This window comes from Streptomyces sp. NPDC127117 (genome assembly GCF_042677325.1).
Lineage (GTDB): Bacteria > Actinomycetota > Actinomycetes > Streptomycetales > Streptomycetaceae > Streptomyces.
In genome coordinates, this window is record NZ_JBHXTM010000010.1 from 77,134 (window position 1) to 131,800 (window position 54,667).

The following is a 54,667-nucleotide window of genomic DNA, read 5'->3' on the forward strand; positions in this document are numbered from 1 at the left end:
CAGTAGTGACAAGCCCCCGTTGTGTAGCGGCCTAGCACGCTGCCCTCTCACGGCAGTAGCGCCGGTTCGAATCCGGTCGGGGGTACAACAGCAGGACGGACAAAGGCCCTTCACCCCGGTGAAGGGCCTTGTTCGTTGGCCCGCAAGGCCCGTTCGGGCCGGGGGCCCGTCAGATCCCGTAGCGGCGGGCCGACTCCTCCTCCTGGGCCATCCGTCGCATGGACATCAGCAGCGGCTCGTAGAGCACGGCCGACGCGACCGCGATCTCCACCTGCTCCGACTCCGTGGGGTGCGTCTCCATCATGTCCAGGTCCTGGACGGCGACTTGGTGCATCAGCCGGGCCTGCTCGGCCAGGTAGTCGACGTCGCAGGGGTAGCCGAGGCGGATCAGCGTCGCCAGCGACGACACCAGTGAGCGGTGCGCGGGGGAGAGGGAGCCGATCTCCTGCGACGTCGCCCAGCCGATCCGGTCCAGGAGCCGCTCGACGGCCTCGCGGGCGGCCGCCGTCTCCGGTGCCTCCTCGTCGGGGTCCGGGCCGTGCGGAAGCGCCCACAGCGCCGCGCCCAGCCGGATCGTCCGGCCCAGGGAGTCGTCGTCGATGTGGGAGAGGACCTCGCGCGCGGTTGCCACGGGAAGGCGGCCCACCTGGATCAGGGCCCGCACCAGGCGCAGCCGGCGCAGATGGCTCTCGTCGTACTCGGCCTGCGTCGCGGTGACCAGGCGGCCGGGGTGCAGCAGCCCCTCGCGCAGGTAGAACTTGATCGTCGCGGTCTTCACGCCGCTCTGCTCGCTCAGTTCCGAGAGTCGCATGTTCCGTGCCTTCCCTTGCGCCCCCTCTTGGGCAGTGTCACTATCCAATCATTGGATAGCGGCACTCTCCAACGATGAAGGGGGCAGGCATGTTCGCGAAGCCGATACCGGGACGGATCACCGCCGCAGCCGAGGGGGAGGTGGTCGTGCTGCTCATCGGGATGCGCATCAATCACTTCCGGGGTGTGCACCACTGGCTGCCGGTCCTCGCCGCGATGCCGCGCATGCTGCGGGAGTTGGGCAGGGACAAAAAGCGCGGCCTGCTGGGCTACACGCTGCTGACCGGCTCGCCGCGGACGTACTACGTCGTCCAGTACTGGGAGTCGAGGGAGAAGCTCTACGCGTACGCGAGCGCTCCCGACATGTTCCACCGCAAGGCCTGGGCGATCATGAACCGGAAGGAGAAGAAGTCCCGGCGGCACGTGGGGCTGTGGCACGAGACATACATAGTGCCCGAGGGCGGATACGAATCGATCTACGCCGATATGCCGGCCTACGGGCTGGCCGGGGCGACCGGCGTACTGCCGATCGAGGGGCGGGGGCGCCGCGCGGCGGACCGGCTCGCGCACCGCTCGTCCGCGAAGTGAGGTGCTGGAAGGGGGCCGCCACGACGCTGGGGCGGCCGGGGGGACGTGCCGGGTACGTCAGCCGGTGCGGCGCAGGGCCTCGCTGAGCCTGGCGGCCGAGTCGATGACCGCCTGGGCGTGCATCCGGCCCGGGTGCCTGGTCAGCCGCTCGATCGGTCCGGAGACCGAGACGGCGGCGACCACTCGGTTCGACGGGCCGCGCACCGGCGCCGAGACCGAGGCCACCCCCGGCTCGCGCTCGCCGATCGACTGGGCCCAGCCCCTGCGCCGTACGCCGGAGAGCGCCGTCGCCGTGAAACGGGCGCCCTGGAGGCCGCGGTGCAGGCGCTCCGGCTCCTCCCAGGCCATCAGGATCTGGGCCGACGAGCCGGCCTTCATGGTGAGCGTGGAGCCGACCGGCACGGTGTCCCGCAGGCCGGAGAGCCGCTCCGCCGCCGCCACGCAGATGCGCATGTCGCCCTGCCTGCGGTAGAGCTGCGCGCTCTCGCCGGTGATGTCCCGGAGGTGGGTGAGCACCGGTCCCGCCGTGGCCAGCAGGCGGTCCTCGCCCGCCGCGGCCGCGAGCTCGGCCAGCCGGGGGCCGAGAATGAAACGGCCCTGCATGTCCCTCGCCACCATGCGGTGGTGTTCCAGTGCCACGGCCAGTCGATGGGCCGTGGGTCGTGCGAGCCCGGTCGCCGCGACCAGCCCGGCGAGGGTGGCCGGACCGGACTCCAGGGCGCTCAATACCAGAGCCGCCTTGTCGAGAACGCCGACGCCGCTAGAGTTGTCCATACGACGATACTCCCGTCTCACTCTGTGAAACGCAAGTTCAATATTCGGCGGAAGTTGCGAACCTGTACGGGCGGCCACACAACGGCCCGTAGCCACCGCCCCGCACGGGGGTCCGGACGGCGGCGCACCGAATCTCTAGTTGGGCCGGCGAAGACGCCGGCCGGAGGGAAAGCGATGGGTAGGACACTCGCGGAGAAGGTCTGGGACGACCATGTCGTCCGGCGCGCCGAAGGTGAGCCCGACCTCCTCTTCATCGATCTGCACCTGCTGCACGAGGTGACCAGCCCCCAGGCCTTCGACGGCCTCCGGCAGGCCGGACGCCGGGTGCGGCGCCTCGATCTCACCATCGCCACCGAGGATCACAACACCCCGACCCTCGACATCGACAAGCCGATCGCCGACCCGGTCTCCCGCGCCCAGTTGGAGACCCTGCGCAAGAACTGCGCGGAGTTCGGCGTACGACTGCACCCCCTGGGCGACGTCGAGCAGGGCGTCGTGCACGTGGTCGGCCCGCAGCTGGGCCTGACCCAGCCGGGCACCACGGTCGTCTGCGGCGACTCCCACACCTCCACGCACGGCGCCTTCGGCGCGCTGGCGTTCGGCATCGGCACCAGCCAGGTCGAGCACGTCCTGGCCACCCAGACGCTGCCGATGGCCCGCCCGAAGACCATGGCCATCACCATCGACGGCGAACTGCCCGACGGTGTCACGGCCAAGGACCTGATCCTCGCGATCATCGCCCGGATCGGCACCGGTGGCGGCCAGGGCTACGTCCTGGAGTACCGCGGTCCGGCCATCGAGAAGCTCTCGATGGAAGCCCGGATGACCATCTGCAACATGTCGATCGAGGCCGGCGCCCGGGCGGGCATGATCGCCCCGGACGAGACCACCTTCGAGTACCTGAAGGGTCGCGACCACGCCCCGCAGGGCGAGGACTGGGACGCCGCCGTCGCGTACTGGAAGACGCTGCGCACCGACGACGACGCGGTCTTCGACGCCGAGGTCGTCATCGACGCGGCCGAACTGGCCCCGTTCGTCACCTGGGGCACCAACCCCGGCCAGGGCGCGCCCCTGTCGGCCAACGTCCCCGACCCTGCTTCGTACGAGGACGCCTCGGAGCGCAACGCCGCCGAAAAGGCCCTGGAGTACATGGGGTTGACCGCCGGCCAGCCGCTGCGCGAGATCAACGTGGACACCGTCTTCGTAGGCTCCTGCACCAACGGCCGTATCGAGGACCTGCGCAACGCGGCCGCGATCCTGGACGGCCGCAAAGTCGCCGACGGCGTACGGATGCTGGTCGTCCCGGGCTCCGTCCGGGTCGCCCTGCAGGCCGTCGCGGAGGGCCTGGACAAGGTCTTCACCGCCGCGGGCGCCGAATGGCGGCACGCCGGCTGTTCGATGTGCCTCGGCATGAACCCCGACCAGCTGGCCCCCGGCGAGCGCTCCGCCTCCACCTCGAACCGCAACTTCGAGGGCCGGCAGGGCAAGGGCGGCCGTACGCACCTGGTCTCCCCGCAGGTCGCCGCCGCCACCGCCGTGCTGGGCCACCTGGCCTCGCCCGCCGACCTGTCCGACGCCCGTACGCCCGCCGGAGTCTGAGAATCATGGAAGCTTTCACCGCACACACCGGCCGGGCCGTCCCGCTGCGCCGCAGCAACGTGGACACCGACCAGATCATTCCCGCCCACTGGCTGAAGAAGGTCACCCGGGACGGCTTCGAGGACGGGCTCTTCGAGGCCTGGCGCAAGGACGAGAACTTCGTCCTCAACCGCCCGGAGCGCAAGGGCGCCACGGTCCTGGTGGCCGGGCCCGACTTCGGCACCGGTTCGTCCCGCGAACACGCCGTGTGGGCGCTGCAGAACTACGGCTTCAAGGCCGTCATCTCCTCCCGGTTCGCCGACATCTTCCGCGGCAACTCGCTGAAGAACGGGCTGTTGACCGTCGTGCTCGACCAGCAGGTCGTCGACGAGCTCTGGGAGCTGACCGAGGCCGACCCCACGGCCGGGATCACCGTCGACCTGGAGGCGCGCCAGGTCCGCGCCGAGGGCATCACCGTCGACTTCGAGCTCGACGAGAACGCCCGTTGGCGACTGCTCAATGGGCTGGACGACATCAGCCTCACCCTTCAGAACGAAGCGGACATCGCGACTTATGAGGCGGCCAGGCCGACCTTCAAGCCGCGTACAATTAACGCCTGAGCAGCGCGTTTCCAGGACTGCGCCCCCTGCCATCTGGTAGGGGGCGCAGTCGCTTGTTGAGACCCCGTCGGGCGACAACTCGCCTCAGATGGCACAATCGGTGCATGGAACGCGACAGCCAACTCAAGCTTTACGGCCAAGTCGCCGACCGATTGAAGGAAGCGCACACAAGAGTGCGCGCACTGCAAGTCCCGGAGGGCGTAAGGATGGCGCTGTCCCGGAAGCTGTTGGTCATCACGGCCGCGGCTAAGCACGATCTCCCGGATGCGGCAAGGCGTCTGGACCGGTTGATGAAGGACCTCGATGAGGGCCGATTCCCCGAAGGTGACTGACTCTGCGGAACTGCGCAGCGGTCGACTTCGTTGCGGCACTAGGGTGATTAGCCCGTTTCGTGTTTGATTTGCGGTATATATCTGCCTAACGTGCGAAAACGCTTGAACACTTTCGTTCTGGCAATGTCTCCGAAGGGGAAGACGTGAACAAGGCGCAGCTCGTAGAAGCGATTGCCGACAAGGTCGGAGGCCGCCAGCAGGCCGCCGACGCCGTCGACGCGGTACTCGACGCGATCGTCCGTGCGGTTGTCGCGGGGGACCGTGTCTCGGTCACCGGCTTCGGCTCGTTCGAGAAGGTCGACCGCCCCGCCCGTTACGCCCGCAACCCGCAGACGGGTGAGCGCGTACGGGTCAAGAAGACCTCGGTGCCCCGCTTCCGTGCGGGACAGGGCTTCAAGGACCTGGTGAGCGGCTCGAAGAAGCTCCCCAAGGGCGGCGAAGTGTCCGTGAAGAAGGCGCCCAAGGGCAGCCTCTCGGGCGGTCCTTCCACCCGTACGACGACCAAGGCCGCAGCCAAGAAGGCCGCCGCCAAGAAGGCCACGGCGAAGAAGACCACCGCCGCCAAGAAGGCCACGGCGAAGAAGACCACCGCGGCGGCGAAGAAGACCACGGCGGCGGCGAAGAAGACCACCGCGGCGGCCAAGAAGACCACTGCGGCGGCGAAGAAGACCACCGCGGCGGCCAAGAAGACGACGGCCACCAAGAAGGCCACCGCCAGCAAGACCGCGCCCGCGAAGAAGGCCACGGCGAAGAAGGCGCCCGCCAAGAAGACCACGGCGCGCAAGACCACGGCGAAGAAGGCCACTGCACGTAAGAAGTGACACCGAGCCGCGCAGGGCTCCACTCACACGCGCCGGGCCGGGCTCCCCTCGGGGAGCCCGGCCCGCGGGCTGTTCAGGGCGCCGTGCGCGCGGCCTCTCAGAAGGTCTGGAGGGTCACCAGGGTGATCCGCAGCCCAGCACCCTCGCCGCTGCCCTCGATCCGCACCCGCTGCCCCGGCCGCAGCAGCCGCAGACCGCCCGCGTCGAAGGCCCGGGCGTCGAATTCCACCGGGGTGCCGTCGTCGAGCAGCACACTGCCGGTGCGGGTCTCGGGGTCGTAGGTGTACGAGGTCGCCTGCATGTACGGCAGCCTATCGGTCGGGACGGCCCTCAGGGGGCCGTCGCGGGCTCGGCGCCGGGGGCTCCGGCGGCCCAGTGGCCCGCCGTGTACGCGCCGACGCCCAGGGCCAGTGCCGTCCGCAGATCGTCGCCGGTGTCCACGTCCTGGCGTACCGAATCGATGCCGGTCAGATCGATTTCCACCGCACCGGACTCCAGGTGACGGGCCCGGGAAGAGCCGCCGAAAGCCGGACGCAATTCCACCCCCGGCGCAGCCGACAGAAATGTTGTACCGATTCCTGCCGCATCGGTCACAAATGCACGGGGGAATTCGGCGGAATAATCGAGCACCCGGGCCAATTCTCCGGGGCGCAGCGCGGGCAGATCCGCGTTCAGCGCGGCGACCGCGGCCCGGGGCCGCCCGGCCCGTACGGCCCGCTCACCGTGTGCCAGCGCGGCGTTGAGCCCGCGGCCGGGTGCGTCGGGGACGATCCGCGCCCCGGTCGCCGTGAGGGCCGCCCCGGCCTCCGGGTCGTCCGTGACGACCACCACATCCAGCACCGCCGGGCAGGACAGGGCGGCGGCCACGGTGTCCCGGGCGAAGGCGAGGGCGAGCCGGGGGCGCAGCTCGGCCCCCGTCGCGGGCGTCAGCCTGCTCTTGGCCCGTGCCAGGGGCTTCAACGGGACGACCAGGGACCAAGGACCGGTCAGGTCGGTGTTCGTGGCGATCTCCCCCTCGATGCGCGTCGCCGCCTATTCTCGCCTGTCCGGTGCGAGAACCCGGAGGGTCGGTCCCGAAAGCGGGGCGTACGGTGTTCTCGACAGAGCAGGGGCCTGGGGCGAGACTTGACCGTCGGTAGCCAGGCAGAGTTCAGGTCCTTAGAGGAAGGTGTCCGAGTGTCCCGCCGCAGAATCGGCTTCTGGTACCGCCTGGCGGCGGTCATCGCAAAACCGCCGTTGGTGGTTCTGTTCAAGCGTGACTGGCGGGGGATGGAACACATTCCGGCCGATGGTGGATTTATCACCGCGGTCAATCACAACTCCTATCTGGACCCGCTTTCCTACGGTCACTTCCAGTACAACACCGGACGGGTGCCGCGGCTTCTCGCCAAGGCGGGCCTGTTCAAGACCCCCTTTGTCGGAATGATGCTGCGCGGTACCGGACAGATCCCGGTCTACCGCGAGACGACCAATGCGCTGGACGCCTTCCGGGCCGCCGTCGATGCCATCGAGCGCGGCGAATGCGTCGCCTTCTACCCGGAGGGCACCCTCACCCGCGACCCCGACATGTGGCCGATGGCCGGCAAGACCGGTGCCGCCCGCGTCGCGTTGATGACCAGGGCCCCGGTCATCCCCGTCGCCCAGTGGGGCGCCAACTTCGCGATGCCGCCGTACGCCAAGGAGAACAAGCTCCGGCTGTTCCCCCGCAAGACCCTTCAGGTGCAGGCCGGACCGCCCGTGGACCTCTCCGGGTTCTACGACCGGGAGCCGACGCCCGACGTCCTGCGCGAGGCGACCGAGGTCATCATGGCCGCGGTGACCGCGCAGCTGGAGATCGTGCGGGGCGAGCAGGCCCCCGCACAGCCCTACGACCATCGCAAGGCCCGTGCGGAGCAGCGGCGCAAGGCAGAAGGAAAGGGACCAAAGTGACGCACCCCGCAAAGGCGGCCGTCTTCGGAACGGGCTCATGGGGTACGGCCTTCGGCATGGTCCTCGCCGACGCCGGCTGCGAGGTCACCCTCTGGGGCCGCCGCGCCGAGATCGCCGAGGCCGTCAACACGACCCGTACCAACCCGGACTACCTGCCGGGAATTGAGCTTCCCGAATCGGTGCGGGCCACCACCGACGCCGTCGAGGCGCTGGACGGCGCCGACTTCGCCGTGCTCGTGGTGCCTTCGCAGACCCTGCGCGCCAACCTCGCCGAATGGACCCCGCACCTCGGTTCCGACACCGTTCTCGTCTCGATGATGAAGGGCGTCGAACTCGGCACCGCGAAGCGGATGAGCGAGGTCATCGAGGACGTCACCAAGGTCTCCGCGGACCGGGTCGCCGTCATCACCGGCCCCAACCTGGCCAAGGAGATCGCCGAACGCCGCCCCGCCGCGGCCGTCGTCGCCTGCCAGGACGAGTCCGTGGCCCAGCGCCTCCAGACCGCCTGCCACACCTCGTACTTCCGCCCGTACACCAACACCGACGTGGTCGGCTGCGAGCTCGGCGGCGCGGTCAAGAACGTCATCGGCCTGGCGGTCGGCATCGCCGACGGCATGGGCCTCGGCGACAACGCCAAGGGGTCGCTCATCACCCGCGGCCTCGCCGAGACGACCCGCCTCGGCCTGGCCATGGGCGCCGACCCGCTGACCTTCTCCGGACTCGCGGGCCTGGGCGACCTGGTGGCGACCTGCTCCTCGCCGCTCTCGCGCAACCACACCTTCGGCACCAATCTCGGCCGCGGCATGACGCTCCAGGAGACCATCGCCGTCACCAGCCAGACCGCCGAGGGCGTCAAGTCCTGCGAATCGGTGCTCGATCTGGCGCGCCGGCACGGCGTCGACATGCCCATCACCGAGACGGTCGTCGGCATCGTCCACGAGGGCAAGCCGCCGATGGTCGCGCTGGCCGAGCTGATGTCGCGCAGCGCGAAGCCCGAGCGGCGCTGAGACCGGCCGGTGCGGGCGGAGCGGTGAACCTTCCCGGTCACCGCTCCGGCGGCACCGGCCGCGCTGACGCGAGTGGTACCAGCAGGTACGCTCAACGCGATATGAGCAGCGAGAACCTCCCCCAGAGCCCGGAGCAGCAGCTCCGCAAGCCGCGTGTGGCCGTCGTGTTCGGCGGCCGCAGCTCCGAACACGGCATCTCGGTCGTCACGGCCGGCGCCGTCCTGAACGCCATCGACCGGACCAAGTACGACGTCCTGCCGATCGGCATCACGACGGACGGCCGCTGGGCGCTCACCGCCGACGAACCCGAACGCATGGCCATCACGGACCGGAAGATGCCGGAAGTGGCCCAGCTGGCCGAGTCCCCCGAGGGCGCCGTGGTGCTCTCCGTCGACCCCGGCAGCCGCGAAGTGGTGTACAGCGAGCCCGGCTCGGTCCCCAAGGCGCTCGGCGAGGTCGACGTCGTCTTCCCCGTGCTGCACGGCCCGTACGGCGAGGACGGCACCCTTCAGGGGCTCCTGGAGCTCTCCGGTGTGCCCTACGTCGGCGCCGGTGTGCTCGCCTCGGCGGTCGGCCAGGACAAGGAGTACATGAAGCGGGTCTTCATCTCCTTCGGGCTGCCGGTCGGCCCGTACCTCGTGGTCCGTCCCCGCGAGTGGGACAACGACCCCTCCGGCGCCCGCAAGCGCATCGTGGACTTCGCCGGTGAGCACGGCTGGCCGCTCTTCATCAAGCCCGCCCGGGCCGGCTCGTCCATCGGCATCACCAAGGTCGACGACCTGTCCGGGCTCGACGAGGCGATCGAGGAGGCCCGCCGCCACGACCCCAAGTTCCTGGTCGAGTCGCTGCTGCGGGGCCGCGAGATCGAGTGCGGGGTGCTGGAGTTCGAGGAAGGCCCGCGTGCCAGCGTGCCCGCCGAGATCCCGCCGGTGACCGCGCACGACTTCTACGACTTCGAGGCCAAGTACATCGACTCCGCCTCCGGGATCGTGCCCGCCCCGCTCACCGAGGAGCAGACGGCCGAGGTGCAGAGGCTCGCGGTCGAGGCATTCGAGGCCACGTCCTGCGAGGGGCTGGTCCGTGCCGACTTCTTCCTCACCGAGGACGGCACCTTCGTGATCAACGAGATCAACACCCTGCCGGGCTTCACCCCGATCTCCATGTACCCGCGGATGTGGCAGGAGAGCGGCGTCAGCTACCAGGAGCTGGTGGACCGGCTGATCCAGGCCGCGTTGAGGCGCCCCACCGGACTGCGCTGAGCCCCGTCCCGCGCCGCAGGGCGTGTGCTCCCCGACGGGAGCGCACGCCCTACAGTCCGGGAACCGTCCTGCGGACGGCCGGACCGAACGCGGCCAGCGGGCTCGCGTCATGGGCGTACGCCGCCGACAGCGTCACCTCGACGTACGCCTTGCGGTAGGTCGTCGTGAAACGCGGACCGGCGTCATCGGACTGCTCCAGCAGCCAGTTGACGCCGTCCGCCTCGGTCCCCTTCGCCATCGGGTCGTCCATCTTCGCGGGCCGCGGGACACCGCAGCGCAGTACGATCTCCCCGTCCCCCCACTCGGCGGTCAGTTCGGACTTCGGCCCGGCATCACCGCGGTCGAGTCCGGCAACGGTCCTCGGCAGCTCCTTGTGCAGCGCACGGCAGTAGGCCGCGGCTTCCGGGGACGGCGTGGGAACCGTGATCGACACCGCGGCGTCCGTTGAGGAGCAGCCCGTCGCGGCCAGCAGCAGCGCGGCGACGGACGTACTGAGAAACACGGGGTGGCAGAGCCGGCGCGATGAGGTCACCGGCCCAGCGTAGACGGGGACTACAGATGGACGACCGGGCAGGTCAGGGTTCGGGTGATGCCTTCCACCTGCTGGACCTTGGCGACCACCATGCGGCCGAGTTCATCGACCGTGTCGGCCTGCGCGCGCACGATCACGTCGTAGGGGCCGGTGACGTCCTCTGCCTGGATCACTCCCGGAACTCTGGCGATGGTCTCGGCGACGGTCGACGCCTTGCCCACCTCGGTCTGAATAAGGATGTACGCCTGTACCACGGAACCTCCAGGGCGGCCACGAGGATCATGTGGGGGAGAAAGGGACGCCACGGTATCGCGTTGCCGCGTGCCGCGGGGAGACCTGTGGGCCGTTGACGCCCGCAGCGTGGCGTACACAAGACACAAGTTGACGTATCTCTTGACAGTACCGACAGCAGTGATGGTCCGCGACCGCAAGCGCAGCGGTCCGGAAGGGGGACGGGGATGGCGGTGACCAGCGGCGCAGACCGCTCCCCGGGACGACGGCCGGTCCACGGCGCGGACCCCCGGCCGCCGAAGCAGCCCGGACGACCGTCCGGCGCGATAGATGAGAGGTGAGACTCGGTGAAGGGAACCGTGGGCGAGTTGGGGGAGTTCGGGCTCATCAGGGAGCTCACTTCCCGGCTCACCACCACTCCGGCGGTACGGCTCGGCCCCGGCGACGACGCCGCGGTGGTGACCGCTCCCGACCGCAGGGTCGTGGCCAGTACGGACATCCTGTTGGAGGGTCGGCACTTCCGCCGGGACTGGTCGACGGCGTACGACGTCGGCCGCAAGGCCGCCGCCCAGAACCTCGCCGACATCGCCGCCATGGGTGCGGTGCCCACCGCGCTGCTGCTCGGCCTGGTCGTCCCCGCCGAACTCCCGGTCACCTGGGCCGGCGAGCTGATGGACGGCATCCGTGACGAGTGCCAGGTCGCGGGCGCGGCCGTGGTCGGCGGAGACGTGGTGCGCGGTGAGACGATCACCGTCTCGATCACCGCGCTCGGCGATCTGCGCAACCACGAGCCGGTCACCCGCTCCGGCGCCCAGCCCGGGGACGTCGTCGCCGTCACCGGCTGGCTCGGCTGGTCCGCCGCCGGGTACGCGGTGCTCTCCCGCGGCTTCCGCTCGCCGCGCGCCTTCGTCGAGGCCCACCGGCGCCCCGAACCGCCGTACCACGCCGGCCCCGCGGCCGCCGGGCTCGGCGCCACCGCCATGACGGACGTGAGCGACGGGCTCGTCGCCGACCTCGGGCACATCGCCGAGGCCAGCAAGGTCCGGATCGATCTGCGTTCCGGACTCATCGACATCCCCTCCCAGATGTCCGACATCGGTCAGGCTGTCGGCGTCGACCCGCTCCAGTGGGTGCTGACCGGCGGCGAGGACCACGCGATCGTCGCCACCTTCCCGCCGGACGTGAAGCTGCCCGCCCGCTGGAAGGTGATCGGCGAGGTCCTCAACCCCTCCGCGCTGCCGCAGGTGACGGTCGACGGGGCGCCGTGGACCAGCAAGAGCGGCTGGGACCACTTCGGGGACATCGAGGACGCCCAGTAGATTTCGGCGTATGCCCAAATCTGCTGATGTACCCGCCCGCGTGCTCACCGTCGCCGGATCCGACTCCGGCGGCGGTGCGGGCATCCAGGCCGACCTGAAGACGATGCTGGCGCACGGTGTGCACGGGATGAGCGTGCTGACCGCCGTCACCGCCCAGAACTCGCTGGGGGTGCAGGGCGCCTGGGAACTGCCGGTCGAGGCGGTGCGCGCCCAGTACCGCAGCGTGGTGGACGACATCGGGGTGCAGGCGGTCAAGACCGGAATGCTGTCGTCGGCCGTCCTCGTGGAGACCGTGGCCGAACTCCTCGCCGCCACCGACGCCCCGGCCGTCGTGGACCCGGTCGGCGTCTCCAAGCACGGCGATCCGCTGCTGGCCGCCGAGGCGCTCGATTCCGTACGGACGAAGCTCCTGCCCGTCGCCGCGGTCGCCACCCCCAACCTGGACGAGGTGGCACAGCTCACCGGTGTCCGGGCCGAGGACGAGGCCGGGATGCGGCGGGCCGCCGCCGCGGTGCTGGAGTTCGGGCCGCGCTGGGTCGTCATCAAGGGCGGTCATCTTCCGGGCGACCCCGTCGACCTGCTGACGGACGGCATCGATGAGCACTGGCTGCCCGCCCCCAGGCACGACAACCGCCACACCCACGGCACCGGCTGCACCCTCGCCTCGGCCATCGCCTGCGGACTGGCCGTGGGGCAGGACGTGCCCACGGCGGTACGGCACGCGAAGGCGTACGTCACCGGGGCGATCATGGCGGGCTTCCCGCTGGGCGCCGGGATCGGCCCGGTCGATCACGGCTGGCGGACCCGCACCGGCTGAGGGGTCAGAGCACAGCAAAAAGCCGGTCCACCGAGGTGGACCGGCTTTTTGGGCAACCGGAAGGCTGCGCTACGACGGGAACGTCAGCGCGCGACCTTGCCGGCCTTGATGCACGAGGTGCAGACGTTGAGCCGCTTCGGCGTCCGACCGACCACGGCACGCACGCGCTGGATGTTGGGATTCCAGCGACGGGACGTACGGCGGTGCGAGTGCGAAATGTTGTTGCCGAAGCCCGGCCCCTTGCCGCAGACGTCGCAGTTGGCAGCCACGGGTCACTCCAAAGACTTCAGATGCACTTACAGTGAAATCCGGCGCGCCGGAATCATTTGACTGAAGTGGCGGTGCCGGAGGGATGGCCCGACTCTCATCGGGCAACCGAAGCAGCATACAACGGCTGCGTCGGTAGAACGAAACTACCATGGGTTCCACCGACCCCCTCCCGCCCCCTGTCCCCGCCGGACCCGGTGCGCGGGGACTACTGTGCGATGCAGTCGGCCGCCCACGGCCGAATCCGAGGAGGACCGACAGGTGCCGCAGACCGCCGACGACATGGACGCCGTCGCGGTGCGTACCTGGTGCTCACTGGCCCTGGAGGCACTGGGCCGGGAGCGCGAGGCGATCGACGCGATCAATGTGTATCCCGTCGCCGACGGGGACACCGGGACGAACCTCTATCTCACCGTGGAGTCCGCGACCCAGGCCGTCGAAGCGGTCTTCGCCGCCCACGAGACCGGCGGGACTGTCCCCGCCACTGCCGACGCGGTACGCGCCATGGCGCACGGCGCCCTGATCGGCGCCCGCGGGAACTCCGGCACGATCCTGGCCCAACTGCTGCGCGGAATGGCCGGAGTGCTGGCCGCCGGCCATGACGCGGACCGGCTGCGCGAGGCGCTCGCCGTCGCCGCCGCCGCGGCCCGGCAGGCCGTGGCCCACCCCGTCGAGGGCACCGTGCTCACGGTGGCCACCGCCGCCGCCGAGGCCGCCGCCCGCACCGACGGCGGCGCCGGGACCGCGACGGTCGCACGGGCGGCGTACGACGGGGCGCGCACGGCCCTGGACGCGACCCCCGGGCAGCTCGCCGTCCTCGGCAGGGCGGGCGTCGTGGACGCCGGCGGACGGGGCCTGGTGACCGTGCTCGGAGCGCTCGTCGAAGCGGTCTGCGGACGCGCGCCCGAACACCGCGAGGTCGCGGTGCCCGTCCTCCCGGTGCCGGACGACTGCGCGGAGGCCGACGCGGAGGGCGGACCCGCCTTCGAGGTCATCTACCTGCTGGAGGCCGCGGACGAGGCGGTGGACCGGCTGCGGACCCGGCTCGACCGGCTCGGCGACTCGCTCGTGGTGGTGGGCGGCGACGGGCTGTGGAACGTCCATGTGCACGTCGACGACGCGGGCGCGGCCGTGGAGGCCGGGGTCGAAGCGGGGCGGCCGTACCGGATCCGGATCACCCACTTCGGCGTGGACCGGGTGCACCCGCACGCCGAGCCCGTTCAGCGCGCGGTCGTCGTGGTGGTCCCCGGCGACGGGCTCCGCGACCTGTGCAAGGAGGCCGGGGCCACGACGGTCCTGGCCCGGCCCGGTGAACCGCCCGCCAGCGGCGAACTGGCCGACGCGATCCACCGGGCACACGCCCGCGAGGTGGTCCTGCTGCCCAACGACGCGGAGCTGCGCCACACCGCCGCGGCCGCCGCCGAACAGGCCCGCGCCCAGGGCGTCCGGGTCGCCCTGATCCCGACCAGGGCCGCCGTCCAGGGCATCGCGGCCCTCGCCGTCCACGAACCCGACCGCAGCTTCGACGAGGACGTGGTGGCGATGACCGCCGCCGCCGGCGCCACCCGCTACGCGGAACTCGCCGTCGCCGAACGGCAGTCCTGGACCATGGCGGGCATCTGCCAGGCCGGCGACGTCCTGGGCCTGATCGACGGCGATGTCGCCGTCATCGGCGGGGACGTACCGCGAACCGCCCGCGACGTGCTGGACCGGATGCTGGCGGCGGGCGGCGAACTGGTCACCCTGGTCCTGGGCGAGGACATTCCCGACAGCCTCGCGGACGCGCTGGAGGAACACGTGCGCGAGGGCTATCTGGCGGTGGACACGGTGGTGTACCGGGGCGGCCACCAGCGCGCTCCGCTGCTCATCGGGGTCGAGTAGCGGAGCACGCCGCAGCCCGGGCGCCGGACGGGCCGGTCCTCCCGCCCACGTACTCCGGCAGCGCCCCGGCCTCCGCGCCCGTCCGCCCGGCCGGGCGGATCTCCAGGACCCTCCGGGCCCGCACCCGGGCCGCCGCGCCGGACTCACGGCCGACGGCGGCACGTCCTGGTGGTGCCCGCCGGACATCTGTCAGTGGTGTGGTGTGCAATGGATCGCGTGTCTGCGTTCGATGAACCCCTCAAGAAGCTGCTCGGCGGAGCCACCGCGAAGGTGATGGCCGAACACCTCGACCTGCACACGGTCGGTGATCTGCTGCACCACTACCCGCGGCGGTACGAGGAGCGCGGCCGGCTCACGGCGCTGGCCGACCTCCCGCTGGACGAGCACGTGACCGTGGTCGCCCAGGTCGCCGACGCCCGCATCCTGATGTTCAACAACGGCCGCGGCAAGCGCCTGGAAGTGACCCTCACCGACGGCAACGGCCGCCTCCAGCTGGTCTTCTTCGGGCACGGCGTCCACAAGCCGCACAAGGAGCTGCTGCCGGGGCGCCGGGCGATGTTCGCCGGCAAGGTCTCCGTCTTCAACCGGAAGATGCAGCTGGCCCACCCCACGTACCAACTGCTCGACGTCACGGACGCCGACGAGGCCACGGAGGCGGTGGACGCCTTCGCCGGGCGGCTGCTGCCGATCTACCCCGCCTGCAAGCAGCTCGACTCGTGGCGGATCGCCAAGGCCGTCGACACGGTGCTGCCCAGTGCGCGGGAGGCCGTCGACCCGCTGCCGCCGGCCCTGCGCGAGGGCCGGGGATTCGCCCCGCTCCCCGAAGCGCTGCTGAAGGTCCACCGGCCGCAGACCAAGGCGGACATCGCGCAGGCCAGGGACCGGCTGAAGTGGGACGAGGCCTTCGTCCTCCAGGTCGCGCTGGCCCGCCGCAGGTACGCCGACACCCAGCTCCCGGCCGTGGCCCGCAGACCCACGCCCGGCGGACTGCTCGACGCCTTCGACGCCAAGCTGCCCTTCACCCTCACCGAGGGACAGCAGAAGGTCTCCCGGGAGATCTTCGACGACCTCGCGACCGAGCACCCGATGCACCGGCTCCTCCAGGGCGAGGTCGGTTCCGGCAAGACCATGGTCGCGCTGCGGGCGATGCTCGGGGTCGTCGACGCGGGCGGACAGGCCGCCATGCTCGCGCCCACCGAGGTGCTCGCCCAGCAGCACCACCGCTCGATCACCGAAATGATGGGGGAGCTGGCCGAGGGCGGCATGCTCGGCGGCTCCGAGCAGGGCACCAAGGTGGTGCTGCTCACCGGCTCCATGGGCGTGGCGGCCCGCCGCCAGGCCCTCCTCGACCTGGTCACCGGCGAGGCCGGCATCGTGATCGGCACCCACGCCCTGATCGAGGACAAGGTGCAGTTCCACGATCTGGGCCTGGTCGTCGTCGACGAACAGCACCGCTTCGGGGTCGAGCAGCGCGACGCCCTCCGCTCGAAGGGCAAACAGCCGCCCCACCTGCTGGTCATGACGGCCACCCCCATTCCCCGTACGGTCGCCATGACCGTCTTCGGCGATCTGGAGACCTCCGTACTGGACCAGCTCCCGGCCGGCCGCTCGCCCATCGCCAGCCATGTCGTGCCCGCCAAGGACAAGCCCCACTTCCTCAGCCGCGCCTGGGAGCGGGTCCGGGAGGAAGTGGAGAACGGACACCAGGCGTACGTGGTCTGCCCCCGCATCGGCGACGACGCCGACGACGAGGCGGCGGGGAAGAAGACGAAGAAGAAGGCCCCCGAGGACGACGGCGACAAGCGCCCGCCGCTCGCCGTGCTGGAGATCGCCGAACAGCTCGCCAAGGGCCCCCTGGCCGGCCTGCGCATCGAGGTGCTGCACGGCAGGATGAACCCGGACGACAAGGACGACGTGATGCGCCGCTTCGCCGCGGGCGACGTCGACGTGCTGGTCGCCACCACCGTCATCGAGGTCGGCGTCAACGTCCCCAACGCCACCGCCATGGTGATCATGGACGCCGACCGCTTCGGTGTCTCCCAGCTGCACCAGCTGCGCGGTCGGGTCGGGCGCGGCTCCGCCCCGGGGCTCTGCCTGCTGGTCAGCGAGGCCCACGAGGCCAGTCCCGCCCGCGCCCGCCTCTCCGCGGTCGCCGCCACCCTGGACGGCTTCGAGCTGTCCCGGATCGACCTGGAGCAGCGCCGCGAGGGCGATGTCCTCGGCCAGGCCCAGTCCGGGGTCCGCTCCTCGCTGCGGATGCTCACCGTCATCGACGACGAGGAGGTCATCACCGCCGCACGCGAGGAGGCCGTCGCGATCGTCGCCGCCGACCCGGAGCTCGGACAACTGCCGGAGCTGCGGATCGCGCTGGACGCGCTGCTCGACAAGGAGCGCGAGCAGTACCTCGACAAGGGCTGAGCGGGACGGGGCGGCGGAGGCCGGGTGCGGGGGCCCGATCGGTCACCACGCCATATCGTGGGTGGCACGTCGCCGCGGCATCCCGCGGGCCGCCCACGAACCGAGGACCAGACACCCATGACCCGCGTGATCGCCGGCTCGGCCGGCGGACGCCGCCTGGCCGTTCCGCCCGGCACCGGCACCCGCCCCACCTCCGACCGTGCGCGCGAGGGCCTCTTCTCCACCTGGGAAGCGCTCCTCGGCAGCCTGGAGGGCATCCGTATCGCCGACCTGTACGCGGGCTCCGGGGCCGTCGGCCTGGAGGCGCTCTCCCGGGGCGCGGTGCACGCCCTGCTCGTCGAGGCCGACCCCAAGGCCGTCCGCACCGTCCGGGACAACGTCCGCACCCTCGGACTGCCCGGCGCCGAGGTCCGTACCGGCAAAGCCGAACAGATCGTGACGGGACCGGCACCGGAAGACCCCTACGACGTGGTGTTCCTGGACCCGCCGTACGCCGTCACCGACGACGATCTTGCCGAGATACTGCTCACACTCCGTGCCCAGGGCTGGCTCACGGACGATGCTCTCGTCACCGTGGAACGCAGCACCAGAGGCGGAGAATTCGGCTGGCCGGAGGGATTCGAACCGTTGCGGGCCCGTCGCTACGGCGAAGGAACGCTTTGGTACGGTCGCGCCGCCTCTACGTGCGAAGACGCACGATGACCGGACCGGAGAGCGAGGGAATCAAGTTGCGCCGCGCCGTCTGTCCGGGGTCATTCGACCCCATCACCAATGGACACCTCGACATCATTGGCCGCGCCTCGAAGCTGTACGACGTCGTACACGTCGCGGTGATGATCAACCAGTCCAAGAAGGGCCTGTTCACGGTCGACGAGCGGATCGACCTGATCCGCCAGGTCACCACGGACTTCGGCAACGTCCAGGTGGAGTCCTTCCACGGCCTCCTGGTCGACTTCTGCAAGCAGCGCGACATCCCGGCGATCGTGAAGGGCCTGCGGGCCGTCAGCGACTTCGACTACGAGCTCCAGATGGCCCAGATGAACAACGGCCTGTCCGGCGTCGAGACGCTCTTCGTGCCGACCAATCCCACCTATAGTTTCCTGTCGTCCTCCCTGGTCAAGGAGGTCGCGACCTGGGGCGGAGACGTCTCCCATCTGCTCCCCCCACTGGTCCACGAGGCCCTTACCGAGCGTCTCGCTCAGCGCTGAGCCGCTGACGGTTCGTCACCAGGTGTCGGACGGGCGCCGACTGGCCGTACAGTCGTCCCGTCCGTCTCCAATCGGCTGTAGAGAGTGGCGAGCACACGGTGGACGTGCAGAAGAAGCTCGACGAGATCGTCGAAGCGGTCGGGAGCGCCCGGTCGATGCCCATGTCGGCTTCGTGCGTGGTCAACCGCGCCGAGCTGCTCGCGATGCTCGAAGAGGTGCGCGAGGCCCTGCCCGGCTCGCTCGCCCACGCCCAGGAGCTCATCGGCGGCCAGGAGCAGCTGGCCGAGAGGGCCCGCCAGGAGGCCGAGCGGATCATCGGTGCCGCCCGCGCCGAACGCACCTCGCTGATCTCCGACACCGAGATCGCCAGGCAGTCCCGCAGTGAGGCCGACCGCATCCTCGACGAGGCCCGCCGGGAGGCCGCCGAGGTCCGCGGCGAGGCCGACGAGTACGTCGACAGCAAGCTCGCCAACTTCGAGGTCGTCCTCACCAAGACCATCGGCTCCGTCGACCGCGGCCGCGAGAAGCTCCTCGGCCGCGGCCGGCCGTTCGACGAGCAGGGCTACGAGGACCCGGACTTCGCCGAGGCCCCCGAGCGCAGCACCGACCCGGCCACGCTCCAGCGCCGGGCGGACGAGTACGTGGACACCAAGCTCGGCGCCTTCGAGGCGGTGCTCGCCAAGACCCTGGAGGCGGTCGGCCGCGGCCGGCAGAAGCTGCACGGCCGGGTCGCCACCGACGAGCTCGGCGCGCACGTGGCCGCCCAGGACGCGGCGGGCAACCAGGCGCACATGAGCGACGAGGACCACTGGGCCGGCCTCGCCGAGCTCGCCACCCCGGCGCCGCAGCCGGTGCAGCAGCAGGCCCAGCCGCACTTCCCCGCCCAGGCCCAGCCGGGCTACGCGGAGACCTACGCCTACCAGGAGCAGCCGCAGCAGGACGTCTACGGGTACCAGCAGCAGCCGGACCCGTACGCCGCGGCCTATCAGCAGCAGGGCTACGACCAGTCCCAGGCCCAGGTACCCGTCCAGGGGTACGACAACTGGCAGCAGCAGCCCGTGCAGCCCCAGCAGGCGCTCCAGCCGCAGGGCGAGAGCGCCCTCGACGAGACCAGCCTGTTCGACACCAGCATGATCGACCTGGACCAGCTCCGCCGGTACGAACAGGAGCGCTGACCGGACGGGCTCCGGCGCCGGAGCCCGCGCCGGAGGGCCCCGACGGCCCGGATTGGGAGCTGGGCGGCGCGTCCAGTATCCTGGCTCTTCGGTCGCGCGTATGTCCGCGATCCCGGCTGCCCGTTTCGACTCCGAATCCGGGCGGCCCTCCCCACGATGTGCGTTGCACATGATCTCGAAAGCAGGAAAAGCCCTGAACGGCCACCTCGACCACCGAAACCCCCTCGTGTTCGACACGCACGAGCTGGGCCGGCGTCCCGGTGCCCTCCAGCGGCTCTCCCGCTCGGTGGACGCACCCGGTCCGCCGTCGGTCCTCGGCATCGAAGGGGTCATCGGTGTGCCGGAAGGCGCACCCGTGGAGCTGGACCTCCGCCTTGAGTCGGTCATGGAAGGGGTGCTTGTCACAGGCACCGCCCGTGCGTCGGCCGAGGGGGAGTGCGTAAGGTGTCTGGAGCCGCTGCGCCAAGAGGTCGCGGCGGACTTCCAGGAGATGTTCTCGTACCCTGACGCCGATGACCGGGGCCGCAGCAGCAAGGCGGAGCCGGCCGACGACGCCGAGGACGACGAGGACAGGCTCTTCATCGAGGACGGCCTGTTCGACCTCGAACCAGTGCTGCGTGATGCGGTGGTGCTCGCACTGCCGATGCAGCCGGTGTGCCGGGAGTCCTGTGCCGGTCTGTGTTCCGAATGCGGAATCAGGCTGGACGAGAACCCCGGTCACCACCATGATGCCGTCGACATCCGTTGGGCGGCATTGCAAGGACTCGCCGACACCGTTCAGGACGGCGAGAAGGACAACATGGGCGGCGCCGAAGCGGGCGTCGACGAGAAGCAGGAGAAGTAGCCGTGGCTGTTCCGAAGCGGAAGATGTCGCGCAGCAACACGCGCCACCGCCGGTCGCAGTGGAAGGCTGCGGTCCCCACCCTGGTTTCGTGCGAGCGTTGCCAGGAGCCGAAGCTGCAGCACATCGCGTGCCCCAGCTGCGGCACGTACAACAAGCGCCAGGTCCTCGAGGTCTGAGCGGCTGGTGAGAGGCCCGATGTCTGAGTTGTCCAACGCCAAGAAGAAGGCAGACAACGTCAACACAGCCTCGTCCCACACGCTTCTGGAAGGGCGGCTCGGGTATCAACTCGAGACCGCCCTTCTGGTGCGTGCGCTGACCCACCGTTCGTACGCATACGAGAACGGCGGTCTGCCCACCAACGAGCGGCTTGAATTCCTCGGGGATTCGGTGCTCGGCCTGGTGGTCACGGACACGCTGTACCGCACCCACCCCGACCTGCCCGAAGGCCAGCTGGCCAAGTTGCGGGCCGCGGTGGTCAACTCTCGTGCGCTTGCGGAAGTGGGCCGCGGCCTCGAACTCGGCTCCTTCATCCGGCTCGGCCGCGGTGAAGAGGGCACGGGCGGCAGGGACAAGGCGTCCATCCTCGCCGACACGCTTGAAGCGGTGATCGGCGCGGTCTATCTCGACCAGGGCCTCAGCGCGGCCTCGGAGCTGGTCCACCGGCTCTTCGACCCGCTGATCGACAGGTCCTCCAACCTCGGTGCCGGCCTGGACTGGAAGACCAGTCTCCAGGAGCTCACCGCCGGCGAGAGCCTCGGAGTCCCCGAGTACATCGTCACGGAGACCGGCCCGGACCACGAGAAGACCTTTACTGCTGCTGCTCGCGTCGGTGGTGTCTCGTACGGCACCGGCACCGGCCGTAGCAAGAAGGAAGCGGAGCAGCAGGCGGCGGAGTCCGCCTGGCGCGAGATCAGCGCCGCCGCGGAGGAACGGGCGGCTGCGGCGAAGGCCGCTGCCGACGGCGGGGCCGCCGACACCCCGACCGGCCCGGCACCGTCCACGGACGCGGCTCCGGCCTGACCCCCGGAACCCCCCGGTGCCTTGTGCACCGGGGGGTTCTTCCTGTCCAGAACCGTATTGTTATTTCCAGAGCATCCCTTCAGGAGCGACACCGTGCCCGAGCTGCCCGAGGTCGAAGTCGTACGGCGTGGCCTCGAACGCTGGGTCACCGGCCGCACCGTCGGCGATGTGGAGGTGCTGCACCCGCGCGCGGTCCGCCGCCATCTCGCCGGTGGTGTGGACTTCGCGGCCCGGCTGGGCGGCGTCCGCTTCGGAACGGCGATGCGCCGCGGCAAGTACCTCTGGGTGCCGCTGGACGACGCGTCCAGCTCGCTCCTCGGCCATCTCGGGATGAGCGGTCAGCTGCTCGTACAGCCGCAGGACGCACCGGACGAGAAGCACCTGCGCATCCGGATCCGCTTCGACGACTCCCTCGGCACCGAGCTCCGCTTCGTCGACCAGCGGACCTTCGGCGGGCTCTCGCTCCACGAGAACACCCCGGAAGGGCTGCCCGACACCATCGCGCACATCGCCCGCGACCCGCTGGACCCGGCGTTCGACGACGCCGCCTTCCACGCGGCCCTGCGACTGCGCCGCACGACCGTCAAACGTGCCCTGCTCGACCAGTCGCTGATCAGCGGGGTCGGCAACATCTACGCGGACGAGGCGCTCTGGCGCAGCAGGCTGCACTACGACCGGCCGACCGCGACCCTCACCCGCCCCAAGTCCGCCGAGCTGCTCGGCCATGTCCGCGACGTGATGTCCGCGGCGCTCGACCAGGGCGGCACCAGCTTCGACAGCCTCTACGTCAATGTGAACGGCGAGTCCGGCTACTTCGACCGCTCGCTCGACGCCTACGGCCGCGAGGACGAGCCCTGCCACCGCTGCGGCACCCCGATGCGCCGCCGCCCCTGGATGAACCGCTCCAGCTACTTCTGCCCGCGCTGTCAGCGGCTGCCGCGCGCGACCGCCTGACGGGCGGGGTGCGCCTCGTCGTAGTCGGCACGGGCGGTGAGCACCTCGGGCATCCGGCCCTCGACGAGCTCGATCAGCGCCAGCAGCCGCTCGGCCACCTGCCGGCCCAGGGGTGTCAGCTCGTAGTCGACGCGCGGCGGATTGGTCGGCTGGGCCTCGCGGTGCACCAGGCCGTCCCGCTCCAGGGCGTGGAGCGTCTGGGAGAGCATCTTCTCGCTGACCCCGTCGACCCGGCGACGGAGTTCGTTGAACCGGAAGCCGCCTTCGTACAGCGCTCCCAGCGTCAGGCTGCCCCAGCGCCCGGTGACGTGCTCCAGCGTGGAGCGCGAGGGGCACTGTCTGGAGAACACGTCGAAGGCGAGCGCGTCCAGACGGGTGTTCTCGTCCATACGGAGCAGCGTACGCCCGCACAGCGCTCACCGCCGGAGTGCGCTATCCCCGGGTGAGCGCTGGCGGCCGACGGTCAGAAGCCGAAGTCCTGGGTCCACCAGGGGCCGCCGGAGCCGTAGTGCACGCCGATGCCGAGTGTCTTGTAGTCGCAGTTGAGGATGTTCGCCCGGTGGCCGTCGCTGTTCATCCAGGAATCCATCACAGCCTGTGCGCTCGCCTGGCCGCGGGCTATGTTCTCGGCGGCGAGGCCCTGTACGCCGGCCTTGGCGGCGCGGTCCCACGGGCTCCGGCCGTCGGGGTCGGTGTGGTCGAAGAAGCCGCGGGCGGCCATGTCCGCGCTGAAGTCCTGGGCGAGCGAGGCGAGCGAGGAGCTGGCGGTCAGCGGGCTGCAGCCGACCTTCGCGCGCTCCTGGTTGACCAGGGCGAGCACCGCGGACCGGACGGAGGAGTCGGCCGGCGCCGACGCGCTCCGGGTCGCGGGAGCGGAGGTCCTCGGCGCGGCCGACGACTTCTCGGCGGCGGGGGCGCTGCTCTTCGCGGTGTCGGCCGAAGGGGCCTTCGACGAAGCGGACCGGGACGGCTTCGTCCGCCCGGCCGGCCCGGACGCCTTCGAGGAGGAAGAGGAAGAGGGGGATCCGGAGGGGGACTGGGTCCTGGTCGGGCCCTCGGCGCGACCGGTGCCGCGGCCGGCCGGGTCGGACGCGGTGCCGCGGTCGGCCGGCGCGGTGGAGGAGCCGCCCTGGCCCAGCAGATCCGGGGAACCCTCGGTGCGCACCCGCTCGGAGCCGCCACCGCCCAAGGTGTAGGTGTCGCCGCCCGGCAGCAGGCCGGAGGCCACCGCCGCGGCGCCCACGGCGAGGGCCGCGGAGACACCGACGAGTCCGGTACGGACCGGAGCCGCGGACCGCTTCCGGCGGTGCCCGCCCCCGCTGCGTCCCGCACCTCCCGCCGCGTGTTCCTCGGCAATGGCAGTTGTGGCGGAGCGTCGATGGCGTCCCATCTGCTGAGCCCTTCCGACGGTCTGGACGCCGCTTCCGGCGTCAACACGTCTCACCCGTTCGAGTGAGTCCATTGCGTCGGGACTGTACGCCATGGCCCCACGGCGGGAAGTGCCCCGAGAGCAATCGGGCGGTTAGCGTTCGGGCATGAACGAAGATGTACGACTCACCGCATGGGTACGCGGCCGAGTGCAGCGGGTGGGGTTCCGCTGGTTCACCAGGGCGAATGCCCTGGAGATCGGCGGTCTCACCGGCTTCGCCCTGAATCTCGACGACGGCCGGGTGCAGGTCGTGGCCGAGGGGCGGCGTGAGAATTGCCACCGCCTGCTGGACTGGCTGCGCTCGGACGACACACCCGGACGTGTGGACGGAGTCACTGAGATATGGGACACCCCGCGCGGCGGATACGAGGGCTTCGCGATCCGCTGATCCGGGTCCGTTCCGGGGGTGCGCAGCGGGCCGTGTTCGGACCGTGTTCGAAGCGCGGCGAGGGGTTACCGGGCGGGGTGCTCATCTGCGTACACATGAAATGACCTGCGGAATGTCCGGGTGGTTGCCAAGATTCGGTTACCGTGCCAGGCTGCGGCAGTAAGGATGATCTCCACGCCCCGCAGGGCCCCGCAGGAGAGTCGCGCCGCATGATCGTCGAGCCGCGCGCCCCCGGGCTGCCCGCCTCTACAGGGCGTGATCGTGTTGACCGTCAAACTTTTTGGTGAGACGCTGAAATCCCCGCGCACCTTAGCTGTTTGGCAGAGCTGTTTGGCAGCAGAACAGCAGTGACTACAGAGCACTGCCGAGCACCGCGGGTGCGATTCCCTCACGACCCACACCGCATCGGTCGGTCACTCAGTGTGGAGGACCATCCATCATGGCAAAGGCGCTTCTCGGTTACGTCGGCGGTTCCGACCCGCGACTCCTCGCCGAGATGCGACGGCTCCAGCAGCGCGTCCAGGACCTGGAATCCGAGCTCGTACGGATCCAGGACGAGAACGACGCGCTGAACGCCGCCGCCCAGCACCAAGAGTCGCTGCTCGACAGCATCGACATCGACGTACCTCAGGCGGAGCCGGCGCTGACCTGACCGATGGCCCCCAGGGGCCGGTCGGGCCGTACGCGTCAGCCGTCCGAGATCATCACCCGGATCGTCGCCGGATCATTGAAGATCACTGCTCTTGATCTGTCACCTTCGTGACATGTCCTTGATCCGTCATGCGCAGCTGCACCAGCAACACGCGGGTATCACCGCTCAGGCGTAACACCGCACAAGATTTACCAAGGGGCGCTTCGGCGTCCCTTCTTTCTTTTCCCGTTCGGATCCCCCGGATCTTCCGGATCCTTTTCCGCTCGGAAGCTGCGCAGGACCCGCCCCCGGCATACACCCCTTCCCTTACCGTCTGATGTGCCCTGCACCTTCATCAGCGAAACCGAGAGCGAAAGGTAGAGTCCGGCGGCGTGCACCTCAAGGCCCTGACCCTGCGTGGTTTCAAATCGTTCGCCTCCGCCACGACGCTGCGGTTCGAACCCGGCATCACATGCGTCGTCGGCCCCAATGGGTCCGGCAAGTCCAATGTGGTGGACGCGCTCTCCTGGGTCATGGGGGAACAGGGCGCCAAATCCCTGCGCGGCGGCAAGATGGAAGACGTGATCTTCGCCGGCACCACCGGGCGGCCGCCGCTCGGCAGGGCCGAAGTGTCGCTGACCATCGACAATTCCGACGGCGCACTGCCCATCGAGTACGCCGAAGTGACGATCACTCGGATCATGTTCCGCAATGGCGGCAGCGAGTACCAGATCAATGGCGACACCTGCCGGCTCCTGGACATCCAGGAACTCCTCTCGGACTCCGGTATCGGCCGAGAGATGCATGTCATCGTCGGTCAGGGACAGCTGGACTCCGTGCTCCACGCCGATCCGATGGGCCGTCGCGCCTTCATCGAGGAAGCCGCGGGTGTGCTCAAGCACCGCAAGCGCAAGGAGAAGGCGCTGCGGAAGCTGGACGCGATGGGCGCCAACCTCGCCCGCGTCCAGGACCTCACCGACGAGCTTCGGCGGCAGCTGAAACCGCTCGGCCGGCAGGCCGCCGTGGCGCGCCGGGCCGCCGTGATCCAGGCCGATCTGCGCGATGCCAAACTGCGGCTGCTCGCCGACGACCTGGTGCGGCTGCGCACGGCGCTGCGCAGCGAGATCGCCGACGAGGCGGCGCTCAAGCAGCGCCGGGAGGCCGCGGAGGCGGAACTCAAGGCGGCCCTGGCACGCGAGGCGGAGCTGGAGGACGAGGTACGGCGGCTGACGCCGCGGCTCCAGCGGGCCCAGCAGACCTGGTACGAGCTGTCCCAGCTGGCCGAGCGGGTGCGCGGCACGATCTCGCTGGCCGGCGCCCGGGTGAAGAGCGCCTCCGCCCCTCCGGAGGAGGAGCGGCGCGGGCGCGACCCGGAGGACATGGAGCGCGAGGCGGCCCGGATCCGCGAGCAGGAGGCGGAGCTGACGGCCGCGCTGGAGGCGGCGGAACACGCGCTGGAGGACACCGCGGCCCACCGTGCCGAACTGGAACGGGAGTTGGCGGCCGAGGAGCGCAGGCTCAAGGACGCCGCCCGTGCCATCGCGGACCGCCGCGAGGGGCTTGCCCGGCTGAACGGCCAGGTCAACGCGGCTCGTAGCCGTGCCGGTTCGGCCCAGGCCGAGATCGACCGGCTGGCCGCCTCCCGGGACGAGGCGCAGGAGCGGGCGGTCGCCGCCCAGGAGGAGTACGAGCAGCTCAAGGCCGAGGTGGAGGGCCTGGACGCCGGTGATCAGGAGCTCGGTGAGCAGCACGATGCCGCCAAGCGGGCACTCGCCGAGGCGGAGGCGGCGCACTCCGCGGCCCGGGAGGCGGCCACCGCCGCGGAACGGAAGCGGGCGGCGGTGGCGGCCCGCCACGAGGCGCTGGCCCTCGGTCTGCGCCGCAAGGACGGCACGGGCGCGCTGCTCGGAGCGCAGGACCGGCTGTCGGGGCTGCTCGGTCCGGCGGCGGAGCTCCTGACGGTGGCGCCGGGGCACGAGGTGGCGGTGGCGGCGGCACTGGGCGCGGCGGCGGACGCGGTCGCGGTGACGGACCCGGCCACGGCGGCGGAGGCGATCCGGCTGCTGCGCAAGCAGGACGCGGGGCGGGCCGCGCTGCTGCTGGGCGGGGTGCGCGCCGGAGTCCCCGATCAGGGGGGTGCCCCTGACGGTGGTGCTGGTGGGGCTGTTGACTCCGGTGGTGCTGGTGGTGCGGGGGATCCCGGTAGCGCCGGTGACGCCGATGCGGCTGTTGTGGATGCGGCTGTTGTGCATGTGCCGGGGCAGGCGCAGGGGCGCGGTGAGGTGGGCGCGGCGCTCGTGGGCGCTCAGGGCGCGGCCGTTGCCTTGGGCGGGGCGCCCGCCGTGGCCGACCTCGTCCGCGGGCCCGTCGAACTGATGGGCGCCGTGCGCAGGCTGGTGCGGGACATGGTGGTGGTCGGCACCCTGGAGGACGCCGAGGACCTCGTCGCCGTACACCCGGAACTGACGGCCGTGACGGCCGTGGGGGACATCCTCTCGGCGCACTTCGCGCACGGCGGTTCCGCCGGGGCGCCGAGCCTCCTCGAAGTCCAGGCCTCCGTCGACGAGGCCGCGGCCCAGCTGGAGGAACTGGCCGTGCGGTGCGCCGAACTCACCGAGGCGCAGCGGATCGAGGGGGAGCGGCGCCGGGCCGGTGCCGCGCTGGTCGAGGAGCTGGGCGAGCGGCGCCGGGCCGCCGAGCGGGAGAAGTCCGGGGTGTCCCAGCAGCTGGGGCGGCTGGCCGGTCAGGCCCGTGGCGCGGCGGGCGAGGCCGAGCGGATGACGGCGTCGGCCGCCCGCGCACAGGAGGCGCTGGAGCGGGCGACGGAGGAGGCCGAGGAGCTGGCCGAGCGGCTGCTCGTCGCCGAGGAGATGCCGGTCGAGGAGGAGCCGGACACCTCCGTACGGGACCGGCTCGCCGCCGACGGTGCCAATGCCCGGCAGACCGAGATGGAGGCCCGGCTCCAGGCACGTACCCACGAGGAGCGGGTCAAGGCGCTGGCCGGCCGCGCCGACTCCCTCGACCGGGGCGCCCGCGCCGAGCGGGAGGCCCGTGCCCGCGCCGAGCGGCGCCGGGCCCGGCTGCGGCACGAGGCGGCGGTGGCCTCCGCCGTCGAGTCCGGTGCCCGTCAGCTGCTCGCGCACGTCGAGGTGTCCGTCGTACGGGCCGAGCAGGAGCGGGCCGTGGCCGAGGCGGCCAAGGCGGAGCGGGAGCGGGAGCTGGCGGCCGAGCGCGGCCGGGGCCGCGACCTCAAGGGCGAGCTGGACAAGCTCACCGACTCCGTACACCGGGGCGAGGTCCTCGGCGCCGAGAAGCGGCTGCGGATAGAGCAACTGGAGGCGAAGGCGCTGGAGGAGCTGGGCGTCGAGCCGGCCGGGCTGGCCGCCGAGTACGGCCCCGACCAGCTCGTACCGCCGTCACCCGCCGCCGAGGGGGAGGAGCTGCCGCAGGACCCGGAGCATCCGCGCAACCGGCCGAAGCCGTTCGTCAGGGCCGAGCAGGAGAAGCGGCTCAAGTCGGCCGAACGGGCGTATCAGCAACTCGGGAAGGTGAATCCGCTCGCCCTGGAGGAGTTCTCGGCGCTGGAGGAGCGGCACAAGTTCCTCTCCGAGCAGCTCGAAGACCTGAAGAAGACCCGGGCCGATCTGATACAGGTCATCAAGGAGGTCGACGAGCGGGTCGAGCAGGTGTTCACGGAGGCGTACCGGGACACGGCCCGCGAGTTCGAGGGCGTCTTCTCGCGGCTCTTCCCGGGCGGCGATGGCCGGCTCATCCTGACCGACCCGGACAACATGCTCGCCACCGGTGTGGACGTCGAGGCGAGGCCGCCCGGCAAGAAGGTCAAGCGGCTCTCGCTGCTGTCCGGCGGCGAACGCTCGCTCACGGCGGTGGCGTTGCTGGTCTCCATCTTCAAGGCCCGGCCGAGCCCGTTCTATGTGATGGACGAGGTCGAGGCGGCGCTCGACGACACCAATCTCCAGCGGCTGATCCGGATCATGGAGGAGCTCCAGGAGAGCTCGCAGCTCATCGTGATCACGCACCAGAAGCGGACGATGGAGGTCGCCGACGCGCTGTACGGCGTCTCGATGCAGGGCGACGGGGTCTCCAAGGTCATCAGCCAGCGCCTGCGCTGAGCCCCTGTCCGGCCCCGCCCGCACGGCGGGCCGTGCTTGAGGACCTCAAGTGGTGGCGGCCGGGAAGTTGTGTGCCACTTGGAAGGGTCCGTCCCCACACCTGACGACGCGGCCAGGCATCAGGAGTTCATGTGACCAGCACCTCGCAGGGACCGGCGTCCGGAGCCCGAGCGGCCCATCCGGACCACCTCGGCCATGTCATCTTCATCACCGCGGCCGCCGCGATGGGCGGCTTCCTGTTCGGCTACGACAGCTCCGTCATCAACGGCGCCGTCGAGGCGATCCGCAGCCGTTACGACATCGGCTCGGGAACGCTCGCCCAGGTCATCGCCATCGCCCTGATCGGCTGCGCGATCGGTGCGGCCACCGCGGGGCGCATCGCCGACCGCATCGGCCGGATCCGGTGCATGCAGATCGCCTCCGTGCTCTTCACCATCAGCGCCGTCGGCTCCGCGCTCCCGTTCGCCCTCTGGGACCTGGCGATGTGGCGCATCATCGGCGGCTTCGCCATCGGCATGGCCTCGGTGATCGGCCCGGCGTACATCGCGGAGGTCTCGCCGCCCGCCTACCGGGGCCGGCTCGGCTCCTTCCAGCAGGCGGCGATCGTCGTCGGCATCGCCATCTCCCAGCTGGTCAACTACGGCATTCTGCAGCTCGCCGACGGTGACCAGCGGGGCAGGATCGGCGGGCTGGAGGCCTGGCAGTGGATGCTCGGCGTCATGGTCGTCCCGGCCGTCCTGTACGGGCTGCTGTCCCTCGCGATCCCCGAGTCGCCCCGGTTCCTGATCTCGATCGGCAAGAAGGAGCGGGCCCGCAAGATCCTGGAGGAGGTCGAGGGCAGGAACGTCGACCTCGACGCCAGGGTGACCGAGATCGAGACCGCCATGCACCGCGAGCACAAGTCCACCTTCAAGGACCTGCTCGGCAGCCGCTTCGGCTTCCTGCCGATCGTCTGGGTCGGCATCGGCCTGTCGGTCTTCCAGCAACTCGTCGGCATCAACGTGGCGTTCTACTACTCGGCGACGCTCTGGCAGTCCGTCGGCATCGACCCGACCGACTCGTTCTTCTACTCGTTCACCACCTCCATCATCAACATCATCGGTACGGTCATCGCGATGGTGCTGGTGGACCGGGTGGGCCGCAGGCCGCTCGCCCTGGCGGGCTCGACCGGCATGGCCATCGCCCTCGCCTTCGAGGCCTGGGCCTTCTCCGCCGACCTGGTCGACGGCAAACTGCCCAGTCCCCAGGGCGCGGTGGCGCTGATCGCGGCCCATGTGTTCGTGCTCTTCTTCGCCCTGTCGTGGGGCGTCGTCGTCTGGGTCTTCCTCGGCGAGATGTTCCCCAACAGGATCCGCGCCGCCGCGCTCGGCGTCGCCGCGTCCGCGCAGTGGATCGCCAACTGGGCGATCACCGCGAGCTTCCCGAGCCTGTCCGACTGGAACCTGTCGGGCACGTACATCATCTACGCCTGCTTCGCCACGCTCTCGATCCCCTTCGTGCTCAAGTTCGTGAAGGAGACCAAGGGCAAGGCGCTGGAGGAGATGGGCTGACCCCCGCGTCCCTGCTGCCAGGGGTCAGCGTGCGATCGCGTCGCAGAACAGCCGCAGACTGCGCCACCCCTCCTCGACCGGCATCCCGCCGCACAACGGATGCAGCACCAGGCTGTCCAGCTCCGCGGCCGACGCGGCGCACTCGTCGGGCGTGACGACCCGGTAGACCCCCTCGGCCCGCAGCTCCGTCACCGTCGTCGCCGCCGAACGCACTGCGGAGCGGATGTCCTTGGACTGCCAGGAGGCGTACGTACGTGCCTCGTGCAGGAAGTGCTCGCCGTACTCGGCCCAGGTCCGGTCCGGGTCCTCGGACACATGCAGCAGCGGTGTCTCGGCGGCGGGCATCATGCAGAAGCCGTCCGTCCCGAACTCGGCGCGCAGCTCCTGGTAGTACGCCTCGATCTGAGGCAGATGCGCGCTCGGGAAGAACGGCAGCCCGAGCCGGGCCGCCCGCCGGGCCGCCGCCCGCGAGCTGCCGCCCACCAGCAGCATCGGATGCGGCTGGGTGTACGGGCGAGGCGTGACCCTGACCGTACGGCCCCGGTAGGGGAACGGCTCCCCGGTCCAGGCCAGCAGCAGCGTCTCCAGCAGCTCGTCCTGGAGCCTGCCGCGCCTGCCCCATTCGACCCCCGCCTGTTCGTACTCCTCGGGCCGGTAGCCGATCCCCGCCACCGTGACCAGCCGGCCGGCGCTCAGCAGGTCGAGGACCGCGATGTCCTCGGCCAGCCGCAGCGGGTCGTGCAGCGGGCCGATGATCGCCGAGACGGTGACCGCGATCCGGCGGGTGGCACCGAAGACCGAGCCGGCGAAGACGAAGGGCGAGGGCAGCCAGGAGTTGGCGGCGCCGTGGTGCTCCTCGGTCTGCACGGTGTCGACGGCGTGCTCGTCGGCGTACGCGGCCATCTCCAGCGCGGCGCGGTAGCGGGCCGAGAGCGACTCGGGGGTGGCATCGGGATCGACCAGGTTGAACCGGACCACTGTGAAGGCCATGAGACTTGTCCCCATCGTCGGCGGGCGCGGCGAGGCGGGACAGTAACTGACGTAGCGTCAGAAGTGTAGGGGTGTGTCGTCGCCGGGCCCGTCGCGCTCGCCCCCGGCCCGTCCGGCGGAACGCGGCAGGACCGCGTACAGAGTGGCGGAGACGGTGATCGTGGCCGCCCAGCCCAGCCCCTGGCGCCCGATCCAGGTGGCGGCGAGCGGCCCGTCGAACCACTGCACTCCGGTGAAGAGGAGACCCGTCGCCAGCCCCGCGGCCCACGCGGCCACGGCCGGTACGGCGAAGCCCGCGGTGTACCAGTAGGCGCTGGTCGGCGTGGTGTCCAGGAGCGCCGCCGGATCGTACGTGCGGCCCCGCAGCAGATCCACGGCGAAGACCCCGATCCACGCGGAGAACGTCACGGCGAGCAGCGTCAGGAACGAGACGAAGGAATCCAGGAAGCCCGCGGCCGTGAGCATCAGGGTCGCGCCCAGGAACAGGCTGATGGCGGCGTTCACGCCGACCGCCCAGGTGCGCGGAATCCTGAATCCCAGCGTCTGCGCGGTGAATCCGGCCGAATACAGCGACATCGAGTTGATCAGCACCATGCCGACCACGGCGAACAGCAGATACGGCACCGAGAGCCAGCCGGGCAGCAGCGGGCCGATGAACGCGATCGGGTCGCGGGTGACGGCCAGACCCGGTGCGGCGACCGCCATCACGGCTCCCATCAGCACCATCGGTACGTACACGATCCCGGCGCCGCCCACGGTTGCCCCGATCATCGCCCGGCCGGACGCCGTGTGCGGCAGATAGCGGGCGAAGTCGGGGCCGGACGGGGCCCAGCTGAGCCCGCCGGCCGCCAGGGTGCCGACCCCGGCGACCATCATCGTCACCGGTCCGGCGGGCCTGCCCAGCGCGTCCCGCCAGTCGGTCGAGCCGACCAGACGGACCAGCACGAGCACACTGACGCCGCCGAAGAGATACGCCGACCAGGTGCAGCACACCCGCAGCGCACCCAGACCCAGCCCCGACACCAGGCAGCTGCATCCCACGAAGGCGAGCAGGGTCACCAGGGTCAGCCGGTGGCTGCCCGTGACGCCGAAGAGCAGATCCAGCACGGCGAGCACCGCGTAGGTGCCGGTGACCGCGTTCACGGTCTCCCAGCCCCAGCGGGCGACCCAGGTCAGGGCGCCGGGCAGCAGATTGCCGCGCTGGCCGAAGACGGCCCGCGAGAGCGCCATGCCGGGGGCCCCGCCCCGTCTGCCCGCGATCGAGACCAGGCCGACCAGCCCGAAGCCGATCACCGAGGCCGTGAGCGCGACCGCGAGCACCTGCCAGAGATTGAGCCCGTTGAAGACGATGAGGCCGGCGCCGACGGTGAGCAGGAGCACGGTCAGGTTCGCGCCGACCCAGGTGGGGAAGAGGGTCCGGACCCGGCCGGTGCGTTCGTTGTCGGGGACGGGCTCCAGGCCGCGGGTCTCCACAGGCAGGATCGTACCTTTACCGCCAAAAGGTGCATAACGGCTGAGGGGAAACTCGGCGGATCCTTCGGGGCGGCCCCGTCGGGCGGACGTGACTGATACTGGGTGGGTTATGGAATTCGTCATCCTTGCTGTAGTCATCGCCCTGGTCGCGGTCGGCGTGATCAGCGGGCTCGTGGTCAGCAGCCGCAAGAAGAAGCAGCTGCCCCCGGCACCGTCGAGCACGCCGACCATCACTCCTCCCGCCGAGCCCCATGTCGGCGAGGAAGCCGAGACGCCGCGCGAGGAACCGCGCCGCACCATCGAGGAGGTCGGCCCTCCCGAGGCTCCCGCCGAGGAGGCCCCCGAGGCCGTCGAGCCGGAGGCGCCCGCCGCCCCCGCCCTCGAAGTGCCCGAGCCCACCGCCGGCCGGCTGGTACGGCTGCGCGCCCGGCTCGCCCGCTCGCAGAACTCCCTCGGCAAGGGGCTGCTCACGCTCCTGTCCCGCGACAACCTCGACGAGGACACCTGGGAGGAGATCGAGGACACCCTCCTCACCGCCGATGTCGGCGTCGCGCCCACCCAGGAACTGGTGGAGCGGCTCCGCGAGCGCGTCCGCGTGCTCGGCACCCGTACCCCCGAGGAGCTGCGCGCGCTGCTGCGCGAAGAGCTCCTCAACCTGCTCGGCACCGACTTCGACCGCGCGGTCAAGACGGAGAGCGGCCTCGACACCCCCGGCGTCGTGATGGTCGTCGGCGTCAACGGAACCGGCAAGACCACCACCACCGGCAAGCTGGCCCGGGTGCTCGTCGCCGACGGCCGCAGCGTCGTGCTCGGCGCGGCCGACACCTTCCGGGCGGCCGCCGCCGACCAGCTCCAGACCTGGGGCGAGCGCGTCGGCGCCCGCACCGTGCGCGGCCCCGAGGGCGGCGACCCCGCCTCGATCGCCTTCGACGCGGTGAAGGAGGGCATCGCCGAGGGCGCCGATGTGGTCCTCATCGACACCGCCGGACGGCTGCACACGAAGACCGGGCTGATGGACGAGCTCGGCAAGGTCAAGCGGGTCGTCGAGAAGCACGGACCGCTCGACGAGGTGCTGCTCGTCCTCGACGCCACGACCGGGCAGAACGGTCTGGTGCAGGCCCGGGTGTTCGCCGAGGTCGTGGACATCACCGGCATCGTGCTCACCAAGCTGGACGGCACCGCCAAGGGCGGCATCGTCATCGCCGTCCAGCGCGAGCTGGGCGTGCCGGTGAAGCTCGTCGGTCTCGGCGAGGGACCGGACGACCTGGCCCCGTTCGAGCCGGAGGCGTTCGTGGACGCCCTGATCGGGGACTGACCCCGTACGCCGTACACGAGGAGCCCGACCGCGCGACACCGCAGCGGCCGGGCTCCTCGGCGTCGGGGAGTGTCCGGAGTGCTCAGCCGCAGAGCGGCGCGCGATGACAGCTGTAGGCCAGCGTGCCCAGCAGCAGCCGGGCCTGCGGCGGCGCGGTCGCCGTGTCCAGCTCCGGCGGGCGCAGCCACCGGACCGGGCCCAGGCCGCCCTCGTCGGACGGTGGGGCGGTGATGTGGCACCCCGGGCCCAGCGCCCGCAGGTCCAGCCCCGCGTCGTCCCAGCCCATCCGGTACAGCAGCTGCGGAAGCTCGGCGGCGGCGCCCGGGGCCACGAAGAACTGCGCCCGCCCGCCCGGGGTCACCGCGACCGGGCCGAGCGGCAGACCCATCCGCTCCATCCGCACCAGGGCCCGGCGCCCCGCCGCCTCGGCGACATCGAGCACGTCGAAGGTGCGCCCCACCGGCAGCAGCATCGAGGCGCCCGGCGTCCGGGCCCATGCGTCGGCGGCCGTGTCGAGCGTGGCGCCGGCGGGAACCTCGGGGGCGAAGTCCAGCGGATGGGCACCGGGGGAGGGGCAGGACGACTGTCCGCAGGAGCAGCGTCCGGCCGCGGCCCGCGCACCCGGCACGACGGCCCAGCCCCACAGCCCCGTGCACTCGGCCACTGCCGTGTACTCGGCCGCACGGCCGCGGCGCCGTGAGCCGGTGCGCATCTCGCGGATGCCGCCGATCGTGAAGCCCATGCCCCCTCCAACGGGTCCGACTCGCCGGTGGTTACGACGCGCACCGGAGTCGTGATGCACCGCCGCCGTCGGCGATCCGGAGTACGCCGGTGGTATTCGGGGTTGTGCGCCATTCTTCGCGCGCCCTGTTCGGCATCACTGCGCCCCTTGTGGATCGCCGTGTGTCAAGTGAATCGCGCCCGACGGTGGTGGCGTTCATTCGAAGGGGTGGCGAATGGTGGCGTTTCTGCAATCGCCCTCGCCCGGGGGGTGATCGTAGGATTACCGTCGGTACACGAACCATGGAAGTATGTGCGCCCGTGGGTATGCCGGAGGCAACCCGATTTCATGTTCGATGGTGCGCGACCTCCGCATGGGCGGCATCCGCTCAGGGCATTCTGGTATTGGTTCGCGCGACAGGTATTCGGCGGGATGGGGGCGTTCCAGTGAGTGGCAGCGGCGCAGGCGATTCGAATGCCGGCAAGCGCCCCAACGGGCAATTGAGCTCATGGTTCGTGCGAAGCGGCTGGTCGAAGGGCGAGCTGGCGCGCCAGGTCAACCGCCGCGCGCGGCAGATGGGCGCCCACCACATCAGCACCGACACCTCCCGGGTGCGGCGCTGGCTCGACGGCGAGCAGCCGCGCGAGCCGATCCCGCGCATCCTCTCCGAGCTCTTCTCGGAGCGCTTCGGCTCCGTCGTCGCCATCGAGGACCTCGGACTGCGCTCCGCGCACCAGTCGCCGTCCGTGTCCGGCGTCGACCTGCCCTGGGCGGGCCCGCAGACCGTCGCCCTGCTCAGCGAGTTCTCCCGCAGCGACCTGATGCTCGCCCGCCGGGGATTCCTCGGCTCCTCGCTCGCCCTGGCCGCCGGCCCCGCGCTCATCGAGCCCATGCAGCGCTGGCTGGTCCCCGTCGCCACCGCCGGCCCCGTCGAACCGGACCCGGCGGCGGCGCGCCGCCCCTCCAGGCTCTCCGGCCCGGAGCTCGATCTGCTGGAGTCCACCACCGCGATGTTCCGCCAGTGGGACGCGCAGTGCGGCGGCGGGCTGCGCCGCAAGGCCGTCGTCGGACAGCTCCACGAGGTCACCGACCTGCTCCAGGAACCGCAGCCCGAGGCCACCGCCAAGCGGCTCTTCCGGTGCGCCGCCGAGCTGGCCGAGCTGGCGGGCTGGATGAGCTACGACGTGGGCCTGCAGCCCACCGCTCAGAAGTACTTCGTCCTCGCGCTGCACGCCTCCAAGGAGGCCGGTGACAAACCGCTGGGCTCGTACATCCTGTCCAGCATGAGCCGTCAGATGATCCACCTCGGACGGCCCGACGACGCCCTCGAACTGATCCACCTCGCGCAGTACGGCAGCCGGGACTGCGCCACCCCGCGCACCCAGGCCATGCTGTATGCGATGGAGGCCCGCGCGTACGCCAACATGGGCCAGCCCAGCAAGTGCAAACGAGCCGTCCGGATGGCCGAGGACACCTTCCTCGACGTGGGCATCGACGGTGAGCCCGAGCCCGACTGGATCCGCTTCTTCTCGGAGGCCGAGCTCAACGGCGAGAACTCCCACTCCTACCGGGACCTCGCCTATGTGGCGGGCCGCAGCCCCACGTACGCCTCGCTCGCCGAGCCCCTGATGGAGAAGGCCGTCCAGCTCTTCGGCGACGACGACGAGCACCAGCGCTCCTACGCGCTCAACCTGATCGGTCTCGCCACCGTGCACCTCCTCAAGCGCGAGCCCGAACAGTCCACGGTGCTGGCCGAGAAGGCCCTGCGCGTCGCCAGGAAGATCCGCTCCGAGCGCGTCAACACCCGGCTCCGCAAGACCGTCGACACCGCCGCCAGGGACTTCGGGGACATCCCCGATGTCGCCAGGCTCACCGATCTCCTCACCGAACAGCTGCCGGAGACAGCCGAAGCGGTCTGAGCAGCACCCCCGGCCCCGGCCACGGCGACCACCCCGCACAGACCGACTTCGGCTCCCCCGATTGCCAGGTCAGCGGATGGTCGGCGTGGCCGGTTCGCGTTGGGGTGCCCGTGGGGGAGAGTCGTAACCGCACCGTATGCGGCCCCGGCCGCGGGACCGGCCCGACGCCGGTCACGCCACCGCCGGTTCATGGCGACGTAACACACCGGACCTCTTCGTCACCACGGTGAAACACCGTGCGGCATCGGTGGAAACCGCACCGGGCGAATCTCTTGCCCATAACCGGCCCGCACCTTTTCCCCAGTGGTCCCGCACGTGGTGCCGCTCCCATCGCCCGCACGCGGCCGCACCGACGACGAGGAGACGCCGATGCCCCCAGGCATCACGACGCTTGCCGCAGACACCCCGACACTGTCTGCCGCCAACACCGGGTTCATGCTGATCTGCTCCGCCCTGGTGATGTTGATGACCCCGGCCCTGGCCTTCTTCTACGGAGGCATGGTCCGCGTCAAGAGCACCCTCAACATGCTGATGATGAGCTTCATCAGCCTCGGGATCGTCACCATCCTGTGGGTGCTCTTCGGGTTCAGCCTCGCCTTCGGCACCGACATCGGCTCCGTCGTCGGCTGGAGCTCGGACTACCTCGGGCTCAGCGGGATCGGCGTCACCCAGCTCTGGGACGGCTACACGATCCCGGTCTACGTCTTCGCCGTCTTCCAGCTGATGTTCGCCGTGCTCACCCCGGCCCTGATCAGCGGCGCCCTCGCCGACCGGGTCAAATTCACCTCGTGGGCCCTGTTCATCACCCTCTGGGTCACCGTCGTCTACTTCCCCGTCGCCCACTGGGTCTGGGGCGCGGGCGGCTGGCTGTTCGAGATGGGCGTCATCGACTTCGCGGGCGGTACGGCCGTCCACATCAACGCGGGTGCGGCGGCGCTCGGCGTGATCCTCGTCATCGGCAAGCGCGTCGGCTTCAAGAAGGACCCGATGCGGCCGCACAGCCTGCCGCTCGTCATGCTCGGCGCCGGTCTGCTCTGGTTCGGCTGGTTCGGCTTCAACGCCGGCTCGTGGCTCGGCAACGACGACGGTGTCGGCGCGGTGATGTTCGTCAACACCCAGGTCGCCACCGCCGCCGCGATGCTCGCCTGGCTCGGCTACGAGAAGCTCCGCCACGGCTCCTTCACCACCCTCGGCGCCGCCTCCGGCGCGGTCGCCGGGCTCGTCGCCATCACCCCGTCGGGCGGCGCGGTCAGCCCGCTCGGCGCCATCGCGGTCGGCGCGATCGCCGGTGTGCTCTGCGCCATGGCCGTCGGACTGAAGTACCGCTTCGGCTACGACGACTCCCTGGACGTGGTCGGCGTCCACCTCGTCGGCGGTATCGCAGGCTCCCTCCTCGTCGGCCTCTTCGCCACCGGCGGCGTCCAGTCCGAGGCGAAGGGCCTCTTCTACGGCGGTGGCCTCGAACAGCTCGGCAAGCAGGCCGTCGGGGTCCTCGCCGTCCTCGCGTACTCTCTGGTCGTCTCCGCGATCCTGGCCTTCCTGCTGGACCGGACGATCGGGATGCGGGTTCCCGAGGACGACGAGATCTCCGGCATCGACCAGGTCGAACACGCCGAGACGGCGTACGACTTCAGCGGCGCGGGCGGCGGCGCGGCCCCGCGCACCACGAGCTCCGCACCGGGCAGCACGGCAGCAGCGAAGACGAAGAAGGTGGACGCATGAAGCTCATCACCGCGGTCGTGAAGCCACACCGGCTGGACGAGATCAAGGAGGCCCTCCAGGCCTTCGGCGTCCAGGGCCTCACGGTCACCGAGGCCAGCGGATACGGCCGCCAGCGCGGCCACACCGAGGTCTACCGGGGCGCCGAGTACACCGTCGACCTCGTACCCAAGATCCGGATCGAGGTCCTGGTCGAGGACGAGGACTCCGAACAGCTCATCGACCTCGTCGTGAAGGCAGCCCGTACCGGCAAGATCGGTGACGGCAAGGTCTGGAGCGTGCCGGTCGAGACCGCGGTCCGGGTACGGACGGGCGAACGCGGCCCGGACGCACTCTGACCGAGGCTCCTGAAGGCCGATGGTTCCGAAGCGCCGACGGTCCTGAAGACCGGCGGTCCCGGAACACCGACGGTCCCGAAACGAAAGGCAGCCGGGTGACGAGCACCGAGACCACCACCGAATCCGCAGACTCCGAACCCGGCGGCTACGCGGCGGCCCGGCTGCGCCTTCTCCAGGAGGAGGCGCGGTCCGGGCCGCCGCGCCGTGCGGCCCTCGCCTCGCTCACCGACGACTGGCTCACCGCGCTGTTCACCACCGCAGCCGCGGAGAGCGGCGTCCACGGCACCGCCCTCGTCGCCGTCGGCGGCTACGGACGCGGTGAACTCTCCCCGCGCAGCGACCTCGACCTGCTGCTCCTGCACGACGGGAACGCCGACCCCGCGGCCGTCGCCGCCCTCGCCGACCGGGTCTGGTACCCCGTCTGGGACCTCGGCCTCGCCCTCGACCACTCCGTACGCACCCCCGCCGAGGCGCGCAGGACCGCGGCCGAGGACCTCAAGGTCCAGCTCGGACTGCTCGACGCCCGGCCCGTCGCCGGAGACCTCGGGCTCGTAGCCGCGATGCGCACCGCGGTCCTCGCCGACTGGCGCAACCAGGCCCCCAAGCGCCTGCCCGCACTCCACGAACTCTGCCGCGAACGCGCCGAGCGCCGGGGCGAGCTGCAATTCCTCCTCGAACCCGACCTCAAGGAGGCCCGCGGCGGACTGCGGGACGCCACCGCGCTGCGTGCCGTCGCCGCGTCCTGGGTCGCCGACGCCCCCCGCGAAGGGCTCGCCGAGGCCCGCCGCATCCTCCTCGACGCCCGGGACGCCCTCCACCTCACCACCGGCCGCGCCACCGACCGCCTCGCCCTCCAGGAACAGGACCAGGTCGCGGGCGCCCTCGGACTCCTCGACGCGGACGCCCTGCTCCGCCAGGTCTACGAGGCCGCCCGCACCATCTCGTACGCCACCGACGTCACCTGGCGCGAGGTCGACCGGGTCCTGCGTGCCCGGTCCGTGCGCCCCCGGCTGCGCGCGATCCTCGGCGGCGGCAGGTCGGCCGCCCCGGAACGCACCCCGCTCGCCGAGGGCGTCGTCGAGGCCGACGGCGAAGTGGTCCTCGCCCGCACCGCCCGCCCCGAACGCGACCCGGTCCTGGTGCTGCGCGCCGCCGCCGCGGCCGCCCAGTCCGAGCTCCCGCTCTCCCGCCACGTCGTACGCCGGCTCGCCACCGCCGCGCAGCCACTGCCGGTGCCCTGGCCCGCCGAGGCCCGTGAGGAACTCGTCACCCTCCTCGGCGCAGGTGAGGCCACCGTCCCCGTCTGGGAGGCGCTCGAAGCCGAAGGGCTCATCACCCGGCTGCTCCCGGACTGGGAACGCGTCCACTGCCGCCCCCAGCGCAACCCCGTCCACACCTGGACCGTCGACCGCCACCTCGTCGAAGCGGCCGTCCGCGCCTCCGCCCTCACCCGGCGCGTCGGCCGCCCCGACCTGCTCCTGGTCGCCGCACTGCTGCACGACATCGGCAAGGGCTGGCCCGGCGACCACTCCGCGGCCGGTGAGGTCATCGCCCGGGACACGGCCGCCCGGATCGGCTTCGACCAGCACGACGTGGGCGTCATCGCCACCCTCGTACGCCACCACCTGCTGCTCGTCGAGACCGCCACCCGCCGCGACCTCGACGACCCGGCGACCGTCCGCTCCGTCGCCACCGCCGTCGGCTCCGCCACCACCCTTGAACTCCTGCACGCGCTCACCGAGGCCGACGCGCTCGCCACCGGGCCCGCCGCCTGGTCCTCCTGGCGCGCCTCCCTGGTCGCCGACCTGGTGGGACGCGTCGCCGCCGTGCTCGCCGGCCAGGCCCCCCAGGAACCGGAACCCGCCGCACCCGGCGCCGAACAGGAACGCCTCGCCATCGAGGCCCTGCGCACCGGCGGACCCGTCCTCGCCCTGCACGCCCAGGCCGGGGCCCCGGACGAGGACGGCGAACCGGAACCCGTCGGCGTCGAACTCCACATCGCCCTGCCCGACCGGCCCGGCGTGCTGCCCGCGGCGGCAGGCGTCCTCGCCCTGCACCGCCTCACCGTGCGCGCCGCCGACCTGCGCGCCGTGGAGCTGCCCACCGGACTGGGCGACCCCGCGGACGTGCTGCTGCTCAGCTGGCGGGTCGCGGCCGAGTACGGCTCGCTGCCGCAGGCCGTCCGGCTCCGCGCCGACCTCGTACGCGCCCTGGACGGCTCGCTGGACATCCGGGCCCGGCTCGCCGAGCGCGAGGCCGCCTATCCGCGCCGCCGCGGGGTGAAGGCCCCGCCGCCGAGGGTGACCGTCGCGGCGGCCGGCTCCCGGCTGGCGACGGTGATCGAGGTGCGGGCCCAGGACGCCCCGGGGCTGCTGCACCGGATCGGCCGGGCGCTGGAGCAGAGCGGGGTACGGGTGCGCAGCGCCCATGTGTCGACCCTGGGGGCGAACGCGGTGGACGCCTTCTACGTCACGGACACCGACGGGAAGCCGCTGCCCGGGGAGCGGGCGCTCGCGGTGGCCGACGCGGTGGAGGCGGCGCTCCGGGCGTGACGCGGGAACCGCACGGTGCGGCCCGCCCCGGGATTTCCCGGGCAGGGGGTCATCGTTTCTTCCGGGCCGGATACCCTGGGGTACCGAATCCACTTTGCCCCCGACCCTGAGGACCGACGAGCGCCGTGTTCGATACTCTCTCCGACCGCCTTGCCGCGACTTTCAAGAACCTCAGGGGCAAGGGCCGCTTGTCCGAGGCGGACATCGACGCCACGGCTCGCGAGATCCGTATCGCCCTGCTCGAAGCGGACGTCGCGCTTCCGGTCGTCCGGGCCTTCATCGCCAACGTCAAGGAGCGGGCACGCGGCGCCGAGGTCTCCCAGGCGCTGAACCCCGCCCAGCAGGTCGTCAAGATCGTCAACGAGGAGCTCGTCGGCATCCTCGGCGGCGAGACCCGGCGGCTGCGGTTCGCCAAGAACCCGCCCACCGTGATCATGCTCGCCGGTCTCCAGGGTGCCGGTAAGACCACCCTCGCCGGAAAGCTCGGCCTCTGGCTCAAGGGCCAGGGCCACTCCCCGCTGCTCGTCGCGTGTGACCTCCAGCGCCCCAACGCCGTCAACCAGCTCAGCGTGGTCGCCGACCGCGCCGGCGTCGCGGTGTACGCGCCCGAGCCGGGCAACGGGGTCGGTGACCCGGTCCAGGTCGCCAAGGACTCGATCGAGCACGCCCGGTCCAAGCAGTACGACGTCGTCGTCGTCGACACCGCCGGCCGTCTCGGCATCGACCAGGAGCTGATGCAGCAGGCCGCGGACATCCGTGACGCCGTCAGCCCCGACGAGATCCTCTTCGTCGTCGACGCGATGATCGGCCAGGACGCGGTCAACACCGCCGAGGCATTCCGCGACGGCGTCGGCTTCGACGGCGTGGTGCTCTCCAAGCTCGACGGTGACGCCCGCGGTGGTGCGGCCCTGTCGATCGCCCATGTCACGGGCAAGCAGATCATGTTCGCGTCGAACGGCGAGAAGCTTGAGGACTTCGACGCCTTCCACCCCGACCGGATGGCCTCCCGCATCCTCGACATGGGTGACCTGCTCACCCTGATCGAGCAGGCGGAGAAGACCTTCAGCCAGGAAGAGGCCGCCAAAATGGCCTCCAAGCTGGCGTCCAGCAAGGGCAAGGACTTCACGCTCGACGACTTCCTGGCCCAGATGGAGCAGGTCAGGAAGATGGGCTCCATCTCCAAGCTGCTCGGCATGCTGCCCGGCATGGGGCAGATCAAGGACCAGATCAACAACATCGACGAGCGCGATGTGGACCGCACCGCCGCGATCATCAAGTCGATGACCCCGAAGGAGCGCGCCGAGCCGACGATCATCAACGGCTCGCGCCGGGCCCGTATCGCCAAGGGTTCCGGTGTCGAGGTCAGCGCGGTGAAGAATCTGGTGGAGCGGTTCTTCGATGCGCGCAAGATGATGTCGAAGATGGCCCAGGGCGGCGGCATGCCGGGGATGCCCGGGATGCCGGGCATGGGCGGTGGCCCCGGCCGGCAGAAGAAGCAGGTCAAGCAGGCCAAGGGCAAGCGCAAGAGCGGCAACCCGATGAAGCGCAAGGCCGAGGAGCAGGCCGCGGCGGCCCGCCGCGAGCAGGCGGCGCAGGGCGGCGCGTTCGGCCTGCCGGCCCAGGATGACAAGAACTTCGAGCTGCCGGACGAGTTCAAGAAGTTCATGGGCTGAGCCCGGACCGGTTGAACCCGGACCGAGTCGGCCCGGGTTCGCCACGGCTGTCGTACGCCGTCCCTCCAAGGGCCCATCGGGAAGGCCCTGGGAGGGCTTTGTCCGCGTTCCTCCCTTACTGTCGCCTCAACGGCAGTCGGCAGAGGAGCGCGCGTGACCAACCCCGTACCTCCCCGTGACCGGACCGATCAGCCGTGGCGCTCCGAGGGTGCCCCGCCGCCCCAGCCGCCCGGCCGGAAGATGCCCGGAGGCTGGGGCGGACTGCTGCTGACCGCGCTCGCGGTCTACCTGATCGCCAATCTGGTGCTCTCCTTCTTCAACGGGGAGCAGCAGCGGACGATCGCGTACACGGAGTTCAGCAAGCAGGTCACCTCGGGCAATGTCTCCAAGATCTACTCCAAGGGCGACGCCATCCAGGGGCAGCTCAAGAAGGAGGCGAAGGTCCCGGGGAGCGACGACAAGTACACCAAGTTCGAGACCCAGCGCCCGGCCTTCGCGGACGACAACCTCTGGGCCGAACTGGTCAAGGACGACGTCACGGTCACCGCCGAACCGGTCGTCCAGCAGCGCAGCTTCCTCGCCAACCTGCTGATCTCGCTCGCACCCATGCTGCTGCTCGTAGTGCTCTGGGTGTTCATCGCCCGGCGGATGTCCAGGGGCATGGGCGGCGGGATGGGCGGCTTCGGCCGCAAGGCCCCGCCCAAGCCCGTCGAACTGGAGGGTTCCAAGCGCACCACCTTCAAGGACGTGGCCGGGATCGACGAGGTCGAGGGCGAGCTCAACGATGTCGTGGACTTCCTGAAGAACCCGCAGGAGTACCGGAAGATGGGCGCCCGGATGCCCGGCGGGGTGCTGCTCGCGGGACCGCCCGGCACCGGCAAGACCCTGCTCGCGCGGGCCGTCGCCGGTGAGGCCGGGGTGCCGTTCTTCTCGGCGTCGGCCTCCGAGTTCATCGAGATGATCGTCGGCGTCGGCGCGAGCCGGGTCCGTGAACTGTTCGCGGAGGCGCGCAAGGTCGCTCCCGCCATCGTCTTCATCGACGAGATCGACACCATCGGCCGGGCCCGCGGCGGCGGCTCCGGCATGGGCGGCCACGACGAGCGCGAGCAGACGCTCAACCAGATCCTCACCGAGATGGACGGCTTCTCCGGTTCGGAGGGCGTCGTCGTGCTCGCCGCCACCAACCGCGCCGACGTGCTCGACCCCGCCCTCACCCGGCCCGGCCGCTTCGACCGGATCGTCCAGGTCAGCCCCCCGGACCGGAGCGGGCGGGAGGCGATCCTGGAGATCCACACCCGGCAGATCCCGCTCGCCCCCGAGGTGAACCTGGCCCAGGTGGCCGGCACGACCCCCGGCATGACCGGCGCGGACCTGGCCAACCTGGCCAACGAGGCCGCGCTCCTGGCGGTCAAGCGCCGGCAGTCCGAGGTCACCCAGCCCGACTTCTCGGATGCCCTGGAGAAGGTCCAGCTCGGCGCGGAACGCTCACTGGTCATGTCCGACGAGGAACGCCGCAGGACCGCGTACCACGAGAGCGGCCACGCCCTGCTCGGCATGCTCCAGCCGGGCGCCGACCCGGTCCGCAAGGTCACCATCGTGCCGCGGGGCCGTGCCCTGGGCGTCACGCTCTCGACGCCGGACGCCGACAAGTACGCGTACACCGAGGAGTATCTGCGCGGCCGCATCGTCGGGGCACTCGGCGGCATGGCGGCCGAACAGGTGGTCTTCGGTGTGATCACCACCGGCGCGGAGAGCGACCTCGAACAGGTCACCAACCTGGCCCGCGGCATGGTCGGGCGCTGGGGCATGAGCCACAAGGTGGGCAGGCTGACGGCGATCCCGAGCGACGCCCAGCAGGCGTACGGACTGTCGGCGGCCCCCGCCACGCTCGACGCGGTGGACGGCGAGATGCGGCGGATCGTGGACGAGTGCTACGAGGTGGCCTGCCGGCTGCTGCGCGAGAACCGGGACCGCCTGGACTCGCTCTCCGCCGCGCTCCTGGCGAACGAGACGCTGGACGAGTCCGAGGCCTACCGGGCGGCCGGCATCACCCGACTGGCGAAGTGACGGCCGCCGAGGCCGCTCAGGTGGTGCACACGAGATAGCGGAAGACGTTCGGCATCCAGACCGTGCCGTCCCGGCGGCGGTGCGGATGGAGGGCCTGCGCGACCTCCTTCTCCACCTGGGTACGGTCCGTCGCCCGGACCGCCGCGTCGAAGAGCCGGGTGGAGAGCAGCCCCCGCACCGCGCTGTCCAGGTCCGCGTACCCGAAGGGGCACGCCACCCGGCCCGAGCCGTCAGGATTCAGCCCGGCCCGGAAGGCCAGCTCCTCCAGGTCGTCCCGGCCCGACGGCCGCCAGCCGCCCCCGAGCGGGGCCCGGTCCCGGTCGGAGAGCCGCCCCGCCACCCGCAGCACGGGCGCCGTCGCACAGCGCTCCGGCGGACCCCAGCCTGTGAGCACCACGGTGCTGCCCCGCGCGGCCAGCGGCACCGCGGACCGCAGCGCGGCCACGAGCCCCTCGCCGTCGTCGGACGAGCAGCCGATCGGGGTGAACGCGGTGATCAGGTTGTACGGCATCCCGTCGGACGGCCGGGCCCCGGACGGATCGCCCTCCAGGAGCCGCGGGTGCCCGGCCGGGGGACCGGCGTCGCAGCCCGGATCGGGCAGCAGCCGGGACCGGGCGAGCGCCAGACGTTCGGGATCGGTGTCCACGCCGGTGACGCGCGCGCCCCGGGCGGCCGCGATCAGCAGCGCGAGACCGGAGCCGCAGCCGAGGGAGAGCAGCCGGGTACCGGATCCCACTTCGAGCCGCTGGTACACCGCTTCGTACAGCGGTGCCAGCATCCGCTCCTGGATCTCGGCCCAGTCCCGGGCACGGTTTGCGGGGTCCGTTCGGGTGGATGTCTCCGCGCGGCTGTGGTGCCGGACGAGCGTTGGTGTCATGGAAAGCGCCCCAATCCGCCGAAGATCGGCCGTGTCCGGTCGGTAGTGCCCGAGTGGTTGCTCCCCCGTGTGTCCGCCCCGCTTCCCCCGTATGTCAGAGAACTGCGCATCCGCCGCCGCGTCCAGGGGTGCGATGGCAATGGTTGCGTGGAGCGGTGACGCGTCCCGTGGCACCGGGGCCCGTCGCCCCGTCCGGTGGGCGGTGTCGCCGTACGATGCGCGCCATGGCAAAGGCACCCGTTCTCACGCCCCAGGCCGAGGACTTTCCCCGCTGGTACCAGGATCTGATCAACAAGGCCGAACTCGCGGACAACGGCCCGGTGCGCGGCACCATGGTCATCCGGCCGTACGGATACAGCCTGTGGGAGCGGATGCAGCAGGAGATGGATGCCCGTATCAAACAGGCGGGCGCCCGGAACGCCTACTTCCCGCTCTTCATCCCCCAGTCTTACCTGACACGCGAGGCCGAGCACGTCGAGGGCTTCGCGCCGGAGCTCGCGGTGGTCACCCACGGCGGCGGGAAAGAGCTCGAAGAGCCCGTGGTGGTGCGGCCGACCTCCGAGACGATCATCAACGGGTACTTCTCGAAGTGGGTGCAGAGCTACCGCGATCTGCCGCTCCTGATCAACCAGTGGGCGAACGTGGTGCGCTGGGAGATGCGCCCGCGGATCTTCCTCCGTACGACGGAATTCCTCTGGCAGGAAGGCCATACCGCCCATGCCACCGATGAGGAGGCCCGGGACTTCGCCGCGTACATCCACCGCGAGGTCTACGCGGACTTCATGATCAACGTGCTGGGCATCGACGTGGTCCTCGGCCGCAAGACCCCGGCCGAGCGGTTCGCCGGGGCCGTCAACACGCTCACCCTCGAAGCGATGATGCGGGACGGCAAGGCCCTTCAGATGGGCACGAGCCACGAGCTCGGCACCAATTTCGCCAAGGCGTTCCACACCCGCTATCTGTCCCGGGAGGGCCGGCAGGAGTTCGTCCGGCAGACCTCGTGGGGCTCCTCGACCCGGATGGTCGGCGGCCTGATCATGGCCCACGGCGATGACCACGGGCTCCGCGTGCCGCCGCGGCTCGCGCCGGTCCAGGCGGTCGTCCTCGCGGTCAAGGAGGACGGGGCCGTGACGGCCGCGGTCCGGTCCGTCGCGGAGCGGCTGCGCGCGGCGGGAATCAGGACCGGGACCGACGACCGCACCGACACCCCGTTCGGCCGCCGCGCCGTCGACTGGGAGCTGAAGGGGGTGCCGGTACGGATCGAGATCGGCCCGCGCGATCTGGCGGACGGCACCGCGATGCTGGCCCGGCGCATCCCCGGCGGGAAGGAGCCGGTCCCCGTCGAGGCCCTGCCCGCGCTGCTTCCGGCCGTCCTGGAGGAGGACCAGGCGGCGCTGCTGCGGGAGTCCAGGAGCCGCCGCGAGTCGGCCACCAGCGACGTCACGACGGTGGCGGAGGCCGTGGAGGCGGCAGCGGCGGGCGGCTGGGCGCGCATCGCCTGGTCGGCGCTCGGCCCGGCGGGCGAGGCCCGGCTCGCGGAGCACGGGGTGTCCGTACGGTGCCTGGTCGCCGGGGACGGGTCGGTGCCGGAGGCGGACGACGAGCCCGGTAATGTCGCCCTGGTGGCACGCGCTTACTGACGCCCCGCCCGCCGCCCCGCCCGCCCGGGGCCCCGGCGTACGGCGGCCGCCTACGCGTCCGGGCGTACGCGTCGCTACGTACCGGCTTGGTGCGAGCTGTGAGGCTTCTCCGCAGATCTGCGCACCCGCCCTCGTCGGGACGCATGCAAGGGCAACTGACTGGTACGTGCAAATTATTTGGGATGGCCCGGAATCGGAACACCGGGGCACTCGTGCTCGTTGTCACGACGTGAGCACGACACCACCTGTACTTGCCGCAGAGCTGGCACAGGCGTGGGCCGACATTCAGCGGTACCACCCCGAGCTGCCGGATCTAGCCGCGCCCGAGTCCCTGATCGGAGAGTCCTCGTCCGCCTGTGGCGCCGAACTCTCCTTCGAGCGACTGCTCCATGAGGCAGTCCACGGCATCGCCGCCGCGCGAGGCGTCCGCGACACTTCGCGCGCCGGCCGCTACCACAACCGCAGATTCCTCGCGATCGCCGAGGAGCTTGGCCTCGACCACGCCGAGGAGCCCCACCCCAGCAGCGGCTTCTCGCTGGTCGCCCTCAACCCCGAGGCCAAGCGCCGCTACCGCCCGACGATCGAGCGGCTGCAACGCGCCCTCAAGGCGCACACGGTCGCCACCGCCGCCGACACCAAGCGTTCCTTCCGCGGGCCCGCCGCCCGGCACGGCTCCTCCGGCGGGGGAGTCCGCGTCAAGGCCGTCTGCGACTGCGGCCGCAATGTGCGGGTCGTCCCGTCGGTCCTGGCACAGGCGCCGATCGTCTGCGGAGGATGCGGGAAGCCCTTCCGTATCCCGGAAGCAGCGGTCGCGGTGGGGTGACCCTGCACGGTGTGGCACAATGGCTAGCTGTACTCGACAGTCGCACAGGACCCCTCTCTCCTCCGGCTGACGCGTCCATCGGGCACCCGAGTACCGCAACCCCACGTGGCATCTTCGTTGTGCCCACCCACGTCATAGACCAGGAGACACCACTTCCGTGGCAGTCAAGATCAAGCTGAAGCGTCTGGGCAAGATCCGTTCGCCTCACTACCGCATCGTCGTCGCCGACTCCCGTACCCGCCGTGACGGCCGGGCCATCGAGGAGATCGGTCTGTACCACCCGGTGCAGAACCCCTCGCGCATCGAGGTCAACTCGGAGCGTGCGCAGTACTGGCTGTCCGTCGGCGCCCAGCCGACCGAGCCGGTTCTCGCGATCCTGAAGCTCACCGGTGACTGGCAGGCCCACAAGGGTCTCCCGGCCCCCGCGCCGCTGCTGCAGCCGGAGCCCAAGGCTGACAAGCGCGCCCTGTTCGAGGCTCTGACCAAGGACGGCGGCGACGAGTCCAAGGGCGAGGCCATCACGCAGAAGGCGAAGAAGTCCGACAAGAAGGCGGACGAGGCTGCTGACGCGGCTGCGCCCGCCGAGTCGACCGAGGCCTGAGCATGCTCGAGGAGGCTCTCGAGCACCTCGTGAAGGGCATCGTCGACAACCCTGACGATGTGCAGGTCGCCTCGCGCAACCTGCGCCGCGGTCGCGTGCTGGAGGTCCGGGTCCACCCCGACGACCTCGGCAAGGTGATCGGTCGCAACGGCCGCACCGCTCGCGCACTGCGTACCGTCGTGGGCGCCATCGGCGGCCGTGGCATCCGCGTCGACCTCGTCGATGTGGATCAGGTTCGCTGACAGAGTTGAACACCGGCACGGGCCGGGGAGGGCCATGCGCCCGCCCCGGCCCGTCGTCGTATGACAGGAGAGACACAAGGTGCAGTTGGTAGTCGCGCGGATCGGCCGTGCCCATGGCATCAAGGGCGAGGTCACCGTCGAGGTCCGTACGGACGAGCCGGAGCTGCGGCTCGGGCCCGGGGCCGTGCTCGCCACCGAACCGGCCGGCGCCGGACCGCTGACGATCGAGACCGGCCGGGTGCACAGCGGACGGCTGCTGCTGCGCTTCGAGGGCGTGCGCGACCGTACGGCTGCCGAGGCCCTGCGCAACACGCTCCTGATCGCCGAGGTCGACCCGGCGGAACTCCCCGAGGACCCCGAGGAGTTCTACGACCACCAGCTCATGGACCTCGATGTGGTCCTCGCCGACGGCACCGGGATCGGCCGGATCACCGAGATCACGCATCTGCCGTCCCAGGACCTCTTCATCGTGGAGCGGCCGGACGGCAGCGAGGTGATGATCCCGTTCGTCGAGGAGATCGTCACCGAGATCGACCTGGCGGAGCAGCGCGCGGTGATCACCCCGCCGCCCGGCCTGATCGACGCGAGCCAGGCCGTGATCGCCTCCGCCCGGGACGAGGAAGCGGGCGACGAGGAGAGCGGCGACGGGGCCCCCGCGACCGGGAGGGACGCCTGATGCGCCTCGACGTCGTCACGATCTTCCCGGAGTACCTGGAACCGCTGAACGTCTCCCTCGTCGGCAAGGCCCGCGCCCGCGGCCGCCTCGATGTCCATGTGCACGACCTGCGCGACTGGACGTACGACCGGCACAACACGGTCGACGACACCCCGTACGGCGGCGGCCCCGGCATGGTCATGAAGACCGAGCCGTGGGGCGAGGCCCTGGACGACGCCCTGGCGGGCGGGTACGAGGCCGGGGCGCACTCCCCGGTGCTCGTGGTGCCCACCCCCAGCGGCCGCCCGTTCACCCAGGAGCTGGCCGTCGAGCTCTCCGAGCGGCCGTGGCTGATCTTCACGCCGGCCCGCTACGAGGGCATCGACCGGCGGGTGATGGACGAGTACGCCACCAGGATGCCGGTTGTCGAGGTGTCCATCGGGGACTACGTGCTGGCCGGCGGGGAAGCCGCGGTACTGGTGATCACCGAGGCGGTCGCCCGGCTGCTGCCCGGAGTGCTCGGCAACGCGGAATCGCACCGGGACGACTCCTTCGCCCCCGGCGCGATGGCCAACCTGCTGGAGGGGCCCGTCTACACCAAGCCGCCCGAGTGGCGCGGCCGGGGCATCCCCGAGGTGCTGCTCAGCGGTCACCACGGGCGGATCGCCCGCTGGCGCCGGGACGAGGCGTTCCGTCGTACCGCCCTCAACCGGCCCGATCTGATCGAGCGCTGCGAGGCCGAGGGGTTCGACAAGAAGGACCGCGAGATGCTCTCGATCCTCGGCTGGTCACCGGAGCCCGGCGGCCGATTTTGGCGCAGGCCCGAGGCCGTGGAAGAATAGGCCGCTGCTGTACGTCCGGCGTACGCCCCTGCCACAGGGGGAATGACGTCCGCCCGACGCGATCAGCACCCCATCTCTCACTATCTCCCGTCGATGACCTGTGGCATCGGCGAAGAAAGCAGACAACATGGCTTCCCTGCTCGATGGCGTCAACGCCGCATCGCTGCGCACCGACGTCCCGGCGTTCCGCCCCGGTGACACCGTCAACGTCCACGTCCGAGTGATCGAGGGCAACCGCTCCCGTATCCAGCAGTTCAAGGGCGTAGTCATCCGCCGCCAGGGTGCGGGCGTCAGCGAGACCTTCACGGTCCGCAAGGTCTCCTTCAGCGTCGGCGTCGAGCGCACCTTCCCGGTGCACAGCCCGATCTTCGAGAAGATCGAGCTCGTCACCCGTGGTGACGTCCGTCGCGCCAAGCTGTACTACCTCCGTGAGCTCCGCGGCAAGGCCGCGAAGATCAAGGAGAAGCGCGACAACTGAGCTGACTCCCAGGTCCACAGGTCGGCCGGATAGGCTCTGGCCCCGATGGACACGGAAGCAAAGCCCTCGGAGCGCGACCGCTCCTCCGCACCCGCAAAGGCGCCGGAGGAGGGGTCGCGCTCCTCGTGTATCCCGGATCTGCCGAGCGGCGCGATCTCCTGGCGGCGGACCGCCGCGCTCGGCGCCGTCTGCGCGGTCTTCGTGCTGCTCCTGAGCAACTACGTGGTGCAGCCCTTCCTGATCCCCAGCGGCTCGATGGAGCCCACGCTGCGGGTGGGGGACCGGGTGTTGGTGAACAAGCTGGCCTACGGCTCCGGCTCCGTGCCGCAGCGCGGCGACGTGGTGGTCTTCGACGGCACCGGATCGTTCGTTCAGGAGCCCCCGCAGGAGAACCCCGTCACCGGTCTGATGCACTCGGTGGCCGCGTCCCTGGGCCTGGCCGAGCCGGCCGAGACCGACTACGTGAAGCGGGTGGTGGGCGTGGGCGGTGACCGGGTGGTCTGCTGCGACAAGCGGGGCCGGATCGGGGTGAACGGCCGGCCGGTCACCGAGAGCTATCTGCACCCCGGGGACGCGCCCTCCCAGGTCCGCTTCGACATCGTCGTGCCCGACGGCAAGCTGTGGATGATGGGCGACCACCGCAGCAACTCCCGCGACTCGCGCGACCACCTGGGCGAGCCGGGCGGCGGCATGGTCCCGGTCGACATGGTGATCGGCAGGGTGGACTGGATCGGCTGGCCGCCGAGCCGGCTGAGATCGCTGCCGGACAGCGCCGCCTTCGCCGACGTACGGGCGCCGGGCGGGGGCCATGGGTAACCGCGGCCTCGGGCGGTCCGGAGCCGGGGCGGAGCCGTCGGCCGGGGGTTCGCTGCCGACCAGGGCGGAGCGGCGGAAGCTGGCCCGCAGGGTCAAGCGGCGGCGGCGCGGGGCCGCGGTGGGGGAGATCCCGCTGCTGATCGTCGTGGCGCTGGTGATCGCGCTCGTGCTCAAGACGTTCCTGGTGCAGGCTTTCGTGATCCCGTCCGGGTCGATGGAGCAGACCATCCGGATCGGTGACCGGGTGCTCGTGGACAAGCTGACGCCCTGGTTCGGATCCCGGCCGCAGCGTGGTGATGTCGTCGTCTTCAAGGACCCGGGCGGCTGGCTGAAGCAGGAGAACGTCGACAAGAAGGACCCGCCCGTCGTCGTCAAGCAGGTGAAGGAGGTGCTGACCTTCATCGGGCTGCTGCCCTCCGACGACGAGCAGGATCTGATCAAGCGGGTGATCGCGGTCGGCGGCGACACGGTGAAGTGCTGCGGCAAGGACGGCCGGGTCAGCGTCAACGGCGTACCGCTCGACGAGCCCTATCTGTACCCGGGGAACCCTCCCTCCCTCATCAAATTCGAGGTAAAGGTTCCGGCGGGCCGGATCTTCGTGATGGGTGACCACCGGTCAGATTCGGCCGATTCGCGCTATCACCTGGACGAGCCGGGACACGGCACGGTGTCCGAGGACGAGGTCGTGGGACGGGCCGTGGTGATCGCCTGGCCCGTCGGCCACTGGCGGAAACTGGAGGAACCGGCGACGTTCGGATCGGTCCCTGACGCGCGTGCCGGGTCGGCCGGCGGGTCGGCCCGGTCGAATAGTGTGTCGTCCCGGGATCTCAACGGAATGATCCCTCTCCCGACCCCTGCGGAACTCCCGCTCGTTATGGGAGTGGTGGGCCTGCACCGGCTGGGGCGCAGGCGTGGCACGGAGTGAGGAGTGGATGTGGGGGATTTGGCCGTCGGCGCACGATCCGGACACGAGGAGCCCGAGGACCGGCCGGACCGTTCGGGTCATGCCGAGTCCGCCGGGACGGCGGGCCGCGCGGGGAGTGACGGCGCCACTCCGGACGGCGGCGGCGGGGCCATGAAGAAGCCGCGCTCCTTCTGGAAGGAGCTGCCCCTGCTGATCGTCATCGCCCTGGTTCTCGCGCTGCTGATCAAGACGTTCCTGGTGCAGGCGTTCTCGATTCCCTCGGATTCGATGCAGAACACGCTCCAGCGGGGCGACCGGGTGCTGGTGGACAAGCTGACCCCCTGGTTCGGCGCGGAGCCGGAGCGCGGCGAGGTCGTCGTCTTCCACGACCCGGGCGGCTGGCTGGACGACACCGAGGAGGTCCACCCGAATGTGGTCCAGAAGTTCCTCAGCTTCATCGGCCTGATGCCGTCCGCCGAGGAGAAGGACCTGATCAAGCGGGTCATCGCCATCGGCGGCGACACGGTGGAGTGCAAGGAGAACGGCCCCGTCGTGGTCAACGGCAAGGCCCTGGACGAGCAGTCGTTCGTCTACCCCGGCAACACCGCCTGCAACGACGCGCCGTTCGGCCCGATCACGGTGCCCGAGGGCCGGATCTGGGTGATGGGCGACCACCGCCAGGACTCCCGCGACTCCCGCTACCACCAGGAACTGCCGGGCAACGGCACGGTCTCCAACGACGAGGTCGTCGGCCGGGCCTTCGTCGTGGCGTGGCCGATCAGCCGCTGGGCGACGTTGCCGATCCCGAAGACCTTCGACCAGCCGGGACTGGGGACCGCGGTGGCCATGGCGCCCGGTGCGATCGGTGTCGCCGGGGCTGTGCCGATCGTGCTCTGGCGCAGGCGGGTCCGGCCGGCCTCCGAGCGGCGGAAGTGACTGACGTCCCGTCATGACCCATTGGGCCGAGCCGGTTCGTCGGGGCCGAGCGATGGTCTTGTGGCCGAGCGATGGCGTTGTGACCGAGGAAACGGCAAGATCGAATGAATGCGGGACACTCGCCGGGTGTTCTTCATGGGCCTCAGGAACTCCCGCTCGTTGTTCGGGGCAGTGGGCCTTTGAACGGACAGGGTCCTGGAGAAGGCGGGGGCGCATAGTGAGGACTGGATGTGAGTGACGTGGCTGCCGGTGCACGACCTGGACACGGAGACCCCGCGGAGGGGCCCGACCGGTCCGCTGATCCTGCCGTCGACCCGGCGGCCGATTCCGCGACCGGCCCGGCGGCCGATCCGGTTGGGGGTGCGCCGGATCCGGACGTGCCCGCGGACGAGGAGGCCTTGGACGGGGACGGCAAGAAGGCGGCGAGAAAGCAGCGTCCCTTCTGGAAGGAGCTGCCCCTGCTGATCGTCGTGGCGCTGGTTCTCGCGCTGCTGATCAAGACGTTCCTGGTGCAGGCGTTCTCGATTCCCTCGGATTCGATGCAGAACACGCTCCAGCGGGGCGACCGGGT

General features: G+C 70.9%; 53 protein-coding genes, 1 tRNA gene and 1 pseudogene. 42 read left to right on the forward strand and 13 right to left on the reverse strand.

Annotated features, from left to right (window positions below):
* The first annotated feature begins 12 nt into the window (after positions 1 to 12).
* Positions 13 to 85: transfer RNA gene (locus ACFVH0_RS11760), tRNA-Glu, on the forward strand.
* An 84-nt stretch (positions 86 to 169) separates the two neighbouring features.
* Here the strand turns inward: ACFVH0_RS11760 and ACFVH0_RS11765 are convergent.
* Positions 170 to 811: a MerR family transcriptional regulator gene (locus ACFVH0_RS11765; RefSeq protein ID WP_385819408.1), complete on the reverse strand. Its 642-nt coding sequence runs from the start codon at positions 809 to 811 to the stop codon at positions 170 to 172.
* Positions 812 to 900: 89 nt separating this feature from the next.
* On the opposite strand from ACFVH0_RS11765, the gene ACFVH0_RS11770 reads away from it, so the two are divergent.
* Entirely contained in the window at positions 901 to 1,398 is a 498-nt protein-coding gene (locus ACFVH0_RS11770) for a DUF4188 domain-containing protein (protein ID WP_385819409.1), read from the forward strand.
* Positions 1,399 to 1,455: 57 nt separating this feature from the next.
* On the opposite strand, the gene ndgR is transcribed toward ACFVH0_RS11770, so the two are convergent.
* Positions 1,456 to 2,172 (reverse strand): IclR family transcriptional regulator NdgR, encoded by a 717-nt coding sequence (gene ndgR / locus ACFVH0_RS11775; RefSeq protein ID WP_014048551.1) that lies wholly within the window; start codon positions 2,170 to 2,172, stop codon positions 1,456 to 1,458.
* A 174-nt stretch (positions 2,173 to 2,346) separates the two neighbouring features.
* Here ndgR and leuC point away from each other — a divergent pair, with 174 nt between their 5' ends.
* The 4 genes from leuC (at position 2,347) to ACFVH0_RS11795 (ending at position 5,523) form a co-directional block, all read left to right on the forward strand.
* The gene (gene leuC, locus ACFVH0_RS11780) at positions 2,347 to 3,771 is read left to right on the forward strand and encodes a 3-isopropylmalate dehydratase large subunit (protein ID WP_385819410.1); all 1,425 of its coding nucleotides are present in this window, start codon (positions 2,347 to 2,349) and stop codon (positions 3,769 to 3,771) included.
* Positions 3,772 to 3,776: 5 nt separating this feature from the next.
* On the forward strand, positions 3,777 to 4,370 hold the full coding sequence (gene leuD / locus ACFVH0_RS11785; protein ID WP_385819411.1) for a 3-isopropylmalate dehydratase small subunit: 594 nt from the start codon (positions 3,777 to 3,779) through the stop codon (positions 4,368 to 4,370).
* 104 nt (positions 4,371 to 4,474) lie between these two features.
* Complete coding sequence (locus ACFVH0_RS11790; RefSeq protein WP_072487271.1) at positions 4,475 to 4,702, forward strand: hypothetical protein; 228 nt, start codon at positions 4,475 to 4,477, stop codon at positions 4,700 to 4,702.
* A 143-nt stretch (positions 4,703 to 4,845) separates the two neighbouring features.
* Positions 4,846 to 5,523: an HU family DNA-binding protein gene (locus ACFVH0_RS11795; RefSeq protein WP_385819412.1), complete on the forward strand. Its 678-nt coding sequence runs from the start codon at positions 4,846 to 4,848 to the stop codon at positions 5,521 to 5,523.
* A gap of 97 nt (positions 5,524 to 5,620) precedes the next feature.
* Here the strand turns inward: ACFVH0_RS11795 and ACFVH0_RS11800 are convergent, their stop codons facing one another.
* Together ACFVH0_RS11800 and cofC are read right to left on the reverse strand one after the other, a co-directional pair.
* Positions 5,621 to 5,824 carry a hypothetical protein gene (locus ACFVH0_RS11800; RefSeq protein ID WP_124716163.1) on the reverse strand — a complete coding sequence of 68 codons (204 nt, stop codon included), beginning with the start codon at positions 5,822 to 5,824 and terminating at the stop codon, positions 5,621 to 5,623.
* A gap of 29 nt (positions 5,825 to 5,853) precedes the next feature.
* Entirely contained in the window at positions 5,854 to 6,543 is a 690-nt protein-coding gene (gene cofC / locus ACFVH0_RS11805) for a 2-phospho-L-lactate guanylyltransferase (RefSeq protein ID WP_385819480.1), read from the reverse strand.
* Between the two features lie 156 nt (positions 6,544 to 6,699).
* On the opposite strand from cofC, the gene ACFVH0_RS11810 reads away from it, so the two are divergent.
* The 3 genes from ACFVH0_RS11810 (at position 6,700) to ACFVH0_RS11820 (ending at position 9,718) form a co-directional block, all read left to right on the forward strand.
* On the forward strand, positions 6,700 to 7,452 hold the full coding sequence (locus tag ACFVH0_RS11810; RefSeq protein ID WP_385819413.1) for a lysophospholipid acyltransferase family protein: 753 nt from the start codon (positions 6,700 to 6,702) through the stop codon (positions 7,450 to 7,452).
* Positions 7,449 to 8,459 (forward strand): NAD(P)H-dependent glycerol-3-phosphate dehydrogenase, encoded by a 1,011-nt coding sequence (locus ACFVH0_RS11815; RefSeq protein WP_385819414.1) that lies wholly within the window; start codon positions 7,449 to 7,451, stop codon positions 8,457 to 8,459. Before ACFVH0_RS11810 ends, ACFVH0_RS11815 begins: the two co-directional genes overlap by 4 nt.
* 101 nt (positions 8,460 to 8,560) lie before the next feature.
* Positions 8,561 to 9,718 (forward strand): D-alanine--D-alanine ligase family protein, encoded by a 1,158-nt coding sequence (locus ACFVH0_RS11820; RefSeq protein ID WP_385819415.1) that lies wholly within the window; start codon positions 8,561 to 8,563, stop codon positions 9,716 to 9,718.
* 49 nt (positions 9,719 to 9,767) lie between these two features.
* Here the strand turns inward: ACFVH0_RS11820 and ACFVH0_RS11825 are convergent, their stop codons facing one another.
* Positions 9,768 to 10,250, reverse strand: coding sequence for a DUF3515 domain-containing protein (locus ACFVH0_RS11825; protein ID WP_385819416.1), 483 nt, complete (start codon positions 10,248 to 10,250; stop codon positions 9,768 to 9,770).
* Between the two features lie 20 nt (positions 10,251 to 10,270).
* A complete protein-coding gene (locus ACFVH0_RS11830) occupies positions 10,271 to 10,504 on the reverse strand; it encodes an Lrp/AsnC family transcriptional regulator (protein ID WP_072487263.1) in 234 nt (77 codons plus the stop codon).
* Positions 10,505 to 10,828: 324 nt separating this feature from the next.
* Between ACFVH0_RS11830 and ACFVH0_RS11835 the strand changes: the two genes are divergently transcribed.
* Together ACFVH0_RS11835 and thiD are read left to right on the forward strand one after the other, a co-directional pair.
* Positions 10,829 to 11,800 (forward strand): thiamine-phosphate kinase, encoded by a 972-nt coding sequence (locus ACFVH0_RS11835; RefSeq protein WP_259934913.1) that lies wholly within the window; start codon positions 10,829 to 10,831, stop codon positions 11,798 to 11,800.
* A gap of 10 nt (positions 11,801 to 11,810) precedes the next feature.
* Positions 11,811 to 12,617, forward strand: a complete 807-nt coding sequence (thiD, locus tag ACFVH0_RS11840) for a bifunctional hydroxymethylpyrimidine kinase/phosphomethylpyrimidine kinase (protein WP_385819417.1) — start codon at positions 11,811 to 11,813, stop codon at positions 12,615 to 12,617.
* Positions 12,618 to 12,700: 83 nt separating this feature from the next.
* Here the strand turns inward: thiD and rpmB are convergent, their stop codons facing one another.
* Positions 12,701 to 12,886, reverse strand: coding sequence for a 50S ribosomal protein L28 (rpmB, locus tag ACFVH0_RS11845; protein WP_030928661.1), 186 nt, complete (start codon positions 12,884 to 12,886; stop codon positions 12,701 to 12,703).
* Positions 12,887 to 13,145: 259 nt separating this feature from the next.
* Between rpmB and ACFVH0_RS11850 the strand changes: the two genes are divergently transcribed.
* From ACFVH0_RS11850 to mutM, 9 genes are all read left to right on the forward strand, one after another.
* A complete protein-coding gene (locus tag ACFVH0_RS11850) occupies positions 13,146 to 14,765 on the forward strand; it encodes a DAK2 domain-containing protein (RefSeq protein ID WP_385819418.1) in 1,620 nt (539 codons plus the stop codon).
* 207 nt (positions 14,766 to 14,972) lie between these two features.
* Positions 14,973 to 17,183, forward strand: coding sequence for an ATP-dependent DNA helicase RecG (gene recG / locus ACFVH0_RS11855; RefSeq protein WP_385819419.1), 2,211 nt, complete (start codon positions 14,973 to 14,975; stop codon positions 17,181 to 17,183).
* A 117-nt stretch (positions 17,184 to 17,300) separates the two neighbouring features.
* Entirely contained in the window at positions 17,301 to 17,885 is a 585-nt protein-coding gene (gene rsmD, locus ACFVH0_RS11860) for a 16S rRNA (guanine(966)-N(2))-methyltransferase RsmD (RefSeq protein WP_385819420.1), read from the forward strand.
* Between the two features lie 26 nt (positions 17,886 to 17,911).
* On the forward strand, positions 17,912 to 18,391 hold the full coding sequence (gene coaD / locus ACFVH0_RS11865) for a pantetheine-phosphate adenylyltransferase (RefSeq protein WP_206433392.1): 480 nt from the start codon (positions 17,912 to 17,914) through the stop codon (positions 18,389 to 18,391).
* 98 nt (positions 18,392 to 18,489) lie between these two features.
* Positions 18,490 to 19,566: a cell division initiation protein gene (locus ACFVH0_RS11870; protein ID WP_385819421.1), complete on the forward strand. Its 1,077-nt coding sequence runs from the start codon at positions 18,490 to 18,492 to the stop codon at positions 19,564 to 19,566.
* Positions 19,567 to 19,735: 169 nt separating this feature from the next.
* Positions 19,736 to 20,410 (forward strand): DUF177 domain-containing protein, encoded by a 675-nt coding sequence (locus ACFVH0_RS11875; protein ID WP_266791916.1) that lies wholly within the window; start codon positions 19,736 to 19,738, stop codon positions 20,408 to 20,410.
* A 2-nt stretch (positions 20,411 to 20,412) separates the two neighbouring features.
* Positions 20,413 to 20,586, forward strand: coding sequence for a 50S ribosomal protein L32 (rpmF, locus tag ACFVH0_RS11880; RefSeq protein WP_003965982.1), 174 nt, complete (start codon positions 20,413 to 20,415; stop codon positions 20,584 to 20,586).
* A gap of 19 nt (positions 20,587 to 20,605) precedes the next feature.
* The gene (rnc, locus tag ACFVH0_RS11885) at positions 20,606 to 21,430 is read left to right on the forward strand and encodes a ribonuclease III (RefSeq protein ID WP_385819422.1); all 825 of its coding nucleotides are present in this window, start codon (positions 20,606 to 20,608) and stop codon (positions 21,428 to 21,430) included.
* A 93-nt stretch (positions 21,431 to 21,523) separates the two neighbouring features.
* Positions 21,524 to 22,384 carry a bifunctional DNA-formamidopyrimidine glycosylase/DNA-(apurinic or apyrimidinic site) lyase gene (gene mutM, locus ACFVH0_RS11890; protein ID WP_385819423.1) on the forward strand — a complete coding sequence of 287 codons (861 nt, stop codon included), beginning with the start codon at positions 21,524 to 21,526 and terminating at the stop codon, positions 22,382 to 22,384.
* Here the strand turns inward: mutM and ACFVH0_RS11895 are convergent.
* Positions 22,357 to 22,773, reverse strand: a complete 417-nt coding sequence (locus ACFVH0_RS11895) for a winged helix-turn-helix transcriptional regulator (protein WP_385819424.1) — start codon at positions 22,771 to 22,773, stop codon at positions 22,357 to 22,359. The two genes, mutM and ACFVH0_RS11895, sit on opposite strands and share 28 nt — an antisense overlap.
* Positions 22,774 to 22,847: 74 nt before the next feature.
* Complete coding sequence (locus tag ACFVH0_RS11900) at positions 22,848 to 23,774, reverse strand: CAP domain-containing protein (protein ID WP_385819425.1); 927 nt, start codon at positions 23,772 to 23,774, stop codon at positions 22,848 to 22,850.
* Positions 23,775 to 23,919: 145 nt separating this feature from the next.
* On the opposite strand from ACFVH0_RS11900, the gene ACFVH0_RS11905 reads away from it, so the two are divergent.
* The 4 genes from ACFVH0_RS11905 to ACFVH0_RS11920 all read left to right on the forward strand — a co-directional run bounded on the left by ACFVH0_RS11905 (position 23,920) and on the right by ACFVH0_RS11920 (position 30,515).
* Entirely contained in the window at positions 23,920 to 24,201 is a 282-nt protein-coding gene (locus ACFVH0_RS11905) for an acylphosphatase (RefSeq protein ID WP_072487249.1), read from the forward strand.
* 439 nt (positions 24,202 to 24,640) lie between these two features.
* Positions 24,641 to 24,853, forward strand: a complete 213-nt coding sequence (locus ACFVH0_RS11910) for a hypothetical protein (RefSeq protein ID WP_018551753.1) — start codon at positions 24,641 to 24,643, stop codon at positions 24,851 to 24,853.
* Between the two features lie 371 nt (positions 24,854 to 25,224).
* Positions 25,225 to 28,965, forward strand: a complete 3,741-nt coding sequence (locus ACFVH0_RS11915) for an AAA family ATPase (protein ID WP_385819426.1) — start codon at positions 25,225 to 25,227, stop codon at positions 28,963 to 28,965.
* Between the two features lie 131 nt (positions 28,966 to 29,096).
* A complete protein-coding gene (locus tag ACFVH0_RS11920; protein WP_385819427.1) occupies positions 29,097 to 30,515 on the forward strand; it encodes a sugar porter family MFS transporter in 1,419 nt (472 codons plus the stop codon).
* A 24-nt stretch (positions 30,516 to 30,539) separates the two neighbouring features.
* On the opposite strand, the gene ACFVH0_RS11925 is transcribed toward ACFVH0_RS11920, so the two are convergent.
* Both ACFVH0_RS11925 and ACFVH0_RS11930 read right to left on the reverse strand, forming a co-directional pair.
* Positions 30,540 to 31,505, reverse strand: coding sequence for an LLM class flavin-dependent oxidoreductase (locus tag ACFVH0_RS11925; protein WP_385819428.1), 966 nt, complete (start codon positions 31,503 to 31,505; stop codon positions 30,540 to 30,542).
* Positions 31,506 to 31,562: 57 nt separating this feature from the next.
* Positions 31,563 to 32,978, reverse strand: a complete 1,416-nt coding sequence (locus ACFVH0_RS11930) for a purine-cytosine permease family protein (protein ID WP_385819429.1) — start codon at positions 32,976 to 32,978, stop codon at positions 31,563 to 31,565.
* 109 nt (positions 32,979 to 33,087) lie between these two features.
* Here ACFVH0_RS11930 and ftsY point away from each other — a divergent pair, with 109 nt between their 5' ends.
* Positions 33,088 to 34,293 carry a signal recognition particle-docking protein FtsY gene (ftsY, locus tag ACFVH0_RS11935; protein WP_385819430.1) on the forward strand — a complete coding sequence of 402 codons (1,206 nt, stop codon included), beginning with the start codon at positions 33,088 to 33,090 and terminating at the stop codon, positions 34,291 to 34,293.
* Positions 34,294 to 34,375: 82 nt separating this feature from the next.
* Here ftsY and ACFVH0_RS11940 read toward each other — a convergent pair whose 3' ends face one another.
* On the reverse strand, positions 34,376 to 35,035 hold the full coding sequence (locus tag ACFVH0_RS11940) for a bifunctional DNA primase/polymerase (protein WP_385819431.1): 660 nt from the start codon (positions 35,033 to 35,035) through the stop codon (positions 34,376 to 34,378).
* Positions 35,036 to 35,460: 425 nt separating this feature from the next.
* Between ACFVH0_RS11940 and ACFVH0_RS11945 the strand changes: the two genes are divergently transcribed.
* The 6 genes from ACFVH0_RS11945 (at position 35,461) to ftsH (ending at position 45,282) form a co-directional block, all read left to right on the forward strand.
* Positions 35,461 to 36,933, forward strand: coding sequence for a hypothetical protein (locus ACFVH0_RS11945; protein ID WP_385819432.1), 1,473 nt, complete (start codon positions 35,461 to 35,463; stop codon positions 36,931 to 36,933).
* 369 nt (positions 36,934 to 37,302) lie between these two features.
* Positions 37,303 to 38,655: an ammonium transporter gene (locus tag ACFVH0_RS11950; RefSeq protein ID WP_360547336.1), complete on the forward strand. Its 1,353-nt coding sequence runs from the start codon at positions 37,303 to 37,305 to the stop codon at positions 38,653 to 38,655.
* The gene (locus ACFVH0_RS11955; protein WP_124716139.1) at positions 38,652 to 38,990 is read left to right on the forward strand and encodes a P-II family nitrogen regulator; all 339 of its coding nucleotides are present in this window, start codon (positions 38,652 to 38,654) and stop codon (positions 38,988 to 38,990) included. Before ACFVH0_RS11950 ends, ACFVH0_RS11955 begins: the two co-directional genes overlap by 4 nt.
* Before the next feature lie 95 nt (positions 38,991 to 39,085).
* On the forward strand, positions 39,086 to 41,542 hold the full coding sequence (locus ACFVH0_RS11960) for a [protein-PII] uridylyltransferase (RefSeq protein WP_385819433.1): 2,457 nt from the start codon (positions 39,086 to 39,088) through the stop codon (positions 41,540 to 41,542).
* 125 nt (positions 41,543 to 41,667) lie between these two features.
* Positions 41,668 to 43,215 carry a signal recognition particle protein gene (gene ffh, locus ACFVH0_RS11965; protein WP_385819434.1) on the forward strand — a complete coding sequence of 516 codons (1,548 nt, stop codon included), beginning with the start codon at positions 41,668 to 41,670 and terminating at the stop codon, positions 43,213 to 43,215.
* 153 nt (positions 43,216 to 43,368) lie between these two features.
* On the forward strand, positions 43,369 to 45,282 hold the full coding sequence (gene ftsH / locus ACFVH0_RS11970; RefSeq protein ID WP_385819435.1) for an ATP-dependent zinc metalloprotease FtsH: 1,914 nt from the start codon (positions 43,369 to 43,371) through the stop codon (positions 45,280 to 45,282).
* 16 nt (positions 45,283 to 45,298) lie between these two features.
* Here ftsH and ACFVH0_RS11975 read toward each other — a convergent pair whose 3' ends face one another.
* On the reverse strand, positions 45,299 to 46,159 hold the full coding sequence (locus tag ACFVH0_RS11975) for a class I SAM-dependent methyltransferase (protein WP_385819436.1): 861 nt from the start codon (positions 46,157 to 46,159) through the stop codon (positions 45,299 to 45,301).
* A gap of 224 nt (positions 46,160 to 46,383) precedes the next feature.
* Between ACFVH0_RS11975 and proS the strand changes: the two genes are divergently transcribed.
* From proS to ACFVH0_RS12030, 11 genes and pseudogenes are all read left to right on the forward strand, one after another.
* The gene (gene proS, locus ACFVH0_RS11980) at positions 46,384 to 47,799 is read left to right on the forward strand and encodes a proline--tRNA ligase (RefSeq protein ID WP_385819437.1); all 1,416 of its coding nucleotides are present in this window, start codon (positions 46,384 to 46,386) and stop codon (positions 47,797 to 47,799) included.
* A gap of 229 nt (positions 47,800 to 48,028) precedes the next feature.
* Entirely contained in the window at positions 48,029 to 48,622 is a 594-nt protein-coding gene (locus ACFVH0_RS11985) for a hypothetical protein (RefSeq protein ID WP_072487235.1), read from the forward strand.
* 157 nt (positions 48,623 to 48,779) lie between these two features.
* Complete coding sequence (rpsP, locus tag ACFVH0_RS11990; protein WP_072487234.1) at positions 48,780 to 49,223, forward strand: 30S ribosomal protein S16; 444 nt, start codon at positions 48,780 to 48,782, stop codon at positions 49,221 to 49,223.
* Positions 49,224 to 49,225: 2 nt separating this feature from the next.
* Positions 49,226 to 49,465: an RNA-binding protein gene (locus ACFVH0_RS11995; RefSeq protein ID WP_005311361.1), complete on the forward strand. Its 240-nt coding sequence runs from the start codon at positions 49,226 to 49,228 to the stop codon at positions 49,463 to 49,465.
* Positions 49,466 to 49,544: 79 nt separating this feature from the next.
* Positions 49,545 to 50,141: a ribosome maturation factor RimM gene (gene rimM, locus ACFVH0_RS12000; RefSeq protein ID WP_385819438.1), complete on the forward strand. Its 597-nt coding sequence runs from the start codon at positions 49,545 to 49,547 to the stop codon at positions 50,139 to 50,141.
* Positions 50,141 to 50,962, forward strand: coding sequence for a tRNA (guanosine(37)-N1)-methyltransferase TrmD (gene trmD / locus ACFVH0_RS12005; protein WP_266911599.1), 822 nt, complete (start codon positions 50,141 to 50,143; stop codon positions 50,960 to 50,962). Before rimM ends, trmD begins: the two co-directional genes overlap by 1 nt.
* Positions 50,963 to 51,089: 127 nt before the next feature.
* Positions 51,090 to 51,440, forward strand: a complete 351-nt coding sequence (rplS, locus tag ACFVH0_RS12010) for a 50S ribosomal protein L19 (protein ID WP_093545046.1) — start codon at positions 51,090 to 51,092, stop codon at positions 51,438 to 51,440.
* A gap of 45 nt (positions 51,441 to 51,485) precedes the next feature.
* Positions 51,486 to 52,256, forward strand: coding sequence for a signal peptidase I (gene lepB / locus ACFVH0_RS12015; protein WP_385819439.1), 771 nt, complete (start codon positions 51,486 to 51,488; stop codon positions 52,254 to 52,256).
* Positions 52,249 to 53,300 (forward strand): annotated as a pseudogene (lepB, locus tag ACFVH0_RS12020) (signal peptidase I). Before lepB (ACFVH0_RS12015) ends, lepB (ACFVH0_RS12020) begins: the two are co-directional and overlap by 8 nt.
* Positions 53,200 to 54,096 (forward strand): signal peptidase I, encoded by an 897-nt coding sequence (gene lepB / locus ACFVH0_RS12025; RefSeq protein ID WP_385819481.1) that lies wholly within the window; start codon positions 53,200 to 53,202, stop codon positions 54,094 to 54,096. Before lepB (ACFVH0_RS12020) ends, lepB (ACFVH0_RS12025) begins: the two are co-directional and overlap by 101 nt.
* Before the next feature lie 239 nt (positions 54,097 to 54,335).
* Positions 54,336 to 54,667: S26 family signal peptidase (locus ACFVH0_RS12030; protein ID WP_385819482.1), on the forward strand; the 332-nt coding region annotated here is incomplete at its 3' end.

Bases quoted from the DNA above. Each gene is read 5' to 3' on its own strand.
- ACFVH0_RS11765 (WP_385819408.1), bottom strand. From the start codon at position 811: ATGCGACTCTCGGAACTGAGCGAGCAGAGCGGCGTGAAGACCGCGACG.
- ACFVH0_RS11770 (WP_385819409.1), top strand. From the start codon at position 901: ATGTTCGCGAAGCCGATACCGGGACGGATCACCGCCGCAGCCGAGGGG.
- ndgR (WP_014048551.1), bottom strand. From the start codon at position 2,172: ATGGACAACTCTAGCGGCGTCGGCGTTCTCGACAAGGCGGCTCTGGTA.
- leuC (WP_385819410.1), top strand. From the start codon at position 2,347: ATGGGTAGGACACTCGCGGAGAAGGTCTGGGACGACCATGTCGTCCGG.
- leuD (WP_385819411.1), top strand. From the start codon at position 3,777: ATGGAAGCTTTCACCGCACACACCGGCCGGGCCGTCCCGCTGCGCCGC.
- ACFVH0_RS11790 (WP_072487271.1), top strand. From the start codon at position 4,475: ATGGAACGCGACAGCCAACTCAAGCTTTACGGCCAAGTCGCCGACCGA.
- ACFVH0_RS11800 (WP_124716163.1), bottom strand. From the start codon at position 5,824: ATGCAGGCGACCTCGTACACCTACGACCCCGAGACCCGCACCGGCAGT.
- ACFVH0_RS11820 (WP_385819415.1), top strand. From the start codon at position 8,561: ATGAGCAGCGAGAACCTCCCCCAGAGCCCGGAGCAGCAGCTCCGCAAG.
- thiD (WP_385819417.1), top strand. From the start codon at position 11,811: ATGCCCAAATCTGCTGATGTACCCGCCCGCGTGCTCACCGTCGCCGGA.
- recG (WP_385819419.1), top strand. From the start codon at position 14,973: ATGGATCGCGTGTCTGCGTTCGATGAACCCCTCAAGAAGCTGCTCGGC.
- rsmD (WP_385819420.1), top strand. From the start codon at position 17,301: ATGACCCGCGTGATCGCCGGCTCGGCCGGCGGACGCCGCCTGGCCGTT.
- ACFVH0_RS11875 (WP_266791916.1), top strand. From the start codon at position 19,736: ATGATCTCGAAAGCAGGAAAAGCCCTGAACGGCCACCTCGACCACCGA.
- rnc (WP_385819422.1), top strand. From the start codon at position 20,606: ATGTCTGAGTTGTCCAACGCCAAGAAGAAGGCAGACAACGTCAACACA.
- ACFVH0_RS11895 (WP_385819424.1), bottom strand. From the start codon at position 22,773: ATGGACGAGAACACCCGTCTGGACGCGCTCGCCTTCGACGTGTTCTCC.
- ACFVH0_RS11900 (WP_385819425.1), bottom strand. From the start codon at position 23,774: ATGGGACGCCATCGACGCTCCGCCACAACTGCCATTGCCGAGGAACAC.
- ACFVH0_RS11905 (WP_072487249.1), top strand. From the start codon at position 23,920: ATGAACGAAGATGTACGACTCACCGCATGGGTACGCGGCCGAGTGCAG.
- ACFVH0_RS11910 (WP_018551753.1), top strand. From the start codon at position 24,641: ATGGCAAAGGCGCTTCTCGGTTACGTCGGCGGTTCCGACCCGCGACTC.
- ACFVH0_RS11925 (WP_385819428.1), bottom strand. From the start codon at position 31,505: ATGGCCTTCACAGTGGTCCGGTTCAACCTGGTCGATCCCGATGCCACC.
- ftsY (WP_385819430.1), top strand. From the start codon at position 33,088: ATGGAATTCGTCATCCTTGCTGTAGTCATCGCCCTGGTCGCGGTCGGC.
- ACFVH0_RS11940 (WP_385819431.1), bottom strand. From the start codon at position 35,035: ATGGGCTTCACGATCGGCGGCATCCGCGAGATGCGCACCGGCTCACGG.
- ACFVH0_RS11950 (WP_360547336.1), top strand. From the start codon at position 37,303: ATGCCCCCAGGCATCACGACGCTTGCCGCAGACACCCCGACACTGTCT.
- ACFVH0_RS11955 (WP_124716139.1), top strand. From the start codon at position 38,652: ATGAAGCTCATCACCGCGGTCGTGAAGCCACACCGGCTGGACGAGATC.
- ACFVH0_RS11975 (WP_385819436.1), bottom strand. From the start codon at position 46,159: ATGACACCAACGCTCGTCCGGCACCACAGCCGCGCGGAGACATCCACC.
- proS (WP_385819437.1), top strand. From the start codon at position 46,384: ATGGCAAAGGCACCCGTTCTCACGCCCCAGGCCGAGGACTTTCCCCGC.
- ACFVH0_RS11995 (WP_005311361.1), top strand. From the start codon at position 49,226: ATGCTCGAGGAGGCTCTCGAGCACCTCGTGAAGGGCATCGTCGACAAC.
- trmD (WP_266911599.1), top strand. From the start codon at position 50,141: ATGCGCCTCGACGTCGTCACGATCTTCCCGGAGTACCTGGAACCGCTG.
- rplS (WP_093545046.1), top strand. From the start codon at position 51,090: ATGGCTTCCCTGCTCGATGGCGTCAACGCCGCATCGCTGCGCACCGAC.
- lepB (WP_385819439.1), top strand. From the start codon at position 51,486: ATGGACACGGAAGCAAAGCCCTCGGAGCGCGACCGCTCCTCCGCACCC.